The sequence below is a fragment of the Variovorax fucosicus genome (assembly GCF_030316825.1).
Taxonomy (GTDB): domain Bacteria; phylum Pseudomonadota; class Gammaproteobacteria; order Burkholderiales; family Burkholderiaceae_C; genus Variovorax; species Variovorax fucosicus.
Genome location: NZ_JASZYU010000005.1, coordinates 1 through 55,160, shown reverse-complemented (window position 1 = coordinate 55,160; position 55,160 = coordinate 1). Strand labels below are relative to the sequence as shown.

Sequence of the window (55,160 nt, the reverse complement as noted above, 5' to 3'; positions counted from 1 at the left end):
GATGTACAGGAACTGACGAGAGCCTTTTTCAAGCTGTCCAGAGCTTTGGCGGGCGCCGGGCGCAATTTTACGCCTGGCGGCGTGGCGCCGCAAACGCCTGCGCCAGCCCTGCCCATATTCGGTCGAATGGCCTTGTTTACTGCGCAGTGAAGTTGTGCGTCGGCTGGCCGATCCGTAAGTCGGCCACGGCGCCGCTCGGGTAGTGGGTCGCATCGCACACCGGCGCGCCCGGTGCGATAATGGTGCCAAGGCTTCGGGCAGGAGCCTGCCACCCGTCATAGCAAAGCTGTTGACAGCACTGCCGACACTCCCTCTCTTCCCGCATGTCATGTTCGGGTTCGAGAAGCGGCAGACGGGTGACGTTTCGTCATGAACTCAGGAGCATTGTCATGTCGAGTGAAGCTATTCGTCCGTCCACCCTGGACGGCATCAAACGCCTCGCCAAGTCCCTCAAGGTCGAACGCGGGGTGCGCCATCTGCAGGCGCTGGACGCCGCTGCTCAGGCCGCGGGCTACCAGAACATCCGCCACGCGAACAATGTGTTGTCCGGCCGGCCGGCCACGGAAGCTCGGCGTCCTCGCCACCGCGTCTACCTGACGGCGTACTGGAAGGACAAGGAGAGCGGCAGCAGTGGCCGCGAGACCCTGTCGCTGGAGTTGCCGTGTCCCTGGGACGAACTGATCACCCTGGCCCAGTTGGAGAACCATCGCGCCCTCGTGCACTTTCGCGCCGAAGGCCCTGACCACCTGGCGCGCGAACACCTGCAGCGCACGCAGTCCGAGGCGCGTCGCGCCGTCTGCACCGCAGCCCGCGCGTTGCAGTTCATGGGGGCCACGCGGCTGCGGCCCTCGAAGAGCCACAGCCGCGCCTTCCCGGGCGGTCGATCCAGCAACGCGATTCCGGGTCGCGACCACTACAGCGTCTGGTACGACCGCGACACCAAGCGCTACCTGTTCGTCGACGAACCCTACGAGGAAGCAGCAAAGGGGAAGTTGGCCGAACGCCAGGCCTGGGCGGACAAGCACGGATTCACGGTGATCAAGTCGACGTGGCCGGGCATGTACGCCCCCGACGGGGGCTCGCGCCTGTACCTGGTCGCTGATACCGCCAAGGGCGTCGCGCTGGAGCCCATCACCGCTGCGCTGGACCGGTTGCCGCCACCCATCGTCGAGGAGGCGTGGCGCGGCGAATCAGCCCCCATGCTGCCGTTCTTCGTGAGCCCTGGTGCCCTGGCCAAGCTGGCGGCCGCGAAGGACAAGCCGCCGGCCACGCGCAAGGCCGCAGTGCCCCGCAATTCGGTCGGCTACGTGCAGACCTTCGTTGGTCCGCAGCGCCGTCCGAAGGGGCGCATGCCGATCGAAGCGCATGCCGAGGTGGGACGCCTGCTGAAGTCGGTGCTGACAGCCACCTACCAGCGCAAGGGTGTGTACAACCGGGTCAACGCCGTTCGCAGCGAACTCGACGAGTGGACGCAGCGCGAATACAACCGTGCCGAGTTGGCCTCCGAGCAGTTCTTCGAGCTGTACTACCACGAGTCGGGCTCGACGTTCGAGCGCGCACTGCCGGTGGCCGAACGCGCGCGTCACGATGACAGTCTGGCCCAGGCGAAGCAAATGCTCAGCGCGCACTACCCGGATTGCCCCCCGTTGCGATCTCTGCTCAAGAAGATCGACGCTGCGCAGAAGTCGTTGCAGACCTGGACCTGAAGGAAACCATCGCAATGTCTCGCGCACAACAAGACCAACAAGCACAGCCGACCGCGTCGTCCTCCGTTCGTCCCGAGGCCGAGCTGGAGAGCCGGTTGGCAGCGGCGCTGTCCGCTGCCTTCCCAAACATCCCGCGCGAACAACTGACCGAGCAAAGGCGCTTCACGGTGCGCCTTGGGCATGAAACGCACGACTTCGACAGTGCGGCCCAATGGGAAAAGAGCGGGCGGGCGGACGTGATCATCTGGCACGGCGGACGCCCGCTCGCCGTGGTGGAACTCAAGCGGGAGGATCTTCCGCTTACGCTCGCGGACTACGAACAAGCGCAAAGCTACGCGAACCAGTTGACGCCGCGACCACCCCTTGTCGTGGTGACCAATGGTCGTGAGACACGCGTGTACGACGCCAACACGGGCCAGCTGTGGTCTGGCGCAGAAGACGCCGCAAAAGAGGTGCAGCGCCTGCTGGTCAACGCAGCCAAATTGGCTGCGGCCGACATGCGCTGGGCGACCGAGGCCTTGATGGGCAGGGAAACCGGCGTCTGGGTGCCCATCGTGCGCTCCGCCACCGCCACACTCCTGGCTGAAATGACCGACCCTCCCGGAGCGTCGGATCGGCCCTTCGCCCAGCTCCTGCTGTTTCCCCGCCTGAGCAGCTTCGCCGCAATCAAGTCGGCTCGCGCCGGCACCGGCTTCACGCTGATCGAGGGAGCGGCCCAAAGCGGCAAGAGCAGTTGCCTGCGTGAGGTCGCGCTGCGCACGCAAGAAAGCGACGACCTGGCTGTCCTGATGTTGCGGGGCTCAGGCCCTGGACTGTTCCAGTCGCTGGCCAATCTCTTCGCCGCGGAATTGGAGTGGAACCTGACTGCCAACGACGCTCGCCAGTGGCTGCGGCGCATGTCCAATGGGCTCGCCGGCCCGGCACTTGTACTTGCCGTCGATGATGTCCAGCCCGGCACGGCGATGGCCGCAGACCTGGAGGAATTGGCGAGCCTGCGCCCTGGCAAGAAGCTCAATGTCATCGTGACGACTGAAGCTGCCGATCGGCTGGCCAAAGGCCGTAACGGCCGCACGCCAACGGCGTTGGGAACCAACGCGGAGACGATCGAGATTGGCGCCCTGGGCTTGGAGGAGTTTCAAGCGGCTCAGCGCAACTTGGCCAATCACAAGATCATGTTCCAGCAAGGCGCCGAGTACGCGGAGGACTATCGCGCGCCCTGGGTGCTGCGCACGATCTACGACGCCGCCGCGCGCGATCCGCGGCACCAGGACCCGAACCGCAGCCTGCTTCTTCCACCGGCTCTGGGCATGGAACTCGTGGATGCGGCGCGTCGCAGCTTTGCCGGGCAAGAAGACCTCATGCGCGGCTACCGCGTGCTCGCACGCTGCGCCCTTGCGGACACAGGCGCCCGTTCCGCCGAACTTTCCCTGGCAGCCGCCAACGGCTTCGTCGTGCGGCAGGACGCACTGTCCTCCGAGGGTCGCGACGCGCTGCGCGAACTCAGTTCGATTGGAGCGGTACGTGTCTATCGGCACCCCGGGGGTGAGGACGTGGTTGTGCCGACCGTTCCCGCCGCCTTTCTGAAGGAGCTGGCGGATGCTGCGGGTGAAGAGCTTGAGCGGCGCGCGGAACTCGATCCCCGTGAGGCTGGAGTCTGGCTAGGCAATCGCCTGGGCGCGACATATCTCGGTGACCTGGTCGGCGCTCAAGCGATCCGCGCCATGGCGGACAGGACGGGCGGATTCAGCTCTGGAATCATCGAAGGCTTACTCTCCAGCGAGCCCACGGAGGAGCTCATGGAGAATGCATTGATCGCGATGGCCGCGCCTAACGGTCGACTGATTCACTTGAAGATCGAAGACGGCAAAGTGTGGCTGTCCAACCGCCATGGCGACATCAGCGGCGAGCCCGTGGACCTCGGGGCGGAGCGCTCGCGCACCTATGGGAATGCGACCGCGTGGATGATCCTGGGGCAATTTGCCAGACTTCCTACGGCGGTGGTCGGCGACGACAGCCAGCGGATGGACGCCTGGGTACTTCTGGAAATTGGCCAATGCAAGTTTCCCTTGCTCCGGGTGAATGAAGAAGGGCTGGGCCACCTCGAACACGATCTTGGCGACGGCGGCCGCGTCCTGTGCCAGGATCAAGGTCCGATCGAAGCAGCGACACAGGCCATGGCCGACCTGTTGTCCCGTCGTTGGGCGCATGCCGATGCCTGGGTCGATGCCGCACTCGAGACAGGCTCGCTGCCGCTGCTGCACCGATTGACGATCGCGCTGCGCACGGTACGGATGCGCAACATCCCCCGCCTGTCCGAATGGGCTGACGAGAAGCTCTCGCAGCATGTTCTTCCCGCCCTCAGTGCTCTTCTTCGAGCAACGCTCGCGGGACCAGCCGAGGAAGCTCCATAGTTGCGTATGACGTCCATATGCCGCATGGAGTTTGGCTATCACCCTGACTTGATCGCGTTGTCATCGGGACCGGTTTCGATTTCGGCGCTGCCCGGCATCGCCTCGGCGAAAGCGGACATCGAAAGCAGCGAGACCTTGGACCAGGACTGGATCTATGCGCCGCCGCAGCTCGTTAGCAATTTGGGCGGCGGCGTCCACCAACGCCCGTACTCGACTCGCGTCTTCGGACTCCCGAAAACGCACGTGATTGCGCACGCGCTGTGCGAGGGACACGACCACCTCACCTTCCACCTGTGGGCCTTGTCGTTCTTCACGGGAATGCGGCTGACCGCGACGGAAGCCGGTTTCGTCGACGCGACGCCCATCAAGCCGGGCAAGCTCGTCGACTTCGTGATGCTCGGTCGGGGACTCGCCGACGCGCTCGACCTGGCCGAGACCTACTGGACGCTCCATCGGTCGTCCCCGGACCGCGCCAGGTTGATCGCGGCCGCCGTCCACGCTCTGTTTCTGGGCCAGAACCCGCGGCATCTTGAATTCGGGCGGTTCATCCTGCTGTACACGGCGATCGATGTGTGTTTCGCACTCGCCAAGGCCGTCAAAAGACCTACCCGGCCCGTTCGTCATGCTGGCCGCGTGAAGTGGATGTGCGATGCGTTCGGCATGCCCACTCCGGCCTGGGCTGACCCCGCGTCCGGCGCTGAAGTCGCGTCGCTGCGCAACGAGACGGTGCATGAAGCCCTGTTCATGGGAGAGCCCCTGGGCTTCGCCGTCCATGGGGCGGGAGCCAATCAGAACCTCACGCTCGAAATGCGGGCACTGGTCTGCCGGTTTGTCGTGGCGCTGCTGGGAGCGGATGGTTGTGACTACGTTCGCTCGCCGGTCAACACGTGGCAGCGACATGGACTGAACTTGGCCGCGCCATGACCAGTGCGTGTGAGCCCCATGAACCAGGTTCGACGAGGCGTTCGCGCGACCAGTTGCGAATGCGAGACTTCGGCTAAAGCCGAATCCCGCCAGATTTCGGCGTCGCGAACTGCTCCGGCTCTTTGCCGAGCGGGAACGCGACAACGTAGAGCACGCTGACCGGCATGGGCTTGGCGTCCGAATCCGTCCCCCACTTCACTTGCATCTTGCGCTCGGCATAGCGCAGCGAGACGCCGAGCGTTTTCAGCGCGTCGATCCGCGCCTGCAGCTCGTCATACACCTCGAACTTCGTCGTCTCGGTGTACGCGTCTGCGCAGTCGCGGTAGTCGCGGAAGTAGTCCACCAGCTCGGCGAACGTCTCGTCGGCCTCGCGGCTGAGCTCGAAACCGGGCTCTGACAGATCCATCATGTGGAGTTCGACAAGCTTCGCCAACTGCTTGCCCGTCGTGAGGGGCAATGCGGTCAGTGTGACGTGCTCGCGGTCGAACTTCTCCTTCTGAGCCTTGAGTTCCGCTTCGGTCGGGATCGTGAAGGGCTTGTTCAGAACGTCCACGTCCTCGAAATCGAACGCGCGGGCCAGTGCTCGGCGCGTGTCCAGACTCGCCGCCTGGCTCTGCTCGACCCGTTGGATGGTGCGGACGTTCAGGCCGGAAATTTCCGCCAGTTGCTCCTGAGACCATTGGCGCACTTCCCGGAACAGCCGGACGCACAGGCCCAGTTCTGCAGGGGTCAGCAGGCGCGCCTGTGGCGCTTGTTCGGTGGCATTCATTTGCAGCTCCATTGTCGTTGGTCGGTGCAATGCAGTATGGGAATGGGTGACCATCGTCACCACGACAGCGGCCCGACAGCAACCCGTCCTGGCGTCTCGGCGGACCGCCGCCGCGTCATCGAGCAGCTTGAAAGGCAAGTCGAACCCTAGAAGTCGAACTCACGATTGACACCTTGCGCCACATCACCCCAGATCCTGTTCGGAAGTTCGTGGCGGCTGAAGAAAACCAGGTGGTAAAGGGGCCGATTTCCCTAGTCGCGGACAAGGGGCATACGTTGGCTGATGGAGAAGCCAAGGCCTCTTACCAAGCCGCACCAGTAGTCGAAGAATGCTTCGTCGGCGTCGCCGCGCACGAAGGCGGCGGGATCCACATGCTGTCGCCAGCCCGGTGCCGCAGCGTCGAAGCGCGCACGCTCCGGGTTGTATTCCATCAGCACATTGCGTCTCAGGTCCATAGTGCTGAAGTGCACGGCGAAGTCGATGTACGTCAGGCGCGCCAGCTTCTCGATGACGCTGAATGAAAGGTACTCAAGGTTGTACGGGTCCAGGTAGGCGAGACACAGCGCGTTGCTGGGAATGACCTTGAGCACTTGATCGACGGTCGCTTCCGCGGCGCCCGGAAATGCGCGCGCTGGTGCACCCATGGCGAGCAATCGCTCGGCGCATGCCGATGCTCGCGCGGCGTCTAGATCGCCGACAAGACACGCCGTGAAATCTGCGCCATCGCGACGAGAGTGTTGCCAAGCGATCTGAGCGCCACCAGGACGCGTCATCGTCTCTCCCTTGACCTGAATACGACCGGGACCGCTGAATAGATCCACGTACACACGTTGCTTGAATTTCTCTCTGGCCCGCCGAGTGCCCTCGACATACTTGGCCAGGAAGGTGTGTTTCATCTCCGGAACCCAACGGCCAACGCCTTCCCCAGCGCGTCCCAGTTCCACAGGTAACAATGGCAGCGGATCGGCGTCCTGCGCGAGCTGAAAACTCATGCCTGATCTCCCGACGGACGACTGAACAGCGCCGACTGACGGCTGCGTTCGATCCAGTCGGTATCGCTTATGTACCTAGCTCGCTTCCGCGCGGTTCCATCTTCTGACTTGATCACGATGTCCTGATCACCGACCAGCACTTCGAGGGCTTCCTTGTACATAGTCGAAGTGCCGGGTGAGGTATTGCAGGTAGAGGAAAACAGTTCTCCCATACGGACTGGCTGATCGCGCTTGAAGATATTTTGAGCGAGTTGTTGAACCAGTGCCTCGGCCGACTGCCGCTGCGCAACGTCATCGAAGCAGAAGCCACCATTGAACTCCTGTCTGAAACCCATGGTATGGGTCGCGAGCATGTCCAAGCCGGGGCCGCCGTAGTGGATAAAGTGGTTCTGGTGCTTCCAATGCACCTGCTTCATGACATCCTGCGCGCGCGGATGCCGCGAAAGATGAACCAACCAGTACTCGCCGTGACCGCTTCCTTCGCCGCGAATGAAGAACGGGGTGAAATACTCTGCGCCGCAATTGCGAACCAATGCCTGGTACAGCGCTGCCTGAATGAAGCGGCGCCAATCGGCATCATCCTCCTTGATCTGCTCGATCGACTTTCCGCCCAGCGCGGATCGGATATCTATGGCCAGTTTTCCGGAGACATGGTCCGTGAATTCGTCGTTGGTATATGTCGCGAACGAAGAGACGTGAAAGGTCAGTACCACCTCGCTACCAGGAAGCTCCGAGAAGATTCGCTGGATCAGCGGTGCAGGCACATCGCTGTAGCCGTACTGATCCAGAAAGAAGAGGGCCGTCGTCGCGCGCGGTGTATGGTCCTTGACGAGTTTCAGAACTGCGGGCGATGCCGCTGCAAACTCATCCCGCATGAGATGAATGGAGCGATTGATCTCAGCACCGTATCCTCGATCGTTGAGAACCTTGGTGAGGTGAGAAAGCGCGCGTGCATCCTTGTCGATGAACACGTACTGAACATCCAGTTCGATGGGTTTGGTCCGCCCCAGGTTGATCAGGACGCGAGCTTCCTCGACAGCTGCCAACATGCGAAGCGGGGAGCCAAGGACTTCCTGCTGCTTTCCCCGGATCGTGTAGAGACCACCACCGCAGAACCCGTCCACAAGCGTGATGCGCAGTCTTTCCCGGCCGCGCGCATTGAGCGTCCGCTGCTCGAAATAGCGAAGAAGATATCCGACCAGTACCTCATGCTTTGTCAGGCTGTGCGCGTCAAGCTCCGCAGGTCCGTCTGCCCAGTCATAGTGGTTCTGTGCCAAGAGCGAGCCTTTCTGCGGTATTGGGCGGTGGTTGCTAAACCGGCCTGCCTGGACTTGGAAATTGGTCCCAGTGGCGACCACCCAGCGAGCGTCCGGCTTTCCCTTTTCCGACTGCAGCCAGCTTGACCTCCGAGCCATCGCGCCGAACGATATGGATCGCGGTGCGCGCCGTCAAAGCATTTGCGGCTTGTTCAATGGGGGCCCAGTGGCCCCATTGTTTGAAGTGAAATGCTACGCCGGCTGAGTTGCATTGTTTGCGTAGGTCCTCAGGCCACTGGGGTTCCATAGGCCGTGAACCTGGACCGGACTCGCCGCCGGCGATGACCCAGTCCACTCGCGTTCCTGTGGCGCCGATTTGAAGCCACTCTCGCAGATCCAGGGGGCCGAGCAATGGTTCGCAAGAGAGGAAGCGAACCGATGGCGTCGTGAATTCCATAAGGTACTTCAAGCGCTTGCCGGCGGCAGCCTGGTTCTCTACGGTTGCGCCGAGCCAAACGTTTGACGGCAGTTGGTAGCCCTTCGGCAATTGCTTGCGAACCAGATGGATTCGCTTCGTGAGCAGCAACCAATCCAGATGCGGTGTTGCATCGATGAGTTCGAGGAGACGCAGCCGGTGCGGGATCAGATCTTTGCGGTTCTCGAAGACATCCGCCATGGACGCGCAGAACACGCGTCGCCGGACGTTTTGAGCCCTGGCTTCGCGATCCCATTTCAGTGGTTCTTTCCAATGGGCGTCGCCAAAGAACCGGCGCTCGGACTTCGCACCCCAGACATCCTCGCCCAAGCGTTTGGCCCAAGTCTCCGCGTAGCAATGGTCGCAAGCAGCGGACACGCGCACGCAACCCCACCAGGGGTTGAAGGTGTGGTGTGTCCACTCGATGCTTGTTTCTTTTCCCATTGGCAACTCGCTGTGATGTATTGTAACGGACTACTGTAGTTTTATCCAGCTTCGGCGTGGGCGGGAACTGGTTGCTCGGCGGCGCCATTTTGGCGTCACGGCACTGGATGCCGCCGGGCTCGCGGGCGTTGCCCCGCGCCTCGTGCCGAGTCGCGGCCATTCGGCTTTGATCCCTGACGCCTCCGGCCGTCTCTGCGTTCCCGCCTGCGCGCTCCGCTTGCCGATGGGTGAGGGGGTGGGCTGGCTTGCTGTTCCCTACACCGTAGCACGCCGTTCTCGTCGTCAAGGTCTGCGCGCACCTTGTGCGCTTGCGTCCTGGCGGCCGTCTTCGAACCCTGACCACTGCGCTGCGCCGTGCTGGTGCCGGTCTCGGGCAATCCCGCCCGATTCACGGAGCCGACGATGGCACACGATCTCTTTTCTTTTGATTCTTCCGTTCTTCTGGTCCGCGATGTCGCGGGCGACTACCGGCCGGCCGATACCGGCGAGGTGCTGCAGGCCGCGCAGCGGCTGCTGGGGCAGCAGTTGCAGGGGCGCGAGGTGCTGTCGTCGCCGCAGGTGGTGCGCGACTTCCTGTGCGTCAAGCTCGGAGCGCTGGAGCATGAGGTGTTCGCGGTGCTGCTGCTCGATGCGCAGAACCGGCTGATCGAATACGTCGAACTGTTCCGCGGCACGGTGAGCCAGGCGTCGGTCTATCCGCGGGAGGTGGTCAAGGAGTCGCTGGCGCGCAATGCGGCGGCGCTGGTCCTGGTGCACAACCATCCATCACGGGTCGCCGAGCCTTCGCGGGCCGATGAGCACCTGACGCAGACGCTGAAAGCGGCGCTGGCGCTGGTGGACGTGCGCGTGCTGGACCACCTGATCGTCGCGGGCCGCGACGTGCTGAGCTTTGCGGAGCGCGGGTTGCTGTGACACAAAGGGCCTGCGGGCCCTTTGATTCTTTCTTTGTCGTGCGCGCTGCGCGCGTGGTCGGGGGTCTCCAGGGGACTGGCTAAAGCCAATCCCCGCCGCGCAAGCTTGGCGCCCCTCGATGCCGCCGAACAGGCGGCGCCTGATCGGCCAGCGCACATTGCCGAAGCGCGCTCCGCGCTTGTTCACCTCCAGCTAGGCGTGCCCACGACACGCGGTGGCGCTCGCCGCGCGGCCGTGGGTCCGTCGCTTCCCTGGCCGTTGGCCGGGAATCCGTCTTTCCCTTCCCTCATCGCTGATCCCGCGACCGTAGCCACCGAGGCCTGGCCGTCAAGGCGCGCAGGGCCGTGTCCTCGCCTTCGGCTGCGGGCCGCCCCAACCCTGCGCTTGTTTCCTTGACGGCCAGTCCCCGCCGGCCCGGTTTTTCGCGGGCGATGAACTCAGGAAAGACGGCGGCAACGGCGACCAGCCCAGGTCACTGCGCCGAACCCACCGAAGCCAACACCGGGCTCCGAATCTTGGAATCCGGCTGGGGTGGGGAACCACAGGAGAGCCGCGCATGCAGACACCGACATCTTGAACCCCCTTCCGCTTTTTTTTTCTTCATTTTCAAGGTCCCGACACGGGACAGGAGTTTTCAAATATGAACACCGCTACCCTTCACGAAACCACTGCCGTCGCCGCTGCTGTCGCAGCCGTCACGGCTGCGCAGGAACTGCTGCTGATTCCGCTGTCCAAGCTGCGGCCTTCCAGCCGCAACGTGCGCAAGAGCGGCGGCACGTCGATTCCCGAACTGGCCGCGAGCATCGCCCGTGTGGGCTTGCTGCAAAACCTCAATGTGGTGCTGGCCGCTGATGGCGAGCACTACGAGGTTGTGGCCGGTCGCCGTCGCCTCGCCGCGCTCAAGCTGCTGGTCAAGCGGCGCAAGCTCGCCAAGGACTTCGAGGTGGCCTGCCTGCTGGGGTCTGATGCGGCGGCGCGCACGGTAAGCCTGACCGAGAACGTGCAGCGCGAGGCCATGCACCCGGCCGACCAGTTCGAGGCTTTCGCCGATCTGGTGGCCGAGGGACGGCCCATCGAGGACATTGCCGCCGACTTCGGCGTGACCCCGTTGGTTGTGCAGCGGCGGTTGAAGCTCGCCAACGTCTCGCCGCGCCTGCTGGCCGACTACCGGATTGATGCAGTGACGCTGGAGCAGCTGATGGCGCTTGCCATCACCGACGACCATGCGGCACAGGAAGCGGCGTTCTATGCGTCCCCGCAGTGGCAGCGCAGTCCGGAGGCGCTGCGCGATCACCTCACGCACGAGGAAATCGATGCGAACCGCGATGCGCTGGCGAAGTTCGTAGGGGTTCCGGTCTACGAGCAGGCTGGCGGCGCTGTGCGGCGTGACTTGTTCGCGGATGAACAGAACGGCATCTTTCTCACGGACGCGGCCCTGCTTGAGTCGTTGGCGAAAGACCGGCTCGCGCCGATGGCCGAGCAGGTACAGGCAGAGGGCTGGGGTTGGGTGGACGTGGCCCCGCGTGCCACCTACGCCGACCTGCACCAGTTCCAGCGCATGCGCAGCAAGCGGCGCGAGCCGAGCAAGGCCGAGACCAAGCGCATCGCCAAGCTCGAAGCGCTGCAACGTAAGCTGCAAGACCGCCTCGACGACGAGAACGAGGACATGACGGACGAGCAGGCGCAGGCTGCGCAGGACGAGATGGACGGTCTGGGCAACGAACTCGAAGCCATCGAACGCACGCTGGTGGTCTATCCGCCACGCACGATGGCGGCGGCGGGGGCTGTGGTGTCGCTCGACCACATGGGCGGTGTGATCGTGCATCGTGGGCTGCTGCGCGAAGAGCAGGCCAAGACGCTGCGGCAGCAGGAGCGTGATGGGCACAGTCCGGATGACGAAACCAAAGGGGGCGGCGAACAGCAGGAAGCCAAACTAACCATTTCTGAGAGGCTGGTCAAGCGTCTGAGTGCCCATCGAACCGCCGCCCTTCAGGCGGAAGTTGCTCGGCACCCGCAGGTGGCCTTGGTCGCCGTGGTGCATCGGCTTGCATTGCGCGTCATTCATGACGCGCACTACGGTTCGCCCATCAACATCACCGCCAATCCGCAAGACAGGCTGGAGCAGTACGCCCCAGACGTGGCCGAGGCACCGGCTGCTGTGGGGATGCGGCAGGTGCGAGAGGCTTGGGCTGAACGCCTGCCCCACGACCCGAATGCGCTGTTCGCTGAGTTGCTGGCAATGCCACAACAGGAACAGCTGTCGTTGCTGGCGGTGTGCGTGGGCTTTACGGTAACGGCCATCGCCTCGCGTGAGGACGAGGCCCCGGCTGCTGCGCTGGCGCAGGCCGTGGGGCTGGACATGCACGCGTGGTGGACACCGACCGCAGCGGGCTACTTCGATCACGTTTCCAAGGCCAAGGCACTGGAAGGGGTGCACACCTTCGCGTGCGGTGAGGTGAACCGGCTCGGCAAACTCAAGAAGGCGCAGATCGCCAGCGAGGCCGAGCGGCTGGCGGCGGGTACAGGCTGGCTGCCCGCGATGTTCCGCGCCCAGGAGGCAGTGGCAGTTGACGTTGCAGGCGCTGAACCGCTTGCTGAGGGGCAGGCTGATGCCGAAGCCCAAGAGGACGCGCACGCAACGGTGTGATCCTCATGAATCCCCGGCCGCGAGGCCGGGGATCGAGAAATCGGCGCGACGCGCGCGGCAGGTTTGCCGCGCGCGTTTTAACTTCCGGAACGCACAAGCCCAACGCTCCCTGCGTGCCACCCTACGCCAGCGCTCGCTGCGGTGGGTTGGGGATGCCTGCTGGTCACAGGAGCATCGAACAGCACCGATCGCCTGCAATCCAGCGCGCTGATCGAGCCTTCGACAACCCCACCCGGATACCCCATGAACCACCAAGGCGTCAGCGAGATATTCTTTGAAGAGTCATACACCGTGCCGGCCGACCAGACTGCGAAGTCGCTTTTCTCGCGGCTTCCGCACGGAAGCGGGTATGCAGAGCGACTGATCGAATGTCTTGCCACCGGGTACCTGGTTGCGGTGGTCGAATCCATTTGCATTCGTGAGATGCAGCAGCACGTCGATGTCGCAATTGAAGTGGTGGTCGGCCGTTCGATCCGTATCGAGCATCGAGGACCAATTCCGCCAGGGTCGCCGCTGCGACTGCGCGGATGGCTTGAACGGCTGGGGGACCGGAGCGCGACATTCCGCGTTCAGGCCCACGATGCGCACGAGGTCGTCTGCGAAGCCACTGTCACGCTGGTGGCTGTCCAGCGGGCACAGATGGAGTCGCGCATCGCGACAAAGGTTTTGGCACTCCAATGCCCTGGAACCTAGAAATGCGCGCCCCGCCAGTGGTGGAGCGCGGACACGACGCAACTTGCTGCGCTCGAATGTCGTGCGAGCCGTCCTGAAGGAAGCGGGCTAACAGTCCGCCAGACGACGGTGGCTCACAGAGAGCGTTCCGATGCGCAGCTCCTTCCGCGCCACAAATGCCGGATCTACTGGCAGCGCGGATGCGGTGGGATCGTTCCTCCTTTTCGTTGCGCGGCTGACATGGACTGGGATCGCTTCGGGGGTCGTGCCGGAAACACTGTTGCGGCGGAGACGGTGCTGGGGCCATGCGTCCTTTCGCGACAGGATCACACCCACAGCGGCCTTGTATTTGTCGTGAATCCTGGCGAGGGCACGGAGGCGCTGCACTTTGTTTCGCGCCGCCTCGGGCTTGTTCGCCGCAACCGTCCGGCCCGACAAATTTCCCCGACCTGCGGTCTTCCTCGCGAGGCAAATTTCTCGGGCCTCCCGATCCTTCACTGCGTTGCGGCCCCTCCGCTTCGCTATGGGATGCGGCGCGCCCGGACCCTCACCCATCGGATCACGCCAAGGCCGCGATGGGCGCGACCTGGTCAACTTCAAAAGGACTTCATCATGGCCAACATCGGCACCTTCACCGCACAGAACGACAGCTACACCGGCACGGTTCGCACCCTGACGCTCAACGTCAAGGTCAAGATCGTTCCCAACGACAAGGAGAGCGAGAACGCTCCTGACTACCGCATCGTCGCCGGCAACTTCGAGATCGGCGCGGCGTGGAAGAAGCTCAGCCGGGCCGAACGCCCCTACCTCTCGGTGACCCTCGATGATCCGTCGTTCCCGGCAACGATCTACGCCCGCCTGGTCGAAGGCGAGGACGGTGCGCACAACCTGATCTGGTCGCGCAGCAAGGGCGACTGAGCGTCGCCCTCGGCGCCCCGCTTTAGCGGGGCGCTGTTCCCTGCAAGGCCGCTACTTCAACAAGTCAGGCAGACAGTCGGCGAACGCGGGCTGGATCTTGCTCATCGGCTTGGCGACGGCTTCATCCCACGTCAGCACCGCCAGGGTCATGGCGGTCATCGTGAGCAGGCCATTGGAATTTCGCAGGATCTGCAGGGCCAAGTGTACCGGGAAGCCCTCGGACTGTCGGCGCAGCGGGTGGATGCCGCCATGCACGAAAGAGTTCATGGCGTGCCAGGACACGTCCTTGAAGTGCGCCAGCATCTGGTGCGCGGCCGCGGGCACGTTGGGTCCGACGCGCTTGCCGATCTGCTCGATCATCTCGCTGGCCGAGGGGAGATTCTTCGCGGCCTGCTCGCTCTGCAGGGTCAGCGGTGCGCTGAGCTTCTCGATGGCCAGATCGCTGGCTGCATATTGCAGCCACATGGCGCGGGTCAAGGCCTCGAACTGAAGCCGCATCAGGCCGACTGCCGACGTGGCCAATCCCATCGCCATCAAGGCGCGCAGGCTGAGCCCATGCTCGAGCGCCACGGAGCACATGCCGAAGGCAGCCTCGCCACGAGGAGAGGGATCGAAATCGGCGCCGTCGAGCAGGTGCAGCAGGGCTTCGTGCAGCTCGTCGGAACGACGGAGCATGATTTCCAGGGGATCGTCCGAGGTTCCTTGTTGAGCAGCTTCCATGCAGACATCGTATTCGCTCGGTGCTGCTGTTGAGCGACAGCAGATCTGCGCAGGCAGGCACCTGCCTAGCGGCTTTGCGGATGTTCCCAAATGAGTAAACCCGTATCTGCGTCTACTCGCCGATCCGCTTTCCTGGTTTTGCGGTTCCACGGGTCAACGGCGATTCGTGAAGGCGGCTTTGCGCTTCAGAGGGTTTGTTGAATGCCGGATCGCTGGCTCTACGACTCTCCACATATCCGTCATCCAGCCCAAGCGTTCTTGTGCGTCTCCGGCGATGCCGGCCGCGCTGTCGTGCTGCGCATCGAGCCGCCGGTGGCGTCTCGCCCCTTCGGGCTTTCATCGCTGACGCCTTCGCGCCTGTCGGCGCTGCGCACTGCGTTTGCAGGAGCAGGGGCGAGGGGAGGGCTGGCTTGCTGTTCCCTGCACCGTATCACGCCGTTCTCACCGTCAAGGTCTGCGCGTGCTGTGCACGCTGGCGGCCTTGCGGCCGTCTGTCGAACCCTGACGGCTGCGCTGCGCCGTGCTGCTTCCGGTCTCGGGCAATCCCGCCCTGAATCCTTCCAAGGAGAAGACCATGACTAAGCTCATTACCGATGAACAACGCGCGCTGCTGCTGGCCAACGGCCGGCAGTCCCTCGAACAGGAAAACTTCGATCCCGCCCCGGTGGTCAAGCTGTTTACCCCGGACGCCGGGGCGACCTGGCTGCTGACCGAGATCGACCCGGACGACCACGACCATGCGTTCGGGCTTTGCGACCTCGGACTGGGGTTTCCCGAACTGGGGTGGGTGAGTCTTGCAGAGGTCACCACCGTGCGCGGCCGGTTGGGCCTGCCCGTTGAACAGGACCTGCATTTCGAGGCACAGAAACGCTTGAGCGCGTATGCGCGAGAGGCGCGTGTCGCCGGGCGCATCGTGGTCTAGCCGCGGTTCATTGGCCGCCGGCGACGGTCGGCGGCCAATCTCGTCCTAACCCTCTTTCTTGGGCAGACGTGCTTCGGTCTCCAGCATCAATTCGCCAGCGCTGCGTTCGAGCGCTCGCGCGATCTTCAGGATCATCGCCAAGGTCGGCATGTGCTCGCCGCGCTCGATCTTGCCCATGTGCGAACGCTCGATGCCGGCCCGGTGCGCCAGGGTTTCCTGGGCAACGCCATCCTCGGTACGCATGGCGCGCACCGCATCACCAAAGGCCCGTGCCGGGCCTGCCTCGAATGTCGTCGCGCCGGTCGGCCGCCCGCGCTGTATTCCCTGCTTCTGCATACACAGAAGCGTTACGTTTTAAAGCAATTAAAACCACGTTATCTTTAACTCATAAAATAGCTTGCCAGCAGCGTTTTCGGTTTGGCGTGCTGAAAAAGACGAATTCCTACCGGCCGGTAGGAAGCGTCTGGGCGTCGCTTCTGGGACTTGCTTTATGCCACCTGCGAATTAGTATTTAACGGCCTCACGCGAGAACCATGACTTTCCTGACCGAAGAACAGCGAATCCGGCTGCTGGCCAATGGCGCAGCGCGGGCGCATGGCGAAACCGTCGACCCGCTGCCCGTGGTCAAGCTCTACACCCTGGACGCCGGTGCGGCGTGGCTGCTCACTGAGCTTGACGCCGAGGGGGACAAGGCGTTCGGCCTGTGCGACGCCGGCACGGGCAGCCCAGAGCTGGGGCAAGTCAGCCTCTCGGCCCTCGAAGGCGTCCGCGGCCCGCGCGGCATGCGCATCGTGGCCGATCCGCACTTCAAGCCGCGTCAGCCGCTCTCGGGCTACCTGGCAGACGCCCAGCGAGACGGATCAATCAACGACTGACGCGATCGCCGGCCGGGTCGCCGTTTGCGCGATCCAGCGTCGCCTCGAAAGCGACCTCGCGCCTCATTCCCTGTGGCAGCGTTCCTCTTCCAAAGGAGGACTCTGTGACCAACCCTAATCTCGAAGATCTGCCCGGCGCGCCATGGGGCATCTCTGCCGCCTACCTCTACGTGCTCGACCTCGACAACCCAGCCCTCGCCTGGGAATACTTGCGCCGCAATCCAGGCTACCGCACGGATTGGACATGCCGCGAGCGCGTAGTGTCTTTCGCACGCTGGGGGTTGCGACAGCGCCGAAGATCCGGACATGGATGGTCGCAACGCACAGCCACTCTGGCTGTCGTCCTCTGACGGCTTGCTGCATGTGCGTGCTGCGCACGCCAACAATGCAGTAGCTCGCCGATTCGACCTGTGGCGCATCCCCGGCCGCAAGCGCCTAGCGCTTGACGGCCCCGACTTGGCGCTGACTGCCGACCTCAACGCCCAGCGCATGCGCTTGTCGCTGTCAGGGGCCCTCGCAGACGGCGCGGTGTACACGGGTGCCGCGCCGCTGACGCCGCGCCTGCGCGGCCAGCTCGATGCCTTCCATGCGCAGGCACAGGCCCTGGAAGGTCATGCACCCCGGGTCGATCCTGCGCGGGCGGTCACCCGCGCCGCGCTGCTGCATCTGCGCGCTCTGCAGGCGCTCGATGCCGCGCAGGCGGGCGCATCGCACCGGGACATCGCCCAAGCCTTGTTCGGCCTCGAAGCCGTCGTCCTGCGCTGGCACGAGGATGGCGAACTGCGCGCGCAGGTGCGCCACCTGCTGCGGCGTGCGCAGGGATACGTGACCGGCGGCTATTTAGCTCTCGCCGGCGTGCCGCACACCACAGCAGACCACCCCGGAGACGAGCCGGTGCGCTGAATCTCTCCCTGCCTTGATCGGGCCTGATTCCCGAGACTGCCTCCATCGGGCCGCGAATGGTTTGCGGCCCATCGACAGCGATGGAGTCCGTCATGGCAGTTGGCAGTTCGTTTCCTCACCGCACGACCGCAGCGGCTGCGCCGCAGCCTGCTGCGGTTCCGGCTGCGCCGCCCAATCCCGAGTTCCTGACCACCGACGAAGCCGGCGCCTTCCTGCGGCTGTCGCCGCGGACGCTGGAGAAGCAGCGGGTGCTCGGCGGGGGTCCGCGCTTTCGCAAATTCGGGGCGCGCGTGGTCTACGCCGCCGCCGATCTGCGCGCTTGGGCTGACAGCCACACCTACGGCATGACCTCGGATCCGGGCTACGTGCAGCGCGACTCCGTCCGCTGACCTACCTTGGGCAACGCCGTATGTCCAAGCGCATGAGCGAACGCGAACAGCTCTCGCTGTTCCGCGCGCTGCCGCACGACGGCATGGCGCTGCGTGATGCGCAGGACCTGATGGCCTACCCCTTCTTCTCGCTGGCCAAGACGCCGCGCATCGTGCCGATCCGCTTCGAGGCCGGTGGCATCTCGCTCACCGTAGAGGGTGTGCCCGAGCACGGCATCGCCACCATCTGGGACGCCGACGTGCTGATCTGGGCTGCCAGCCAGATCATCCAGGCCAAGAAACAAGGCATCCCGCCTTCGCGGCTGATGGTGGCTACGCCCTACGAGATCCTGCGCTTTGCGCAGCGGGGCACCGGGCGCAGCGACTACCTCGCGCTGCGCGCCGCGCTGGACCGCCTGCAGTCCACCACCGTCGCGACCACGCTGCGTCAGCGCGAGCGCCCGAACGGTGGCAAGCGGGTGCACCGCTTCTCATGGATCAACGAGTGGAAGGAGTACATCCGCCCGGATGGGCGCTCGGAGGGCATCGAGCTGATCCTGGCCGACTGGTTCTTCACCGGCGTGATGGAAGAAGCGCTCGTGCTCACGCTTGATCCCACGTATTTCCGGCTCTCAGGCGGCATCGAACGCTGGCTGTACCGGCTCGTGCGGAAGCACGGCGGGCGGCAGCCGAATGGCTGGCGCTTCGAGATGCGGCATCTGTACTTGAAGTCCGGCGCGCTCCAGCGCTCGCGCGACTTCGCCGCGCACGTGCGCGGTCTCGCACTGCGCCAGGCGCTTCCGGGCTACCGCTTGTCCGTCGAACGTACCGGCGGAATCGAGTGGTTCGCCTTTCACCCTTGCATCGACAACTGCCCGAAGACCGACTTATCCACTGTTCGTGTCGACCGGGACTTATCCACAGCTTCTGTTGAAGAACCTGTGGATTTCATGGGGACGGGCTCGGTGGATCACCGGCGCGCGACTCGGGTGATCGCCGGCGCAAACATCGGTGGATCACCGGCGCAAAACCGCCCGCAACCCGCGCCCAGCAACGGTTTCGGGCCTCCCTAAACATCTAAAGGGATACATAAATGGAAGTCACGCGCGCGCGAACCGAAGCTGCCCAAAAAGCGGGCAGCGCCTCGTGGGAGGCAGTCCGAACATCCGAAGACCGCTTGCCAGGAAGACAAACCCGGCCCGGCAAGGTGATCGCATTGCTCAACCAGAAAGGCGGTGCGGGCAAGACGACGCTCGCCACGCACCTGGCCGGCGAACTGGCGATGTCAGGGAGCCGCGTGACGCTACTCGATGCCGATCCGCAGGGCTCGGCCCTTGACTGGGCGCAGCGGCGCCTTCAGAACGGCCAGGGAAGGCTCTACGGCGTGTTCGGGCTGGCGCGGGACTCCTTGCACCAGGAGGCGCCGCAGATCGCCCGAGAGGCGGATTACGTGGTGATCGATGGGCCGCCCCGCGTTGCGGCCCTTGCGCGCTCCGCGCTGCTGGCCGCCGACCTGGTGCTGATCCCGGTCCAGCCCAGCGCCTACGACGTGTGGGCCAGCCACGAGATGGTGACGCTCATCGCCGAAGCCCGGGTGTTCAGGCCGCAGCTTCGCGCGGCCTTCGTGATCAACCGGCGTGTGGTCGGCACGGTGATCGGCCGCGAAGCGCGCGCCGCCCTGGCCGACCAACCGTTTGCCGCGCTGCAGACCGAAGTCTCGCAGCGCATCGTGTTCGCCGATAGCGTGGCCGCCGGCCGGCTCGCATGCGAGGCCGCGCCGAAGTGCGCCGCCGCGCGCGAGATCGCGGCACTGGCGCAGGCAGTGCAGGAGATGCTGCGATGACGGGTCCATCGTCATCCTCAACGCCGAAGCGGGCATCCATCGGCCGCAAACCTGCCGCTGACCCGGCATCGACCTGGGTGCGCCAGGCCGATGCACCGGAGAACGTCGCGAAGGCGTCGATCTTCACCGCGCGCCTCACCATCGACGTGACGCCGGCGCTGCGGGGCCGCATCAAGGTGATCGCCTTCGAACGAGGCGTCACTGCGGCCGAGATGCTGCGCGCGCTGCTGGAGTGCGAATACGGTGGAGGCCAGTCATGACGCAGCCGTCGCCCATTGGCGCGCAGACCTGGCCTCACGCAGCGCTGCCGCCACAGCCTACCCCTATGCGCGTCTCGCTCGCCTTCGTCGAGCATCGCGTGAACGTCTGGCTGCGCTTCGGCCAGCCGGTGCGCGAGACGGTGCTCGACCGATGGCGGCGCGTGGCAATCTTCGAGCCCAATGCGGTGTGCTGTCGCGTCAAATGGATCGGCAACGACTACGGCACGGCGCTCTGGCAGCTCACGGTCCTGCAAGCACCGATGCCGTTCGATGGTGCACAGCGCATCGCCGGCGTGGTGCCGGGCGCGCGCATCCTGCTGCGCGCCGATGGCGAACAGCAGGTCAAGTCAGTGCTCGAAAGGATCGACGCCGTCGAAGCGCTGGGCATCGAACCGGCTATGGTTGCCTCCACATACTGGCAGACCGTCGGCAACCGGCTGGCTGCGCGCCAGTCGTTGCCGGAGTACACCAGCGAGCGCCATGCGGCGCATGTTGCGCGCGGGGCGCTGCGATGAGCCGGCGGGTACTTCTTGCCGGCATGGGCATCGGCCTGGCTGCGCTGTGCGCGCCGGCCTTCATGCCGATGTCGGTGCAGGAACGTGTATTCCTGGTCTACAACCCGACGGACAGTGTGCCGCGCGGCTGGTACCAGGTCGGCAGCATCGACAGCGCAGCTGCGCTGCACGTCGGCAGCATCGTGCTCGCCCGGCTTCCTATCGACGTGGCGGCCTTCGCAGCACAACGCCGCTACCTGCCGAGCGGTGTTCCGATCCTCAAGCGTATCGGCGCCATTTCACCGCAGTCGGTGTGCGTTCGAGAACAGGTCGTGCTGATTGATGGCGCAGTGGCGACGACCGCACTCACCCATGACGGCGCGCGCCGGCCACTGCACTCTTGGCAGCATTGCCGCCCCCTCGCCAGCGGCGAACTGTTCCTGCTCAGCGACACTAACCCGGCGTCGTTCGACAGCCGCTACTTTGGCCCCATCTCCGTCTTCGCCGTGCTCGGCATCGCGCGGCCGCTGTGGACCTGGAACGCGCCATGAAGTCTGCCTTATCGCATCACGCAACATGCCACTGGAATGCAGCCGAGCATGCGCCCGCGCTTCATTCCATCGTGCAGGGAGCCCGCCGCCAGCGTGCAGCTCGCGCTGCATCGCTGCTGCCCCTCGAGCAGCGCTGCGCACCCGGTGCGCGGCTGGCGGCAGGTCGGAGCCGGGAGCGGATGCGGAAGGCGGAGACGGAGGGCCAGATAAAAGGGGTGGCACGTCGCGCCCCTCCAGGCCAGTCTGCACGTGGGTTTGCGGCGGCACCGCAAGGGGTCTTGCGCGTGCCGCGCAGAGACTGGAATCCGCATGGCAGTGGCGTCTGCCGCGTGCCGTTTCCGATGCGCTGCGCCACTGTGCGCTGGAGTCTTCATGGCTGGCAATGACGAGGATCGCTTTCGGGTCAAGCCCGCGGCACCGAAGTCGCGGGGCGGGCCGCGCTCGCAGCGCTTCGTTTCACAGGTTCTCAAGCAGATGTCGAAGACCGGCGCAAAGCCCTCCGGCAAGGGCCTTGGCAGATCCGCCAACACGTTCGGCCGTGGCCGCGTCGCGGCCTCCCTGGCCGGCCAGCGTCTGGGGCCGAATGCGCGGCGTGTGGTCATTAAGTCCCGCTTCGTCGTGCTGCGGCGTGCCAGCCCGAACTCTGTGGCCGTACACCTGCGCTACATCGAGCGCGACGGCGTTACACGCAATGGACAGAAGGGCCAGGCCTACGGCGCCGACGCCGATGCGGCCGACCTCAAGGCCTTTCAGGAACGCGGGCAGAGCGACCGCCACCAGTTCCGCTTCATCGTCTCGGCCGAGGACGGCCTAGAGCTGGAAGACCTGAAGGGCTTCACTCGTCAGCTCATGCGCCGCATGGAGATCGACCTCGAGACCCGACTTGACTGGGTGGCCGTGGACCATTGGGACACAGACAACCCGCACACGCACATCGTGCTGAACGGCCACACGGGCGGGCCTGCCAGCGGCCGGGAAGATCTTGTGATCGCCCCTGACTACATGGCGCACGGCATGCGCTTGCGCGCCAGCGAGATCGCGACCGAACGGCTGGGGCCGCGCACCGAGGCGGAAATCCGTCAGAGCCTGCTGCGGGAGGTCAACCAGCAGCGACTCACCAGCTTGGATCGGGCGCTGATCCGGCAAGCTGGCGCCGATGGCATCGACCTGACGGCTACCCCGCAAGACCAGCAGCGCCAGAGCGTACTCCGGGCACGGCTGCAGCGTCTCGAAGGCATGGGCCTGGTCGAGAGGATTGACGCGAACCACTGGAAGCTCCAGCCCGAGATGGCGGCCACACTTAACGCCATGGGCCAGCGCGAGGATGCGCTGGAGACGGTACGCCGTGCGCTCAAGGGCCAGCGGCGGGAATGTGTGATCGATGATCGTCCAACCTCCTCTGTCATCGGTCGGATCGCGGGCAAGGGGCTGGCCGACGAACTGCACGACCGCAGCTACTTGGTGGTCGATGGCATTGACGGACGGGCGCACTACCTGAAGCTGCCACCCGGTGCCGACCTCGCAGAACTGCCTATGAATGGCATCGTGGAGGCTAGAGTCCCCGATCAGGAGAAGCCGGTGGACCGCCACATCGCAACCATCGCCAGAGACGGCCTCTACAAGGCAGCCGACCACGTGGTGAAACTGAAGCAAGCTCGCGATTCCGACCCGCAGGCCACTGTCGATGCACACGTGCGCCGGCTCGAAGCGCTGCGCCGCGCCGGCATTGTTGAGCGCATCGCTGATGGCGTCTGGAAAGTGCCGCCGGACCTTCTGGAGAAAGCTCGAACGCATGACATACAGAAAAATAATGGGCTGGTGATCGAGCTGCGGTCGCATCTCTCCATTGAACAGCAAGTGCGCACCATGGGCGCCACCTGGCTGGATAGGCAGTTGTTGGGCGGCGACTCGGCCGTGGGCGGACAAGGCTTTGGGGTTGAAGCACGCGATGCAATGCGCGACCGTGTCGATTTCCTTGCGGAACGGGGCTTGGCCGAACGGCATGACCAGCGAGTAGTTTTCGCGCGAAACCTGCTGGCCACCTTGAAACATCGTGAGCTGGCTGCAGTTGGCAAGGCGCTCCACCAGCAAACCGGACTAGCGTACCGGCCGCTACGTGATGGCCATTCTGTGAGCGGCGTTTACAGTCGTTCGATTCAGTTGGCTAGCGGCCGCTTTGCCATATTGAATGAGGGGCTGGGCTTTAGCTTGGTGCCGTGGCGGCCGGTGGTCGAACAGCGGCTAGGTCAGACCGCGTCCGCTGTGGTTCGAGGATCATCCGTCACCTGGCAGTTCAGTACACAGAGAGGCATCTCTATCTAATCCGCCGCCCGAACTTTCCAGCGCAACTTGCCTTTGACAGAAACTGGCAGTCTACCTACCGCATGAGCTGCCGAGCAAATTCGACAGATGCCATTTGGCACACATTCGTGGGAAGAAGCACATCATCGCCCGCCGTCAAAATCCAAGATTGACCACGGTGATTGCCGCCTGGCCACTGGGTCCTCGCAGGCAATGACGGCCACCTTCAAGCGTGCACAGACGTTGCTCGAGGGTATCTGTCGTGGGTGTACCGTAAAGGCCATAGCTGTAGCCGTCGCGGTGGCCAAATGCACGGAGACGCTGGCGGACGTCCGCTACGCTTGGGGATAGCACGGTCGACCCCTTGGAAACCCCCGGGGGAACGGCCTCGTATCCACTGGGGACCTGGTAATCTTGGTGAATTAATTTGGTGCTGATGTCTTTGGACATAGCGTCCCATGTTGGTCCGCCGGGTATGGCCGCTTTGATTTGGGCACTTCGACTTCTACCGTACGGAAGGTGTCCGCGAAAAGGGGGCAACTTCACGGATGAGCGCTAGGCGTTCGATGGAGTGAAGTCAGGCGGAGCCAGTACCTGCACGCTTCCGTGCGGAGATCACATTCAAAGCCGTTTCCCCAAGATCCCACCAGAGGCCCGCCATCAGCGCCAGCGATTCGCGGGCAACGGAGCCCAGGAAATGCTCATTGGGCGCGTGCTGCGAACACGCCGGGTAGGAATGTGGAACCCAAACCGTGGGAAGGCCGAGCGTGTTCGCGAAGATTTCGTTGGGCACGGTGCCGCCGAGGTTCGGCAGCAGTGCAGGCTTCTTGCCCGTGGTCTTACGAATCGAATCGAGCGTCCACTTGACCCAAGGGTCGTCAAGGTCCAGGCGGGTCGCCGTGACCGCAGGCTTGACAATGACATTCACATGCTTGATGCCGTTCCTGGCGAGGTGCTCATCGAGATAGTTCTGGGCGTTCTCCCAGTCGGTTCCCACCACAAAGCGCAACTGGCAATGCGCACGCGCTGTCGGAGGAATCGCGTTGACGGGCGCGTCAGGATTGCCCGATTTGAATGCCAGCACTTCCAGCGCGTTCCAGCCCAGCACTCTTTCAGCAGGTGTCAGGCCGGGCTCACCCCAGTCGATGTCCACTTCGGGAGCGCTACTGTCCCGGCCGAGTTCGATGTCCGACAACGCCTCACGGACAGCTGCAGAAATTGGAGGCGGCATGAGCCCCTTGACGAGGATGCGGCCGTTGACGTCCACCATGCTGGCAATCGCGTGCGATAGGACAACTGCGGGGTTGCGCAGCGCGCCGCCCCAGTTCCCGGAGTGGTGCCCACCACTTCGCAGATCAAGCTCCAGATCGAAATTCAGCTCGCCGCGCGACCCAAGAAAAACTGTGGGTCGCTCAGCCGACACTCGAGGTCCGTCCGAGGCCAGGAAGACGTCGCCACTTAGAAAGTCGCGTTCTGCTCCGCAGATTTGGTTTAGTCCGGGGGAGTCCACTTCTTCGCCGGTCTCCATGATGATCTTGAGGTTGAATCCGAGCTTGCCACCTCGCGCGTTCATAACAGCCTCGAGCGCGGCCAAATTCACGGAGTGCTGCCCCTTGTTGTCAGCAATGCCGCGGCCGTACCAGCGATCGCCATCGACCACGATCTTCCACGGCTCCAGGCCTTTGTGCCACTGGTCGTCGTAACCGCGGACCACGTCGCCGTGCCCGTAGGTGACGACCGTCGGGAGGTTTATGTCCTCAATGCGACTGGCAAGGAGAACCGGCGCGTCGATGTCGCTCGGGTTGGGCACAAGCTTCGTCTCGAATCCCAGCCGATGGAGCAGTGGCGAAATTTCCTTTTCGAGATAGGCGTGAAGGTGTTTCGCCTGGGACGGTTCCTGGCTCTCGGTCCGATAGGCGACACGGCGGTCAAGGTCCGTCAGGAATCGGCCTGAGTCGTAGGTTTCGACGGCGCTGGCGATTGCGGCTTCACGTGTGGCGGCGCTGGTGTTCATGTTTACTTTTATGTTGAAACCGGTTACGCGTAGTGGCTCGCTCTGCGATCGAGAAACTCTTTTTGCCGCGCCAGCACGCCCAAGCCGGATTCGCCCACCAGTTGCTCATAAACCGCCGGTGCAGTTGCACCTTCTGTGCTAATCAGCAGCACCGTGGACGAGTGGTCCAGTCCAGCTTGCCGTGCGAGCTTGGGATCGCGCATCAGCTGGATCAGGCCGGCCAGACCAGCGGCGCCAGATTCCCCGGAAACGATGGGGAGGTCACTTTCATTGCCCTTGGCCAGCACCTGCATGGCTTGAACCGCATCCTCATCCTTCACGGTCATGAAGTAGTCAACACTTGATACCAGGAAGCGCCAGGCCAGTGGCGAGGTTTCACCGCAAGCCAGGCCCGCCATCACGGAGTCCACGGAACCGGTGGCCTTTGCTGCAACACCGCTGAGGGCGCTCTGGAAAAGACAGTCCGCCTGCTCGGGCTCAACGATGATTGCCGTCGGACGGCGGGTGCCGTAGGTTTCCCAGAAATAGCTGACGATGCCGGCGGCGAGTCCGCCCACACCACCTTGCAGAAAGACATGGGTCACGGGCGATTTCGACCGCGCCGACCCTTCAACGATTTCGGCTGCGATGGTGCCGTATCCCTGCATCACATCACGCGGGATCTCTTCATAGCCGTCATATGACGTATCCGAGACGACATGCCAGGCATTCTCACGAGCCAGGCGCGCGGCCTCCTCCACCGACTCGTCGTAATTGCCCTGGATGCGAACGATATCTGCGCCATAGGCCGCGATAGCCGCTTCCCGCTCGGCGCTGACGTTGGCATGCAGCACGATCACGCAGCGGCAACCTGCACTCTGCGCTGCCGCAGCCAAGCCTTTGCCGTGATTCCCATCCGTCGCACTGATAACCGTGAAGTCGCTGAATTTTGTCTTGTAGGCGCCGGAAAGTAGCGCCTGCGGATCCAGGCCGTCGTTTGGCCACAGGCGGAGAATTAACCTAACCAATGCGATCGGCGCACCGAGTGCCTTGAAGCTGCCAAGTTCGGAACGAACCGATTCATCCTTCACGAGAATCTGTCCCACGCCCAGTGCAGTGGCAAGTCCGTCCAGCGCGTAGAGCGGTGTTGACCCTGGATAGATGCCACCCCATGTCGAGAGCCACTTCCTGCTTTGCTCAGCATTGTCGACAGACATGATTGAACGCAGATCATTGGGGTACGTTTCGCGCGTAGCACGCGTGTTGGTAATGAGCATTTGGTTGTTCCGTGTGTGATGCTGCAATCCTAAGATTTGAAGCTGTGTTGCTTGGCGCAATTTGAGGCTGGAAAACACAACATCTGTGCGATGTGCAGGACCACTGTGGCTGCACGTTGTGTTCGCACGATCGCAACGCTCAGGTCCCACGTGCAGCACGCTTTTTTCCTTGAGGTAGCTAGGCGCCGGGTCGATCGACCAGTGCAAGCCTGACCCCAAAGACGATGAACATCGAGCCAGCAAGCTTGTCGAGCCAGTGCATTCCGCGTTGAACGACAGGTCTTCTGGCCATCCACGCAGCCGCGATCGCCCAGCCCGCGTTGACCGGGATGCTGTTCACATTGAAAAGTACACCAAGAGCAAGGAACGCACTGGTCTTTCCTGTCGTTTCCGGGCTGATGAACTGGGGCAGGAAAGCCAGGAAGAACAGCACGACCTTCGGATTGAGGACGTTGGTCCAGAAGCCGCCGAGAAAAATCTCTTTTGAACTGGGAAGAGGCCGCGATAGAGCAACCGCTTGAAGGTCTGTTGTCGCCGGTGCTGCACGCGCAAGCAAGATCTTCCCGCCGATCCACAACAGGTACGCAGCGCCGATCCATTTCAAGACAGTGAAGGCAGTCTCAGAGGCCGCCAGAAGTGCGCCCATTCCCAACGCAGCAGCAAAGATGTGCACAAAGCAGCCAGCTGTGATGCCAAGACCAGCGACAACGCCAGACTTCCAGCCGCCTCGTAGCGAGTTCGTGACGATGTACAGGACGTCAGGCCCTGGGGTGACGTTCAGCAGCCAGCCGGCCAGCACGAATAGGAGGAGGTGATAAGCGTCTGGCATCGTAGCGTGATCGATTATTGATTGCGCAGGACTTGACCGAGGAAAGTCCGCAGGCGGTCCGACTTCGGGGTGCTGAACATTTCGTCAGGACTTCCGGACTCGACGATCTCGCCGCGGTCCATGAAGACTACGCGGTCTGCGACTTCGCGAGCGAAGCCCATTTCGTGCGTTACGCAGATCATCGTCATGCCGTCCTTCGCGAGGGAAACCATCGTGTCGAGTACTTCCTTAACCATCTCGGGATCGAGCGCGGAGGTCGGCTCGTCGAAAAGCATGATCTTCGGTTTCATGCACAAGGCTCGTGCGATCGCAACACGCTGCTGTTGGCCACCGGAGAGCTGCCCCGGATATTTGCTGGCCTGGTCTGGAATCCGCACGCGCTCCAGGTATGACCTTGCCAGCGATTCAGCTTCCCGGCGGGGCACATGCCGGACCAGCATGGGCGCCAAAGTACAGTTCTCCAGCACCGTCAAGTGCGGGAAGAGGTTGAAGCTCTGGAAGACCATCCCTACTTCGCAGCGAACGGCATCGAGGTTCTTTGCGTCGCTGTCGAGGCTGATGCCGTCCACGACGATCTGGCCTTCGTGATGCTCTTCAAGCTGGTTGATGCACCGGATAAGGGTCGATTTACCCGAACCGGACGGACCGCAAACCACGACGCGTTCGCCAGTCGCCACGTCAAGGTTGACGTCGCGCAGCACGTGCATCGCGCCGTACCATTTGTTGATCTTCTGCATCGAGACTGCGACGCCTTGCTGGCGAGCGGCCGGTGCTACTGTCGTTGCGATAGTCATAGGTTTAGCGCTTTCTATGCTGATTGAGGTGGACTTCAAGCTTCTGGCTGTACTTGGACATGGCAAAGCAGAACGCGAAGTAGATGAAGCCTACGAATATGTACGTTTCGACCGCAAAGCCCTGCCAAGCGGGCTCGCCGATCGCAGCGCGCGAGGCCGCGAGCAAGTCATAGAGACCGATGACGAGCACCAGCGACGTGTCCTTGAAGAAGCCAATGAAGTTGTTGACGAGCGGCGGAATGACGAGCTGCAACGCTTGTGGGAGGATGATCTTGCGGTTCGTCGACCAGTAGGAGAGACCCAACGCATGCGCCGCTTCGTACTGTCCCTTCGGCAGCGCCTGCAAGCCGCCGCGGATGACCTCGGCGAGATAGGCGCCAAAAAAGAGAATGATGGCAACCTGAGCGCGCAAGAGCTTGTCCAGGTTGACGCCTTCTGGCATCAGGAGCGGGAACATCACACTCGCCATGAACAGCAGCGTGATCAGTGGAACGCCGCGAATCATCTCGACATATGCGACGCAGATCCATCGGATAAACGGCAGCTTCGAACGGCGTCCCAGTGCCACCAGAATCGCCAGCGGGAAAGCCACTGCAACGCCAACCGTCGCCAGAATCAGAGTCAATGCCAAGCCGCCCCATTGCGTCTGCGGCACGAACTGCAGGCCGAAAACTCCGCCCCACATGAGTAAGCCAATGGCCATAAGCGCCAGTGTCCACACACCGGCCAAGGCGGGTCGCCAAAAGCGCTTCATTCCGGACATGACGTAGAGACCAATGAACAGCAAGACGACGATCAAGGCTCTCCACTGTTCCTCGAAGGGGTACATGCCGAAGAGCATGAAGCGATACTTGTCCGTGATGACGGCCCAGCATGCGCCGCTGCCTTGAACGGCCTTGCAGGCGTCGCTGTTAGGCCCCTGCGAACCTGTTGGGACACTCCAGATCGCGTTGACGACTCCCCACTGGAAAACGAATGCAGAGAACTTCGCCAGCACAACCAGAAGGACGATCGTCGTCAGCGTCGATATCCACGAATAGAAGAGGTTTTGGCGCAGCCACGCAATCGGGCCGCTGCGTTCCTGCACCGGGGGTGTACGCATGACGGTGGTGCTGGAATGGACAGAGTGTTTCACGGATAGGATGGTCACGTTAGCGCTCCACTAGTGCAATACGGGCGTTGTAGTGGTTCATCAGCGCGCTGATCGAGAGACTGATCGTGAGGTAGACGCCCATGATGATTGCCACAAGTTCCACCGCTTGACCGTTCTGGTTCATCGCCGTGGTGGCGATGGAGACGATGTCCTGGTAGCCAATGGCAACGGCCAGGGAGGATTGCTTGGCCAGGTTGAGGTATTGGCTCGTTAGCGGCGGAACGATCACTCGGAGTGCCTGCGGAAAAACGATCCATTTCAACGTGTTTGATGATTTCAAGCCAAGGGCGCGGGATGCTTCTATCTGTCCATGACTAACCGACTGGATGCCGGAACGAACAATTTCGGCAATGAATGCCGCGTTGTAGATCACCAGACCAAACAACAGCGCGAAGAATTCTGGCGAGACGGTGACGCCGCCACGGATGTTGAAACTCCGTGGGCTAGGCATGTCCAAGGCGAACGGAGCGCCCAGCGTAATCACGACCGTGGCGGGCATGACCGCCATGAGCAGGACCGCGGTCGGCCAAGTGGCGCGTTGGCGCCCATCGTCCAGTGACTTGCGAGTGGCTCGCTTTGCGGAGATCACAGTGGCAATCAAACCAAGGATGAAAGCGAGGAGCGTCCAGCTGTGGGCCGTTTGCCAGTCGAGAACCGGGAAGCTCAAGCCGCGGTTGGACAGGTAGACGCCCGCGATGGGGTGGATCGCTTGGCGAACCGGCGGCAGACCCTGAAGAAGGGCGTACCAGAGGAACAGTTGCAACAGCAGGGGCAGATCGCGGAAGAACTCGACGTAAGCCGACATCAGCTTTGCGAGCAGCCAGTTCTTCGATAGGCGGGCAACTCCGATTACGGTGCCCAGGATTGTGGCGAGCACGATGCCCCAAAACGCAACCCAGAGCGTGTTGAGCATGCCCACGACCAGCGCACGCAAATAGCTATCTGCCGGGGTGTAAGGGATCAGGTGCTCCGCAATGGGAAGCCCTGCTTCGCGTTGCAGAAAGCCGAATCCTGAGGCAACATTACGTGCGCCGAGATTCGCCTGTGCATTACCGATCAGCCAGCTGAAAACGCCGATCACGATCAGCGCAGCGAGCACTTGCCATACGACCCGACGCATGGGGACCTTGGAGCGGGACAATCTGTTTGAGGACATTGGAGTTTCGCCATCCCGACCAGATGGCGGGCTTAAACATTGACTAGGGGAAAGGGATTCGCCGGCTCGATTTGAGCCGGCGACATCAGCGCGACTAGCGCATCGGCGCGGCGTACTGGATGCCGCCGTCCTTCAGTAGACGATTCAGGCCGCGCGGCAGGCCCAGGGGCGCGATGCTGCGCTCGTAGATCTCAGCATAGTTGCCAACGCCCTTCACGACGTTCACTGCCCATTGCGCGTCGAGGCCGAGCGCGGCGCCGAGGTCGCCGGTCTCACCCATGAAGCGCTGGATAGCCGGATTCGAGTTGTTCCTGAACTTGTCAATGTTGGCGGCTGTCATGCCGAATTCTTCGGCGTTCAGCATGGCCGCGTGGGTCCAGCGAACGATGTCAAAGAAGCGCTGGTCACCCTTGCGGATGAAAGCTCCCAGCGGCTCCTTGGAGATGATTTCGGGCAGGACCTGGTAGTCGTTGCCAGCGCTACCGATGGATGCCTTGAAAGAAGCAAGTTGCGCGGTGTCGTTTGTATAGGCGTCGCAACGGCCGCTCACGATAGCGTCGCGCATTTGCTCCATCTTCTCGATGACGACCGGCTTCATCTCGAGCTTGTTTGCGCGGAAAAAGTCGGCGGCATTCACTTCGCCGGTGGAGCCGGGCTGGAAACACACTGAGGCGCCGCCGAGATCATGCGCGCTCTTGATGCCGTCCTTTTTCTTTACAAGAAAGCCCTGACCGTCATAGAAGTGGATTGCCGGCACTTCCAAGCCAAGCTGCGCTTCGCGGGTCAGCGTCCAGGTGGTGAAGCGAGCCACGATGTCGACTTCGCCGGACTGAAGCGACGGGAAGCGCGTCAGGCTGGTCAGAGAGACGAAGCGAACCTTGTCCGGATTGCCGAAGATCGCCGCCGCGATGGATCGACACACGTCTGCATCGAAGCCGCGCATCACGCCGCGTGCGTCGGGGAAGCCGAAGCCGGGGCGATCACCGCCGACGCCGCAAATGAGCTGGCCACGTGCCTTGATGGCGTTGAGCGTAGGCGAAGCCACCGATGGCGCCGCTGCGGCCACAGGCGCCGAGGCCGGCCGCGGTTGTGCGATGGCAACACTGGCCACAAGCGTTGCCGCGCAGGCAACTGCGTTGAAGATGTTGCGGGGGCGATGACCGTTCGTGGACATGGAGTTTGTTCCTTCAGGTAGGTGGAGTGGTATAGGAAATCGTAAAAGTGACCCCTCGCACGAATGGTTGAATCTGGATAGCGAAAGCGCGCCGTTATTGCGTTCGTGAAACATTCAGCCGAGGGTTTCCCCTAAGAGGGCGCGTGGCATGCACAAAATTGGGCGCTTTTCCTCGTTTTGAGCCCCTGGTGCAACAATGTTTCGGTTGCCAGCGCACATACGCGTCAAAAAACCGCTTCTTGCGGCCCAGAATTTAGCCAGCGCTGACGCATAACAACCATGCTTTTAGACAACTACGACATCAAGCTCCTCAGCCTCCTGCAGGCGGACAGCAAGACTTCCCAACGCCAGCTCTCGGAAGAGGTGAACCTGTCGCCGTCGGCGGTAAACCGGCGAATTGCTGCGCTTGAAGCGGCCGGCGTCATCATGACGACGGTAGCCGTCGTCGATCCAACGGCGGTGGGTCGCCCCATCACCATCCTGGTCGAGGTGAAGCTGGAGAGCGAGCGGCTGGATCTGCTCGATCAAGTCAAGAAGAGTTTCGCGAACTGTGTGCAGGTGCAGCAGGTCTACTACGTGACTGGTGATTTCGACTTCATGCTCGTGATCAACGTCAAGGACATGTCCGAATACGAAAAGCTCACGCGCGAGCTGTTTTTCTCGGCAGGAAACATCAAGACGTTCAAGACTTACGTTGCCATGCAGCGGATCAAGGTATCCCTCAACGTGCCGTTAACGATTTAGGAATTTCGATGCGAGATTTTGAAGCCCCAGGCCGGTCCGTCGCGGTCGGCAGCAGGGGAATGGTGGCGACCTCCAACCCGCAGGCAGCGTTGGCTGGACTGGACGTCCTGCGGTCCGGTGGGAATGCCATCGATGCAGCAGTCGCTGCTGCGGCAATGCTGGCAGTCGTCGAACCGACCCAGACTGGAATCGGCGGCGACTGCTTCGTCATGCTTAGAAAACGTGGCCAGGCGCCGGTCGCGCTCAACGGATCGGGTTGGGCTGCCAAGGCAGCGAGCGCGGAAGAATTGCGCGGGCGCGGAATGGCCTCCATCCCGGTCGATAGCGTCCATGCCCTGACCGTTCCAGGTGCGGTTCGCGCGTGGAATCGATTGGTCGAAGACTACGGGACGCGTTCGCTGCAAGAACTGCTCGAGCCCGCGATCGGTGCCGCCGAATTGGGTTATCTGGTCACGGAACGCCTTGCGCACGATTGGGCGCGACAGGCGGCAAAAATGATGGCGACGGCAGAAGCGAAAGCCCTGTTCTTTCCCGCAGGCAGAGCGCCTGCCTTAGGCGAACGCAGAAGCAATCCTCAGTTGGGCAAGACGCTGCGCGCCATCGCCAAGTCCGGCGCTGACTCGTTCTACGAAGGCTGGGTTGCCGAGAACATCGTGACCTCGTTGCGAAAGAAGGGAAGCCTGTTGAGCCTCGACGATTTCGCTGAATTCAAGCCGGAGTATGTGACGCCGATTTCGGCGAGCTACCGTGGCTATCGATTGTGGGAGTGCCCGCCCAACGGGCAAGGGGTCGTGGCGCTGCAGATTGCGGCGATGCTCGAGGCGTTTGATCTCAGTGCAATGGGGCCTCTCAGTGCAGAAAGGTTCCATCTTCAGGCAGAGCTATCGCGCATCGCCTATGCACAACGTAACGCTTTCCTATGCGACCCGCGGTTCAACGCAGTAGATGTGAATGAGCTGCTTTCCGACGACACGATTGAACGCTTGACCCGAGGGATCGATCTAGACACGAAGTCCGATGGATGGACGCCTGTTGCGTTGCCCGAACACAAGGACACCGTCTACGTGTCAGTCGCCGACTCGGACGGCACGCTCGTCTCATTCATCAATTCGATATACGACGATTTTGGCAGCGGGATCGTGGCACCTGGCACAGGAGTCCTGATGCACAACCGAGGATCAGGCTTCGTACTTGAGGAAGGTCATCCCAACGAGTTGCAGGGACGCAAGCGGCCCATGCACACCATCATTCCCGCGTTGGTCACCAAGGATGCAGACACCGTCATGAGCTTTGGAGTTACTGGTGGCCACTTCCAGCCGGCGGGCCAGCTCCAAGTACTCTCGAATATCGTCGACTACGGCATGTCTGTGCAGCAAGCTATCGATCATGCGCGGATGTTCGCCAGAGGCGATGTGTTGGAGCTCGAGCGGACGGTTCCTGACGCGGTGTGGTCGGGCCTTCGCAAGCGAGGCCACGAGCCGGTAGCAGCGCCGAGCCCGCTCGGTACCTGCCATGCAATCTGGGTCGATCAGGGATCGGGTGTCTATATGGGTGGCTCTGACGGTCGACGGGACGGTCTCGCGATCGGCTTCTGATGAAGCCGTTGCGGGCATGGCGGTCAGCGCTGAATTCCGCTGCGGTTGGAAGAGAAGTAGTCCATCGCTGCCTGCACGCTGTTGCCAGCGAGCTCGACGCCCGCAATGCGCAGACCCATCTCGGCACCGGCGGAAGGTAGCTGGGCCCTGCCGCCTTCATCCCGTGCTTGACCTGCTGGGTGAGTTCATCGGCCTGCACCTCATCGACGCCCGATTTGATTCGTCGAGCACGAGCCTGAAGATTTCCTCGGGACTGGACTTCGGGACATCGAACCCGCGCGTGAAGTCGGTGTCGACGTACGCCATGTGCAGCCCCAGCACTTGCGCCTTCTGAGCCGCCAGTTCATTGCGCAGGGCATTGGTGAGCGACCAGGCTGCGGACTTGCTTGCCGAATAGGCCGGCAGCTCGCCGTCGTTCACCCACGAGGCGACCGACAGGACGTTGAGCAACGCGCCGCCACCGTTGGTCTTGAGAATTGGCGCGAAGGCATTGCTCATGCGCACGGCGAAGTAATTGGTCTCGAAGATGCTCCGTGCGAAGTCTTCGCTATCGGCTGCGAGAAAGCTCCCCGGCTGCGCAATGCCGGCGTTGTTGATCACCAGCGTCACATCGGACGCACGCCAGCGCTGCGGCGGCCGCCACGTCTTCCGGCTTGTTGACGTCCAGGTGCAGGGCCTCCACACCGGATTGGGTGATGGTCGCAGGGTCGCGTGCGCCGGCGTAGACCTTGGGGGCACCGCGGGCGAGCAGCTCGCGCGCGAAGGCCAGGCCGACACCGCGGTTGACCCGTGACGAGGGCAATAGCGTTTGCAATCTTGATGGGAGTCCCCAAAAGCTGGGGTGGAGAACTAGGCTCACTTGATCTTGATAACGACCTTGCCCTTGGCGCGACCTGCTTCGACATAGGCCAGGGCCTCGTTGGTCGACTCGAACGGGAAGACCCGATCCATCACGGGGCGGATACCGCCAGCATCGAAGAGACGGGTGATCTCGCGCAGCTGGCTCCCGTTCGGCTTCATGAAGAGGAACGAGAAGCCAACGCCACGGCTCTTTGCCCTCCGCCTGATTCCCGAGCTCAGCAGCCGCATGACCAGCTTCACGAAGCCGGGTGCCCCGATGTCCTTGCCGAATTCGGGATCGGGCGGTCCGGAGATGGAGATGAGCTTTCCGCCGCGCTTGAGCACGCGAAGGGATTTTTCGAGCGTCTTGTTGTCCTGGCTGTTCAGGACCACGTCGTAGTCCCGCAAGACATCCTCGAAGTCCTGCGTCTTGTAGTCGATGACGACGTCTGCGCCCAGACTCTTCACGAGAGCGACATTGGTCGTGCTCGTCGTCGTGGCCACGGTGGCGCCCAGATGCTTGGCCAGCTGAATGGCAAAGGTGCCCACGCCGCCGGAGCCAGCCTGGATGAAGACCTTCTGCCCCTTCTTCAGGCGCGCCTTCTCGATCAGTGCCTGCCAAGCCGTCAAAGCCACCAAAGGAATGGAGGCGGCGGCTTCCATCGTGAGGCCCTTGGGCTTGAGCGCCAGCGAGGCTTCCTTGACGGGGACGAATTCGGCGAACGTACCGATGCGGAAGTCGTCCGCCCGCGCATAGACCTCATCACCCAGCTTAAACTGGCGCACGCGTGGGCCGACTTTGACCACCACCCCGGCCACATCGTGACCGAGGATCAGAGGCAGACGGTAGGGCAGTATGAGCTTGAACTCTCCGTCCCTGATCTTGGAGTCCAGCAGGTTTACGCCAGCGGCGTGGACCTGCACCAGGACTTCGTCGTCGCGCAGTTCCGGTGTCGGCACGTCTGCCAAGGGCCATGCGAGCTTTTTCCCATATCGACCGAGAACAAAAGCTTGCATGTCTTTCCTTGGTATTTTTGCGCCGAGGTTTGCGGAGGGTCCAAGACGGTCACGCGGATAGCCGCCTAAGCTTCGAGTCGAAGGTCTTTTCGAACCCCTGCATCTAACACCCTGGCGGGCGCAAATCTACGCAGCAGCCGCATGCGGCTAGCAAGGCCCGGGGTGTAGTGGATCTTTGGATGCGCCACCGTTGCCGCCTTCAACACGATTTCGGCGACCACATCGGGCCCGTCCGCGCCCACTAGCGCTTCCTTGACGCGTTTCGCCACTCCCTCGCGAATCTCTCGATACACGTCGAGGGGCGCATCGGGTTGCATTAGGTTCGCGTCGAAAGGCGTATTGATGTAGGCAGGCTCGACCACCGAGACGCGAATGCCCTGCTTGCGCAGTTCATGGTCGAGCGATTCCGAATAGCCCGCGACCGCATGCTTGGTGGCGGAGTACAGCGCCATATAGGGCAGGGGTAGGAAACCCAGCACGGAGCCGATATTGATGATGCGCCCACCCTTTTGGCTGCGCATATGCGGCACAACGGCCCGGGTCATCCGCACCAGCCCGAAAAAGTTGGTATCAAAAATCGACTGAGCCTGCTCGATCGAACTTTCTTCAGCGCCGGCTGCTGCAACCCCGAAGCCTGCGTTGTTGACGAGAAGGTCGATGCGGCCTTCCAACTGCATCACCTTCTGGACCGCAGCTTCGACCGACTCGTCCTTGGTCACATCAAGGGGCAGCATCTCGAACGATCGTCGACCCGCCTGATCTCCACGTCTGCTGGTGCCGTAAACCTTGTAGCCAGCCTTCGCAAGCCGCTGCGCAGTCGCTTCACCGATGCCTGAAGAGGCCCCTGTAATGAGCGCAACCTTGTTTGCCATGTTCATCATGTTTCTCCTTGAACTGCGTATTGTGCTATTGAAATGATGTTCATCATATGTTCTGGCGAGCAGCTAGGCTGCATGTTTCAGTTGGCTTAGGTGGGGGGTAGATGCTTCAATGCGGCCGCGCACAGACTGTCCGACAGTGCAGGCTCGTCGACCGCACGGGCCAGCAACAATGTGCCCACCATAGTGGCGACGGTCACGAGTGCCCGTTCGTGGGCACCGGGCTGCCCCCAGTCAGGCGACTGACGGGCGACAAGATCGATCATTTCCTTGACGTGCCGGGTGGTCACCCGGCGTACTTCGGGTGCCTGGCGAGGCGTCTCCGAGCCCAGTGCGGCCAGGGGACACCCCATTTCAACTTGTTCCAGGTGCTCGCGCGAGAGATAGACGCGAAGCATGGATGGCAAAGCCTGCTCGGAAGGCACGCTGGCGACAACCTCCGCCGCTACGGCAGCTGACTCAGCGCACGCCCGACTCGCTGCTTCGGTGAGCATGGCTTCGCGCGACGTGAAATGAGCATAGAAGGCGCCATGGGTCAGGCCGGCCTCCTTCATGATGTCGGCGACTCCGGTGCCGTCGTAGCCGCTACGACGGATCGCCCGCGCAGCTGCGGAAACGATGCGCTCGTGCGAGGCTTCCTTAGCCGCAGTTCTGACGTTGTGGTTCGTCTTTCGCATGACGATGATCATACATGATTCGCGAAACATGCGCTGTGACGTTCTTGGCGATGCCGTTAGGCGGCAACGCATCGCAATGAGACGAGCGAATACGGAAGCCGAATTAACGTCAGGACATGACCAAATACCAAAGGCTCACCCGAGAGTTGTGCTTCATTTCCGGAAACATCAATGCGGTGTCGACTGGCGATGTCGATCATGGTGGCGACGGGACGTGGCGCGACGCAGGGCGCGTCGTTCCGCGACGCCGCCGCCATCGACAACCTGCGCCGCGTCGACACGCTCATCGTGAGCAAGACGGGCACGCTGACGAGCGCCGGCTGGCTGTCTGATCCGGTCAAGTCCGGCACGCCCGAAGCGTTGGCTGTGCTGCATGCGGCGGGCCTGCGAATCGTGACGGCGACAGGCGACCACGCCCTGGACCGTCGCCGCGCGGCTGGGCATTCGGTGGAAGTCTCGTTGTGCGGGACACAGACAGCTTTGCTTTTCTGAACTCCATCGCTCCATCTGCCCGCAAGCGCTCTTCGAACATGCCCGCTTCCACGCACCGCTGCGAATCGGGGTGGCCAACGGAAACGCGCAACCCAAACTTTCGGGGTGCTTGGTACGCTATCTGAGAAAGTCTGTACCGAGCAGATAGTCTACTGTTCGATTGAGGTGAGTGCCTAGTAGCTCGCACGCGAGCTGCGGCCTCCGTTCAACAACCGCTTTCGCTAACTCTTCATGCTCACTGTTGAGATCACGCTCACGGTTCGCATGCAGCAACGATAGCCATCGATATCTCTCACTGTGTGTGAAAAGAAGGTCGCGGGCCCGAAGTAGCCAGTCGCTGCCGCAAGCATCGATAAGCGCGCGATGAAATTCAGAATGCGCGTCAGTGACCGCCAGTACATCTTCTGCCTCGGCTGGCCCGAGAATCGACAAACGCTTAAGGCGGTGAAGCGCAGACATGATTCTGCTCTCCCACTCTACATTGCCCAATTCGATCGCCTTTCGCAGACAAATCCCTTCCAGTTCGACTCGCGCACCTGCGAGATCAATGAACTCGCTAGCAGATACGGGCGCGACGCGGAAGCCCCGCTGCGGCTCCGCGACAACTAGCCCCTCCGCGGATAGCCGCGACAAGGCCTCTCGGATGACCCCAGAGCTCACGGAGAGCGCATCACCAAGATCGGCGATCTTCAACTTAACGTCGGGTGCGTACCGACCTTTAAGCAAATCGGCGCGCAAGACCTGATAAATCGAATGAGTGATGCTGCTGTTGCTTGGTGAGATACCCATATCTTTGTCTGCGCCGAATTAGAAATTGTGCTGCCGTGCCGATGCTGACCCACAGGAGAAAGCTGACGTTATTCTGGACGACTGGTCGTCTCGCGAGGCGCCCCTCGCGAGAGGGCCTCAGATGGTGCTCAGGAAGGGGCTGTGGCCGTCATCGACGTCGTTCCTTATGGCATCCGCACTCCAAGCCAGCTTCAGGATGATCATGTGCGGCCAGCCGACATAGGCGCCCGGCTGCCAAAGTCAGATCCCGGGAGCGGGTGAACGCACAAAAGGCTCACCACCAAGACCCTGCATCGCCTCACTCTTTTCAAGGAATATAGGATATTCTATAAGTTTGTCGACTTTATATCACAATGTCGTACAAATGGCGGTAAGGTGGAACTTTTCGGGCTTCAGAGTGGCGCGCAGTATGGACTGGGTGCCTCGATGGGAGCCGAAGATTCGCGTGTCCTACAGGAGGACAGTTCAGGATTTCCGAGCCGCCTCGGACCCAGTCGCCTCCACGGCTTGGGTAGCTCGGCACGCGAACTGTTTGCCTCGGGTCATGTGCGCCTCGAGTTCAAACGGCTGTCGCCGTCACCTTTCAGAAGGTGTGGCGGATTTGCATCGGGCTGAACTATCGTTTCTACCCGGGCGAGAGCGGGTTTAGGGTTTTCGAGTGCCCATCGGCTTACTCACGCCTTGGTTTCCAAAGCGCCGGAGACGGCGTGACCATCATTTGGTGCCGCTAATCCCGAGCAATTCGACGGAAAGGGCGACTTGGTTGCCATTTTGGGCGAAAGCCTGCGCCACTTCTCGGGTGACCCACCTTGCATTGGGCAATCAGCGTGAGCAGCTGCGGGTCGGCCGCGGTGGTTGCCGCCAGGCCCCGCGCAGTCCACTGCTCCCACAGTTGCCCCCTGTGCTTGAAGCTCAGGCTTCGCGGCTCCTGCCCGTGTCAAGATAGTTGTCGCCTGAGTCATGCAGCCAAGCGCTGTTTACGTAAGCGGTCCACGTCGGCCGCGACCACGCTCCGGATTCAGTGTCACCGCGCCCGCTGGCGTCCAGTTGCGCGTGCTGCGCGCCCAGTGCGCCGGATGGCGCTCGCGCGCCTGGGCGTCCTGGGTGTAGAACGCGTGCGATCACCGCATCAAGGCATGGCTGTGCAGGCATGACGTAACGAATGCCGCTATACCGCCCAGCGCCTTGGCCCCGTTCTCGATGAATGAATTGGCATTCGGAATGAATGCCGGGATGTGATTGCCCTCAGTGCTTAGCAGCTTGCCGAAAGGCCAGTACCAGCGGCGCTTGAGCCGCAGATTTACGTGCACATCTACGGTGGGCATCACCACGAAAAGCATCGTCTGACTGGCAAAGCCCGGCGGGAAATGTGCGCGCAGCGCCCGGACAGGATTGCTCAGTAACTTCCAGAGCCATGCGAGGATGCGGTCAGATGTGTATGAGACATCGGGTTGTCCTTGAATGGGAGGGTTGAGATGCAGGCCTCGCGTTAGCAGCTAGGTCACGCATCACTTGGCCAGGAAGGCCAGTGCCTTGGGCACGAAGTCCTCGTGGTACTGGAAGATGCCTCCGTGACCTGCATCGGGGTAGACGATCAGCTCGCTGTTGGGCAGGCGCTTGGCTAGGTCGTAGGTATTGCTGGTCGGCACCATCCGGTCGTCGTCGCCATTGGCCACAAGGGCCGGCTGCTTGATCACCGAAAGGTCAGCGGGCCGCTTCTGTCCCCATGCGCTGAGCGCCTGCAACTGCGCCAGATACGCCCCCGCGGCGATGTCCTTGTCGCGGTTCACGGTGCGCTCCTGCAGGCGCTTCAGAAAAGTCTTGCCGGCCTCGATCCCATCCGGCGTGCGGGTGAAGAAGAGGTACTGCTTCGGGTCTTGGCCGGTGAAGGTCGCGCGCAGCAGGTCGTAGTTCGCCACGCCTGCCACGGTGCTGATGCCTGGACCGCCCGCGGGGCCGGTGCCCGTCAGGATCAGCTTGCGCACGAGCTGCGGCTCTTTCAGCACGATCTCCTGGGCGATCATTCCGCCCATCGAGAAGCCGAAGAGGTCCACCTGCTTGAAGCCTTTGGCCTTGATGAAGGTGATGGCGTCGTCCGCCATTTGTTCGATGGTGTTAGCCGGCGAGCCGGTGGAGGCGCCGATGCCGCGGTTGTCGAACGCGACCACGTAGTGCTTCGCGGCGATGCCATCCACCACACGGGGGTCCCAGTTGTCCAGAACGGCGGCCAGATGGGTGAGCAAGATCACCGGCGTGCCGGCGTTCTTCTGGCCCAGCTCGCGGTACGCGAAGTCAACGCCGCCCGCAGAGAGGGCCTGCGTTGGCACGCTGTTCCATGTGAGGCCCTGCGTCGTGGCGACCTTGGCAGATGTGGCTGCGGCCACAGGCGGCTTGTCGGCCGTGGCGCAGGCCGACAGCAGCGTGGCAGAGAGAGCGAGCAGGCACAGGCCGACTCGGGACAGGTAAAGCATGGTGTCTCCGATGGAAAGAGTGATGGAGTGATGAAGAACTGAGGGGGCAATCAGGCTTGCTGTCGATAGCGGTCGGCAGCGTGCGCCTGCCGGATGTCCGCCAACAGTCCCTGACGCGCGCAGTCCAACGCAGTCCAGCGCTCGGCCACGTGCAGCGGCGGGATCGTGACCAGTTCGCGGCGGTCGAAACCGACCAGTGCCGCATCGACCAGTTCGCCGACGTCCATTACCTCGGTCAGCGTGTTGACGTCGATCCCGGCGCGCTCCCAGATTTCGGTGCGGGTGGCCGCTGGCAACACGGCTTGCACGTAGACCCCCTTGGGGGCCAGTTCCAAGCTCAGCCCCTGCGACAGGAACAGCACGAACGCCTTGGTGGCACCGTAGATCGACATGCCGAATTCGGGCGCGAAGCCGACCACGGAGCCGAGGTTGACGATCGAGCCAGCGCCTGCCTGCGCAAAGCGCGGCGCGGCTGCTGCCGCGAGCCGCGTGAGCGACGTGATGTTGAGCGCGATCAGACGGTCGATGCTCTCTGCCGTCTGCTGCTCGAAGCCGCCCGACTGGGCCATGCCGGCGTTGTTGATCAGGATGTCGATACGGGCGTCGTCACGCAGGCGGGCTTCGACGGTAGCCAGGTCGGCCTGATTCGTCAGGTCGGCCTGCAGCACGTCCACGGCAACCTGGTGTTCGTCGCGCAGGCGCTGCGCAAGCGCGTCCAGGCGTGCCTTGTCGCGCGCGACCAGCACGAGGTCGTGGCCTCGCTGCGCGAAGCGCTCGGCGTAGGTGGCGCCGATGCCGGTCGAAGCGCCGGTAATGAGGGCGGTGGATTGGGTGGTCATATGGACGTTCTCCGCAGATCAGAGGGCACCGGGCCGCAGCGTTGGGCCCGGCGCCTGTTTGCTTACCTGGCCTCGGCCAGCGTGGGGTAGTCGGTGTAGCCCGCGGCGCCTCCGCCGTAGAGCGTGGACGGGTTGAGCTGTGCCAGCGGCGCGCCGCTCTTCAATCGTTCGACAAGATCGGGGTTGCTGATGAACGGCCGACCGAAGGCAAACAGGTCCGCCTTGCCCGATTCGAGCTGGGCGGCAGCGAATTCCAGGTCGTAGCCGTTGTTGGCGAGGTAGGTCTGCTTGAAGCTGCTGCGCAGCGCGGCGAAGTTGAATGGCGCCACGTCGCGCGGGCCGCCCGTCGCACCTTCGACCACGTGCAGGTAGACGATGCCCAGCGTGCTGAGCTGTTCGACGATGTAGCCGTACTGCGGCTGCGGGTCGCTGCTGGAGATGCCGTTGGCCGGCGATACGGGGGAGATGCGCACGCCGGTGCGATCGGCACCGATCTCCTTCGCCACCGCGGCGACGACCTCCAGCAGCAGGCGGGCGCGGTTCTCGACCGAGCCGCCGTAGGCGTCGGTGCGATGGTTGGCCCCGTCCTTGATGAACTGCTCCAGCAGGTAGCCATTGGCGCCGTGGACCTCCACGCCGTCGAAGCCGGCGGCGATGGCGTTGGCAGCGGCCTGGCGGAAGTCGTTCACGATGCCAGGCAGCTCGTTCAATTCGAGGGCGCGGGGCTCGGACACGTCGGCAAAGCCGTTGTTGACGAAGGTCTTGGTCGCCGCGCGGATGGCCGAGGGCGCGACCGGCGCGGCACCGCCCGGCTGCACATCGACGTGCGACACGCGGCCCACGTGCCAGAGCTGCACGAAGATGCGCCCGCCCTGGGCGTGCACGGCGTCCGTGACCTGGCGCCAGCCGGCGATCTGCTCGGGCGTGTACAGGCCGGGGGTGTCCTGGTAGCCCTGGGCCTGGGCCGACACCTGGGTGGCCTCTGTGATGATCAGGCCGGCCGAAGCGCGCTGGGCGTAGTAGGTCGCGGCCAGTTCGCTGGGTACCAAGCCGGCGCCGGCGCGGTTGCGGGTCAGCGGCGCCATGACGATGCGATTGGCGAGGGTCAGAGGTCCCAGCTTGTATGGCTCGAAGAGCGCTTTCTTGCTCATGTCGGTATACGTTCTCTTGAATGGATGGACGTGCGGCCGATGCGATGCGGCCGCAGAGTGAAGTCAATGGCTGGTGGCGCACGTACTCGTGCGCACCGTCACTCCGCCAGGAACTGGATGGCGTGCTTGAGGAAGCGCTCGGGGTCCTGGAACTGCGCGCCGTGGCCGGCGTCCGGGTAGACCAGGAGCTGGGCGTTGGGGATGTTCTGCGCCAGGTGCCAGGAGTTGATCGTGGGGATCATCACGTCCTTGACCCCGTTGAGCACCAGCGTGGGCTGCTGGATGGCATTCAGGTAGGCGTAGGGGTTCTCGCCAGCCAGCGGCGGCAGGTAGGCGCCATGTGCTTCGGCCTGCGCCTGGGCCACCGCTGCGGAGCTGGGCGGGTCCTGGTCGACACGCTGGTGGCGGCGCTTCCAGAAGGCCTGCCCAGCCTGCTTGGCGGCTTCGGAGCGCCCGAAGAACAGGTAGAGGAAGTCCTCCACCGTGGGCACCGGTCGGGGCGCGACTTCGAGCACCTTGGGCTCCATGTTCGGATCGCCGCCGCGCAGCCCGGTGCCCAGCAGCAGCAACTTGCGCACGAGCTGCGGATGGCGCAGCGTCACCTCCTGCACCTGGAAGCCCCCGAGCGAGAAGCCCAGCAGGTCCACCTGCGACAGACCCAGCGCCTGGATTACCAGCGCAATGTCGTCGGCCATGTCCTCGATGCGGTTGCGCGGAGTGCCGCTCGACGAGGCAATGCCACGGCCGTTGAAGAGGATGACCTCGCGGCCAGTGGCGAGACCATCGGTCAGCAGCGGGTCCCAGTGATCCATGCCACCGCGGAAGTGCTGCACGAAGAACAGCGGCGGCTGCGAACTCGAGGCGTTGCCCCAGCGGCGGTAGGCGAACTTGTCGCCATCGACCTCGACGAACTGGGTGGGTGCGGTCAGGTGCGTGTTGCTCATGATCAGGGTCCTTTCAAGTGAGACCCATCAATGATGACGGTCATAATCTAACTTGTCAAGGGGTTTGATGATGAACGACATCAATGTATAGTGAGATCTCCTGGCACAGCGAAAAATCAACTCAACTCCGATATGAAGGTCACCAAGGCACAAGCGCAGGCGAACCGGGCGCACATCGTCGAAACAGCTTCGGCGCTCTTCCGCGAGCGTGGCTACGACGGCGTGGGCGTTGCCGACCTGATGGCCGCTGCGGGCTTCACCCACGGCGGCTTCTACAAGCACTTCGGCTCCAAGGCCGATCTGATGGCGGAATCCGCAGCGTGCGGCATCGCGCAGACAGCGGCGCTGACCGCGGGAGTAGACACCCCGGATTTCGTGCGCGCCTACGTCTCGCGCGAGCATCGCGACGCCCGCGCCAGCGGTTGCACGATGGCTGCGCTGGGCGGGGACGCCGCCCGTCAGCCCGAAGCGGTCCGGTCGACGTTCGTGGCTGGCATCGAGAGCCTGCTGGCTGAGCTGAGCCGCGCGGGCACTGCATTGGATGGTGCAGATCCGGAACAGGCGCGAGCCCGGTCGCTCGGCATCCTGACCCACGTGGTGGGCGCCATCGTCCTGTCGCGCGCCTGCCCGGACGATTCGCCGCTGGCCGACGAGATCCTGACGGTGTGCCGCGATGCGATCCTCGCGTCGGTCGACCTGCCTGGGAGCCCGTCTGCGAAAACGCGCTCATCAGCGCGAGAGCGCAGCGCGAGTTGATTTCCGGGCCTTGAGCGGATGGGCGGTCGCCGGCCTGCGAGCGCCCATCCGCAGTGTTCGGTGATTGTTTCTCGGGACGAATGCGCCTCGTGGACCAACGAGGAAGTCCAGGTCGCAGCCCTCATCTGCTTGCAAGACGTGGTCGACATGCAGGCGCCAGTAGCCGCTCTCCAGCGGCGCTGTGGGCGCCTTCCACTTGGTGAGACGTGCGACCAGCTCTTCGGCGCTGACATGCAGGCGCAGCAGGCGCTGCGGCACGCTCAGCTCGATGAGGTCCCCATCACGAACGGCCGCGAGAGGGCCGCCGGCAGCGGCCTCGGGGCCGAATGCAGTACCCACGGTGCCGTAGGCCGTTCGGCTCGCCGCCGCAGCCATGATGTCCAGATTGCCGGCGTACTTGGGCAGGTAGCTGATTTCGATGACGTGTTTCTCGCGCAGCTGCTGGAGAACCCGATTCACCGATTGTCGCGAAGCGCCAACCATCGCCGCCAGGTCTGACTGCGACATCTGTATCTGCGACTGATCCGGATCGTCTTGCTCTGCGGTGCGCAGTTGCATGGTTCCGGAAAGCAAGAGCTGCCTCGCCACACGTACCGGAAGGCTGTCCAAACTGGCGCATTCGTAGTTTTGCGCCATCGCCCGAAACTGTGCAGCCATCAGGCGCGAAATAGCCCGGTCGAATAGCTACCCAGCCTCCGAAGGACTCGCGGGGCCAGAACTCAGCTCGGCACCTCCGGGGCATCGGAGTAACTGAGAACGGTATGCATACTATCCACCATCGTGAATTTTCGCGGCGGCACGTTCGAATTGGTCGGCTAAATCGATCAGGCTCTCTGCCTGCCAATCCCATGCTTGCTGGGAAGACGCATCGGGAGCGGGCGCGCCGCCGTACTCCAGCGGACGATCCACATACGCCGTCTGCAAACCACAAGCCCTTGCCGCCGCCAGGTCGCTATGGTGGCAGGCCACCAGGCACAGCTCCTGGGGCGGGAGTCCGAGTGCACCGGCGGTGGCGAGGTATGCCGTCGGCTGGGGCTTATAAGCCTTGGCGAGTTCTGCGCCGAGGATGGCATCCCACTGCAACCCATTGAAGCGGTTCATCGCCACCATGAGTGACACATTGGCATTCGACAGTGTGACCACGGGAAGGTGAGTTCGCAGTCGGCTCAAGCCAAGTGGAACGTCGGGCCAGGGATCGAGCCGACGCCATGCGCTGGAAAGACCATGGAGCGTTGACGGCTCAAATCGGCTCGCGGGCAAGTTGTATTGCTCAAGCAGCTCCAGCAACATTTCATGGTGAAGCTCATCCAGTGGCACGAACGGCCTATCGCCACTGCGGCAGCGCTGCATCGCCGGTTGGTAGAGCATCCGCCACTCCAATGCAAACCGTTCAGCGCTGACGCCTGGTAAATGGTTCGCAACGAACGAGCGGGCTTCGCGAGCAATGCTCTGATGCCAATCGACCACTGTGCCGAAGACATCGAACGCCAACGCTTTTGGCAGCTTCATGTAGTTTCTCCTTGATCCGTGTTCTTGATAGGCCAGCGCCACACCATGCCGGAGATAGAAATGGGTTATCTCCGGGAGCGCCTGCTGCGATTACAGCTGTCAACTGATTCAGCGTTGTCTTCGGCGGAACTTTGGGGATCGTCATCGAGGCATTCGATGCAGGCGTCCAGCAGCTCGTGCAGCGCGGCGACGCGCGCGATTCCCAGACGCTCGTTGAGCGCCAGTTGCGCCGCCTTCCAGGCCCGTTGCCCCTCGGTCTGCTTGGCTCGACCCGCTTCTGTGGCCTCCACCAAGCGGCTGCGCGCATCGCTACCCGCACCGATCTGCAGCCACCCATGCGCCACCAGCGGCTGCATGTTGCGCGTCAACGTCGAAGCATCCATGTGCATGCGTTTGGCCAGTTCGCCCGGACGGATAGGCCCAAGCCTGACGACGTGTGACAGCAGCGCGTATTGCGTGTTCTTCAGTCCCGTCTCGCTGACGTGGTAGTCGTAGTGACGCGTCACCATGCGAGTGAGCTGGCGGAGCTTCAGGTTCGTACACCCTTGCGGCTTGGCGGCGTTCTTCATGTGCTACATTGTATATGCAACCTTTGTATGTGCAATCGTGTCGAGCGAAAGGAGTGCCGGATGGAAGTCGACGACGTAGTAGCCCGCTGGGAAGCGGACGAAGCGCGCGTGCGCGCGCGCCAAAGTGCTCCGGGCGCAGAGCCCAAGGGAAAGGTCTTTGGCCGCTCGGGCATGGAGATGTTCGAGGCAATCTTCTCGGGCGAGCTGCCCCCTCCGCCGATCAACGACACGGTCAACATCCTGGCGATCCACATCGAACCCGGAGTCGCCGTCTTCCAGGGGCGACCGCAAAGGAGCCTCTACAACCCGCTCGGCACCGTGCATGGCGGCTGGTTCGCCACGCTGCTGGACTCTGCCGTGGGGTGTGCCGTGCATTCGACGCTACCCGCCGGCAAAGGCTTCACCACCCTGGAACTCAAGGTGAACATGCTTCGCGCGCTCAACGATCAAGTGCCGCTGGTGCGTGCGGAAGGCAAGTTGATCCACGCCGGACGGCAAGTTGCCGTGGCCGAAGGTCGGATCGTCGGCCCCGACGGAAAGATCTATGCGCATGCAACCACGACCTGCCTCATCTTCGACCAACCCGCTCTCACGACAGGGAGTTCCGATGAGCAAGCCTGAAATCGTTCTTTGTGCGCCGTTGCGCACGCCGATCGGCACCTTTGGTGGTGCGTTGAAAGACACCCCTGCAACCACGCTGGGCGCGGCTGTAGTGCGCGAAACCCTCCGGCGCGCCGGCCTGCCTTCTGAGGCTGTCGATACCGTGGTGCTGGGTCAGGTGATCCAGGCCGGGGCCAAGATGAACCCTGCACGTCAAGCCGCCATTGGCGGCGGCCTCCCGTTGCAGGTGCCCGCAGTGACCGTCAACCGCGTTTGCGGTTCTGGTGCGCAGGCCATCGCCAGCGCTGCGCTGAAGGTGGCCGCCGGGTACGCCAAGGCGGCGATCGCTGGCGGCATGGAGAACATGGATCAAGCCCCGTATCTCTCGCTTGGTGCGCGCTGGGGCAGTCGCATGGGCGACGCCGCCATGCTCGCAGCCTGCTGCGAGACGGTCTCAACGATGCCTTCAGCGGACAGCATTCGGGCTGGCATACCGAAGACCTGGTCAGCCAGTACGGGATCACCCGCGAAGATCAGGACCGCTGGGCAGCGCGCTCGCAACAGCGTTTCAGCGCGGCACAGGGGGCAGGCAAGTTCGACGAGGAAATCGTTGCGATCGAACTGGCCGGCCGCAAGGGGCCGGTGCGCTTCGACCGCGACGAGGCCAACCGCCCCGACACGACCATCGAAACGCTGGCCAAGCTCAAGCCCGCTTTCCGCAAGGACGGCAGCATTACCGCCGGCAACGCGTCTGGACTCAATAGCGGCGCGGCTGCGGTGATCTTTGCGGAACGCGGCTTTGCCGAGAAGCAAGGCCTCCAGCCTTGGGCGCGACTCGTCGCGCAGGGCGTGGCCGGGGTCGAGCCCGGCAGGCGACTAGTTGCACGTGGAAAGCAAGGTGCTGGAAGTTCGCCAGTCCAAGTCCAGGCCCGAGCAAGGGCTGGTCAAGGTGCGGAGGAACAGCCTGAATCAGGACGGGGGCGTCGTGCAGATTTCCGTCGGCAATGTGGTGGTTCCGCGCCGGTCGGCATCGTCGGGTGAGCCGCAGCACGATATTTCTCAAAGGAGCGAAGCATGAAATACACCGTCTTTGGAAAAACCGGCCTGCGTGTGTCGCAAGTCGCATTGGGCACGGGCAACTTCGGCACGGGCTGGGGTTATGGTGCCGACCCCGATGCCGCAGAGGCCGTCTTCAACGCCTATGCCGAGGCCGGCGGCAACTTCATCGACACGGCAGACGTTTACCAGTTCGGCCAATCGGAAGAACTGCTCGGCACTCTGCTGCAGGGGCGGCGCGAGGACTTTGTGCTGGCCACCAAGTTCACCAACGGCGCCGTGCCGAACGCGAACCGGTTGGTCACCGGCAACAGCCGCAAAGCACTGGTGGCTTCCGTGGAGGCGAGCCTCAAGCGCCTCAAGACCGACAGGATCGACATCTACTGGGCGCACCATCCCGATGGCGTCACGCCCATCGAGGAGATCGTCCGCGGCTTCGAGGATCTGGCGCGTACGGGCAAGATCCTCTATGCAGGCTTGTCGAACTTCCCCGCCTGGCGCCTGGCCCGTGCGGTCACCCTGGCTGAACTGACCCACGCGGTACCCATTGCGGCGGCCCAGTTCGAGCACAGCCTGGTGCGCCGTGAGCCCGAGGCCGACCTGTTCCCGGCCGCGCGCGCCCTGGACCTGGGCGTGGTGACCTGGTCACCGTTGGGCGGGGGCATGTTGACCGGCAAGTACCGGCAAGGAGAAAAGGGCCGGGCTGAAGGCTTTGGCGGCCGGGTCTTCCAGCCGGAGAACTCGGCGCAGCGCACGCAGGTTCTGGACACCGTGCTGGCTGTAGCAAGCGAGTTGGGCGTCAGCGCAGGCCAAGTTGCTATTGCCTGGGCCGGCACGCATGGGGCCGTGCCGATCATCGGACCGCGCTCGGTTGCCCAACTGATCGACAACCTCGGTGCGCTGACGGTCGACCTCTCGGCCGAACAACTCCATCGCCTTGATACCGCAAGCAGCCTCGTGCCATCGGCGCCGTCACGGTCGCCGGTTCCCTGGGCCGGAGAACTCACCGAAGTCGTCGCCTGAGCTGAGCCTGCCGCTGCAGATAGCAGCAATAGTCGGCGATCCATCCTGGAGGTCGCTGCCAACGAACGGCCACGTGCAATCGCGTGGCCGTTCGCTTTTGCAGAACTTGGCGCTCGCCTGGTATCGCCCAACCATCCGTCCGTCGAGCCGCTAGAGCCTCCTCGTTCGTGGCTTTGCTGCTGGGCGTGCTCGACGCAGACCTCTTGCACCGCTCCGACCAGCGTCGTCCAGAGCCTCTTGGTCCGTTGGTCCGTCATGAGTCCGGACCCGCCCGATCGACCATGGCAGTTGCGGCAGATGCGTGTGCTCGATCCCGACCCCGATCGGCGCCTAGCCCAACAATCAGATTGATGCACATGGGCAACTGCGCAGGGCTTCAACGACGTGAAGCCGCTCTCTCGAAGCAGTTCACTGCGTCCCAGGAGGCGCACCGACCTTTGCTCGGGAAAACCCGCTCTTTGCGCGTCCAGTCAAGCACGACTTCCCTTTGAACGCAGTCCATCCCGGTTGCGCTGCGTATCGTTCTTCGGTTCATAAGTTCACGGCCCTGAGCCGAAAGGAGACAACGATGCCCCTACATATTCAATCATCACCGCGGCGCGCATTCCATCAAGGCGCGCTGGTGCTTGCCGCAGCCCCGCTGGCTATCCTTTCCGGCGAGGCTGCCGCAGCCTATGCCTCTACCGAAACTGTGCTGAAACATCACCTTGGTGCGTTTGCCAAAGGCTTGGACGAAATCATGCAAGACTATTCCGACTCTTCGATCCTCCTCACGCATGACAAAAAGTATCACGGCAAGGAGGAGATCAGAGGCTTCTTCGACGGTTTCCTGAAGTCGGTCAAGCCAGGCTTCTGGGAAGCCTTCAAGATCAATGCGCAGGCGATCGACGGCGACGTGGCCTATCTTGTTTGGGAGGCGAAGCCCTTCGTGAATATCGCGACTGACACCCTGGTGGTGCGCAAGGGCAAGATCGCGGCTCAGACGTTCACTGCCGGCTAGGTCTTGCTCGAACTTTTGAAGGACTGAATCGATAGCGGTCTTTCCAGTGAAACAGCGATGCATGCGCGTCGGGCGAGATTTCCATCTGCTGCTGCGGCGCCCACGCCGGACCTACTTGCGCCGGATGCGCGCACTCTGATGAGAGCGGGTTGTCGCTCAGCCTAGTTGAGCGAGGAGCTAGGTAGCCGTGAGTCGCGGTGGAACCGCGAGTTGCGTGCCAGCCGTGTCTTGAAAGGGGCCCGCACGAGCTATCGCGGAGCCGTCACGCGAAACTCCCGGGGCCCGACGCCATACTGCAGCTTGAAGATCCTCGTGAAATGCGAAGGGTCCGCGAATCCCCAGGTATAAGCAATCTCCGCGACGCTGCAGTCCCGATAGGTCCGGCTGCGAAGGTCGTCCCTGCATCGCTCTAGTCGTTGCGTTCTGATCCACACTGAAGCGCTCACGCCGATCTGAGCAAAGAGCATGTGTACGTACCGCGGCGACATGTTGTTGGCTGCCGCGATACTGGTCGGCGACAGGTGGTCGTCCTGCAGGTGGGCGAGAATGTAGTCCTGCAGTTGCTTCAGGTAGCGCGATGACAGTCCGCGCTGTGGCGCCTCGACGCGATGGCACATCGCCGCGGTCAGCAACTCCAGCGTGGCACGCCGTACGCCGGCATTGTCGCCTTCGGTGAAGAGTTCCAGTTGATGTGCGAGGCTGTCGATGTGCGAATAGAGAACCGCACCGATTCCGACGCGGCTGTCGATCACCGTACCGGTGAATCCCGTGCCACGGGGAAGTCGCTCCTTGACCTCCGCCCAAGGCAGTACTAGCGACACCTTGTGCAGACGTTCCATCACCGTGAATTCGGCTGGCTGCGCGCTCGTCCAGATCACCAGGTCTCCCGCACCCAGGCTGATGTCCTCTCCCGCGAAATGGAATCTCTCGCGCCCAGCCTTGGTAATCTGCACGCCGATGTAGGGGACGGGCTCACGGCCGACAAATTGCGGCAGCCGGCTTCCCGAGCAGGGGTCGCACACGCACTCGACCGCGCGCAGGCCGTTGATGTCGCGGCTCCGAATGCTCGCCGAGAAACCGTCGGCGACCGATTCTGTGACCTGCCAATGGCCGTAGTTCTGCGTGAGGGCGGCTTGCCACGCGTCAGTGGCCTCGGACCTGCGGATGCCGGCGGTCGACCAGTGCTGTACCGTCAAGGGGCTCTTCATGCTGGCGTTTGCTTGCATGTTGTCTCCGTTGTGCATGTGACCCCGATGGGTCGCGATGCAGAATATCCGGGAGCAGCGCGGGTGCCGAGGGGGTTTGCACTCAGTGGTAGTGACCGTGGCGCTCTAGCACTTCGATTTTGTACCCGTCCGGGTCCTGGATGAAGAAGAAGCGCGCGAGCAGTTCCTCCCCGCGCTTGAATTCCTTCACATCTCCGGGCTGATAACCCATGCCCAATAGGCGCGCCCTTTCGGCGTTCGCATCGTCGACCACGGCGGCGATGTGCCCGTAGCCGCTGCCGTGGGTGTAGGGCTCCTCCCTGCTCTTGTTCAGCGTCAACTCCAGTTCGAATTCGCACTCGCCGCTGCGCAGGTAAACCAGCGCGAAATCCGGAAAGTCCAGCCGATGGGACTCGGATAGATCCAACAGGTCGGCGTAGAAGCGCATTGAACGATCCAGGTCGGCTACCCGGATCATGGTGTGGATGATCTTGGACATGAGGGAAATTGGAGCCCGAATTCAAGGCACTCGATCGTCTACCTATGCGCGTCGACGTGCGCCTGCCAGGCGCCCTGCGCCTCTTCCCAGCCGATGTTGGCAATCACGCTTGCATCGGGGTTGATGAACGCGAGCGGCCCGGAAAACGTCATGTAGAACGCGCTCGGGACGGGGAAGTAGGTCTTGTCGTGGCGCGCGCCGGAAGACTCGAAGCCGTAGCCCGGCGCCAGCGCCGTATCGCCTCCTTCGGCCTTGCCCCCGCGCACGTCCATGCGGCCCTTGTAGAGGAAATATTCGCCCGGCCCGGTGTGGAAGTGCGCATTGAAGGACGAGCCCTCCGGACACTCGAACACGGCCGTCCAACTGCCAGCCTCCGGCGAGACGTAAAGCAACCTCCAGGTGATGCCCCCCTTTGAAAAGGCGTCAGGAAAAGGCGCCCACGGCATGTCGTCTATCTGGACGTACTCTTCCTTGGCTTTCATTTTGGCCATTTGTTCTGTCTCCTTGCTCGCAAGAGCTTCAAGTGATTACTCGGGCATCGGCCCCCCGCAACGACGAGCCGACGAAACGCGCGCCCTGGGACTGCGCGAAGGCATGTCTTGGAACACGCTCACACAAACGATAGGCGGCGCGGGCGCGAACGACTGGGGCTTGCAGGAAGTACTGCTTGACTGCGCGCGAACTCCACGGATTGAAGGTCTCCGGGTTAACGCGAATACCGGGGGGGGGTAAGCGGTCCACGTCGACCGCGACCACGTTGTCACGCTTCGGATTCAGTGTCACCGCGCCCGCTGGCGTCCAGTTGCGCGTGCTGCGCGCCGAGTGCGCCGGATGGCGCTCGCGCGCCTGGGTATAGAGCGCGTGCGATCACCGCATCAAGGCCAGCATGGCGCTGTGCAGGCGTGACGTAGCGAATGCCGCTATGGCGATGGCGATGTTCGACGCTGTACCAACGCACGAATGCCCTGGCCCAGGCGGCGAGCAGCGTGCAGGTCGCCAAAGCCCTTGGCAGGGAACTCAGGGCGGTACTTGGCGGTGCGAAACCGCGACTCGGCATAGGCGTTGTCATCGCTCACGCGCGGCCTGGAGTACGACGGCTTCACAACCAGCAGATCGGGCAGCGGGTGTTTGTCGTGCACGTTGGCTGCGCACACCCTCATGCGTTTGACATGGCGAGCCGGCGACCTCGCAAAACAGAAGTTCATGGCCGCACCCACAAGCCTGTTGAAAAAATAAATTTTTCTGTGTAATATCGACAAACGGCTGACGCAACCGAGCATTGTCCGACGCTGGATGAGTGGAAGGTGATCGTTAGTCGAGGTCCGGCGGCTTGACCCTTTGGGTCAAGCCTCGCAATCCAACACGCCCAGGAGACAAAAGTGTTAATCCATCATCCGCTCACTTCGGTCAAGAGAATTTCCGCATGTTGGAAGGCGGTCATATTCAGTCTGATCGCAATGGCTTTCTCTCTGCCGCAATACAGCGCTGGTAGCGAGCAATATCCGTCAAAGCCAATAGTAGTCAAGGTGGCGTTTCCGGCCGGAGGTGGAGTAGACGGGGTTGTCAGGCAAATTCTCGCAGCGCTTCAAAGTTCGCTTGGTCAGCCCGTCGTAGTTGAAAACCTTCCGGGCGTAGGTGGTGCTATTGGCGCCATGAACGTCGCGAGAGCGTCGTCGGACGGATACACGCTGCTTGCCCACGCGAACGATCTGATTCTCGCGCCACTTGTGTTGTCGTCCGCCCAATACAAGGCGAGCGACTTTAGGCTGATCACCCCATTATCTCGCAGCGACTTCATTCTTGTAGCTCGGCCAGGGCTTGCAGGAAAAAAGCTCAAAGATTTAGTTGAGATGAGTAAAACAGCGCAGGGGGGGCTATCCATCGCGCACCAGGGTCTTGGATCGCTATCGCATTTGGCCAGTGAAGATTTTGCCTCGTTCGCCGGAATGCAAATCACAGGAGTGCCCTATAAGGGAGGGGCGCCAATCATTCAGGATCTTCTCGGGAACCATGTCGACTTAGCCTTTTTGCCTATTGCAGCCAACAGCATTTCTATGATCAAAGAAGGCCGGATCATTCCAGTCGGCCTAGCTGCATCGCAGCGCAACGCAGAGATTCCCGATGTAGCAACTCTCGCGGAGGGGCGTGATCGCACGTTTGAATACGCCTCCTGGAGTGTGATTATGGTGAAGCGGGATGTGCCTGAGAGCGTTGCCGAAAGGCTAAACATCGCTATTCGCAAGGCGATTGAAACGCCTGAATTCCAAAGATTTGCCAAAGATAGTGCCGCCAAGCCATTCGGTATGTCGCTGAAGGACGCTGATGTCTTCTACGCATCAGCTATCAAGCAGTACGCAGATATGGCGGTCAAGTTCAAATTGCAGCCGCAGTGATCTCTAAAAGCTCGGTCTTTACCGAAAGCAATTTTTGTAACTCGGAGTGCACCACGGCTAGCTCCAAATGTTATGTGACCCAAAGTATCTAACGTATGACAGAAAGAGGCGGAATTATGAATGATTTGATTAAGCATAGTGTTGACGGCCCAGTTTCCATTTTGTCGATGGAAGCACGCCCGCACAATTTCATGAGCATTGCATTTTTGGACGCGGTACTGGATGGTCTGTCCGCAGCTGAGTCCGCAGGGTCACGAGCGGTAATTCTGCGCAGCGGTCTCAAGAATTTCTCTGCAGGCGCGGACGTCGACTATTTGAATGAAGTGCGAAGCGCCGCTATCGCGGGTCGCGCACATCCGTATGACCTTCCCGGC

At 62.6% G+C, this 55,160-nt stretch carries 54 protein-coding genes and 6 pseudogenes; 28 read left to right on the top strand and 32 right to left on the bottom strand.

Translation table 11 applies throughout. From position 1 onward, the window contains the following. The first annotated feature begins 389 nt into the window (after positions 1 to 389). From QTI05_RS25295 to QTI05_RS25285, 3 genes are read left to right on the top strand one after another with little or no spacing between them, the layout of a single operon-like run. On the top strand, positions 390 to 1,706 hold the full coding sequence (locus QTI05_RS25295) for a DUF5623 domain-containing protein (protein WP_286621182.1): 1,317 nt from the start codon (positions 390 to 392) through the stop codon (positions 1,704 to 1,706). A 14-nt stretch (positions 1,707 to 1,720) separates the two neighbouring features. Then, positions 1,721 to 4,117 (top strand): type I restriction enzyme HsdR N-terminal domain-containing protein, encoded by a 2,397-nt coding sequence (locus QTI05_RS25290; protein WP_286621181.1) that lies wholly within the window; start codon positions 1,721 to 1,723, stop codon positions 4,115 to 4,117. A 48-nt stretch (positions 4,118 to 4,165) separates the two neighbouring features. After that, complete coding sequence (locus QTI05_RS25285; RefSeq protein ID WP_286621180.1) at positions 4,166 to 5,041, top strand: hypothetical protein; 876 nt, start codon at positions 4,166 to 4,168, stop codon at positions 5,039 to 5,041. Between the two features lie 73 nt (positions 5,042 to 5,114). Here the strand turns inward: QTI05_RS25285 and QTI05_RS25280 are convergent, their stop codons facing one another. The 4 genes from QTI05_RS25280 to QTI05_RS25265 form a co-directional block, all read right to left on the bottom strand. Next, entirely contained in the window at positions 5,115 to 5,810 is a 696-nt protein-coding gene (locus QTI05_RS25280; protein WP_286621179.1) for a helix-turn-helix domain-containing protein, read from the bottom strand. 251 nt (positions 5,811 to 6,061) lie between these two features. Beyond that, positions 6,062 to 6,802, bottom strand: coding sequence for a three-Cys-motif partner protein TcmP (tcmP, locus tag QTI05_RS25275; protein ID WP_286621177.1), 741 nt, complete (start codon positions 6,800 to 6,802; stop codon positions 6,062 to 6,064). Then, positions 6,799 to 8,079 carry a three-Cys-motif partner protein TcmP gene (locus QTI05_RS25270; RefSeq protein WP_286621175.1) on the bottom strand — a complete coding sequence of 427 codons (1,281 nt, stop codon included), beginning with the start codon at positions 8,077 to 8,079 and terminating at the stop codon, positions 6,799 to 6,801. The genes tcmP and QTI05_RS25270 overlap by 4 nt, the downstream gene beginning before the upstream one ends. A 34-nt stretch (positions 8,080 to 8,113) precedes the next feature. After that, positions 8,114 to 8,977, bottom strand: coding sequence for a DUF5131 family protein (locus tag QTI05_RS25265; protein WP_286621173.1), 864 nt, complete (start codon positions 8,975 to 8,977; stop codon positions 8,114 to 8,116). Between the two features lie 402 nt (positions 8,978 to 9,379). Here QTI05_RS25265 and radC point away from each other — a divergent pair, with 402 nt between their 5' ends. The 4 genes from radC to QTI05_RS25245 all read left to right on the top strand — a co-directional run bounded on the left by radC (position 9,380) and on the right by QTI05_RS25245 (position 14,126). Further along, complete coding sequence (gene radC, locus QTI05_RS25260; RefSeq protein ID WP_286621172.1) at positions 9,380 to 9,889, top strand: RadC family protein; 510 nt, start codon at positions 9,380 to 9,382, stop codon at positions 9,887 to 9,889. 640 nt (positions 9,890 to 10,529) lie between these two features. After that, positions 10,530 to 12,536 (top strand): ParB/RepB/Spo0J family partition protein, encoded by a 2,007-nt coding sequence (locus QTI05_RS25255; protein WP_286621170.1) that lies wholly within the window; start codon positions 10,530 to 10,532, stop codon positions 12,534 to 12,536. A gap of 243 nt (positions 12,537 to 12,779) precedes the next feature. Continuing rightward, complete coding sequence (locus tag QTI05_RS25250) at positions 12,780 to 13,229, top strand: thioesterase family protein (RefSeq protein ID WP_286539787.1); 450 nt, start codon at positions 12,780 to 12,782, stop codon at positions 13,227 to 13,229. Between the two features lie 591 nt (positions 13,230 to 13,820). After that, positions 13,821 to 14,126 (top strand): DUF736 domain-containing protein, encoded by a 306-nt coding sequence (locus QTI05_RS25245; RefSeq protein WP_076196773.1) that lies wholly within the window; start codon positions 13,821 to 13,823, stop codon positions 14,124 to 14,126. Positions 14,127 to 14,177: 51 nt separating this feature from the next. Here the strand turns inward: QTI05_RS25245 and QTI05_RS25240 are convergent, their stop codons facing one another. Continuing rightward, a complete protein-coding gene (locus QTI05_RS25240) occupies positions 14,178 to 14,996 on the bottom strand; it encodes a DUF6988 family protein (RefSeq protein ID WP_286657981.1) in 819 nt (272 codons plus the stop codon). Positions 14,997 to 15,420: 424 nt separating this feature from the next. Here QTI05_RS25240 and QTI05_RS25235 point away from each other — a divergent pair, with 424 nt between their 5' ends. Further along, on the top strand, positions 15,421 to 15,768 hold the full coding sequence (locus QTI05_RS25235; protein WP_286621167.1) for a DUF2958 domain-containing protein: 348 nt from the start codon (positions 15,421 to 15,423) through the stop codon (positions 15,766 to 15,768). A 45-nt stretch (positions 15,769 to 15,813) separates the two neighbouring features. Here QTI05_RS25235 and QTI05_RS25230 read toward each other — a convergent pair whose 3' ends face one another. Next, positions 15,814 to 16,104, bottom strand: a complete 291-nt coding sequence (locus QTI05_RS25230) for a helix-turn-helix domain-containing protein (protein ID WP_076196767.1) — start codon at positions 16,102 to 16,104, stop codon at positions 15,814 to 15,816. Positions 16,105 to 16,301: 197 nt separating this feature from the next. Between QTI05_RS25230 and QTI05_RS25225 the strand changes: the two genes are divergently transcribed. From QTI05_RS25225 to QTI05_RS25185, 10 genes and pseudogenes are all read left to right on the top strand, one after another. After that, positions 16,302 to 16,643: a DUF2958 domain-containing protein gene (locus tag QTI05_RS25225; RefSeq protein ID WP_076196765.1), complete on the top strand. Its 342-nt coding sequence runs from the start codon at positions 16,302 to 16,304 to the stop codon at positions 16,641 to 16,643. A gap of 104 nt (positions 16,644 to 16,747) precedes the next feature. Further along, a complete protein-coding gene (locus QTI05_RS27895) occupies positions 16,748 to 16,993 on the top strand; it encodes a transcriptional regulator domain-containing protein (protein ID WP_338053085.1) in 246 nt (81 codons plus the stop codon). Beyond that, positions 16,950 to 17,546, top strand: a complete 597-nt coding sequence (locus QTI05_RS25220; RefSeq protein ID WP_286539782.1) for a DNA -binding domain-containing protein — start codon at positions 16,950 to 16,952, stop codon at positions 17,544 to 17,546. Before QTI05_RS27895 ends, QTI05_RS25220 begins: the two co-directional genes overlap by 44 nt. 92 nt (positions 17,547 to 17,638) lie before the next feature. After that, positions 17,639 to 17,935, top strand: a complete 297-nt coding sequence (locus QTI05_RS25215; protein ID WP_286539780.1) for a helix-turn-helix transcriptional regulator — start codon at positions 17,639 to 17,641, stop codon at positions 17,933 to 17,935. Between the two features lie 20 nt (positions 17,936 to 17,955). Beyond that, positions 17,956 to 18,774 (top strand): annotated as a pseudogene (locus tag QTI05_RS25210) (replication initiator protein A); the annotation flags it as partial. A gap of 233 nt (positions 18,775 to 19,007) precedes the next feature. Then, entirely contained in the window at positions 19,008 to 19,757 is a 750-nt protein-coding gene (parA, locus tag QTI05_RS25205) for a ParA family partition ATPase (RefSeq protein ID WP_286539778.1), read from the top strand. Beyond that, positions 19,754 to 20,017 (top strand): ribbon-helix-helix protein, encoded by a 264-nt coding sequence (locus QTI05_RS25200; RefSeq protein WP_286621165.1) that lies wholly within the window; start codon positions 19,754 to 19,756, stop codon positions 20,015 to 20,017. The genes parA and QTI05_RS25200 overlap by 4 nt, the downstream gene beginning before the upstream one ends. Beyond that, on the top strand, positions 20,014 to 20,532 hold the full coding sequence (locus QTI05_RS25195) for a DUF2840 domain-containing protein (protein ID WP_444812963.1): 519 nt from the start codon (positions 20,014 to 20,016) through the stop codon (positions 20,530 to 20,532). Before QTI05_RS25200 ends, QTI05_RS25195 begins: the two co-directional genes overlap by 4 nt. Before the next feature lie 23 nt (positions 20,533 to 20,555). Continuing rightward, the gene (locus QTI05_RS25190) at positions 20,556 to 21,062 is read left to right on the top strand and encodes a S26 family signal peptidase (protein WP_286539775.1); all 507 of its coding nucleotides are present in this window, start codon (positions 20,556 to 20,558) and stop codon (positions 21,060 to 21,062) included. A 372-nt stretch (positions 21,063 to 21,434) separates the two neighbouring features. After that, positions 21,435 to 23,384, top strand: a complete 1,950-nt coding sequence (locus QTI05_RS25185; protein WP_286621158.1) for a DUF3363 domain-containing protein — start codon at positions 21,435 to 21,437, stop codon at positions 23,382 to 23,384. A 135-nt stretch (positions 23,385 to 23,519) separates the two neighbouring features. Here QTI05_RS25185 and QTI05_RS27890 read toward each other — a convergent pair whose 3' ends face one another. From QTI05_RS27890 to QTI05_RS25150, 8 genes are all read right to left on the bottom strand, one after another. Beyond that, positions 23,520 to 23,813: a PLP-dependent transferase gene (locus tag QTI05_RS27890; protein ID WP_353505970.1), complete on the bottom strand. Its 294-nt coding sequence runs from the start codon at positions 23,811 to 23,813 to the stop codon at positions 23,520 to 23,522. Between the two features lie 127 nt (positions 23,814 to 23,940). Further along, on the bottom strand, positions 23,941 to 25,377 hold the full coding sequence (locus QTI05_RS25180) for a M20 family metallopeptidase (RefSeq protein ID WP_286539770.1): 1,437 nt from the start codon (positions 25,375 to 25,377) through the stop codon (positions 23,941 to 23,943). A 23-nt stretch (positions 25,378 to 25,400) separates the two neighbouring features. Next, positions 25,401 to 26,633, bottom strand: a complete 1,233-nt coding sequence (locus tag QTI05_RS25175; protein ID WP_286539769.1) for a diaminopropionate ammonia-lyase — start codon at positions 26,631 to 26,633, stop codon at positions 25,401 to 25,403. Between the two features lie 178 nt (positions 26,634 to 26,811). After that, positions 26,812 to 27,462: a LysE family translocator gene (locus tag QTI05_RS25170; protein WP_286539768.1), complete on the bottom strand. Its 651-nt coding sequence runs from the start codon at positions 27,460 to 27,462 to the stop codon at positions 26,812 to 26,814. A gap of 14 nt (positions 27,463 to 27,476) precedes the next feature. Then, positions 27,477 to 28,256: an amino acid ABC transporter ATP-binding protein gene (locus tag QTI05_RS25165; RefSeq protein ID WP_436411625.1), complete on the bottom strand. Its 780-nt coding sequence runs from the start codon at positions 28,254 to 28,256 to the stop codon at positions 27,477 to 27,479. A 4-nt stretch (positions 28,257 to 28,260) separates the two neighbouring features. Beyond that, positions 28,261 to 29,358 (bottom strand): amino acid ABC transporter permease, encoded by a 1,098-nt coding sequence (locus QTI05_RS25160; RefSeq protein WP_286541425.1) that lies wholly within the window; start codon positions 29,356 to 29,358, stop codon positions 28,261 to 28,263. Between the two features lie 49 nt (positions 29,359 to 29,407). Beyond that, entirely contained in the window at positions 29,408 to 30,565 is a 1,158-nt protein-coding gene (locus tag QTI05_RS25155; protein WP_444812962.1) for an amino acid ABC transporter permease, read from the bottom strand. Positions 30,566 to 30,659: 94 nt separating this feature from the next. Continuing rightward, positions 30,660 to 31,739 carry an amino acid ABC transporter substrate-binding protein gene (locus QTI05_RS25150; protein WP_286539764.1) on the bottom strand — a complete coding sequence of 360 codons (1,080 nt, stop codon included), beginning with the start codon at positions 31,737 to 31,739 and terminating at the stop codon, positions 30,660 to 30,662. 279 nt (positions 31,740 to 32,018) lie between these two features. On the opposite strand from QTI05_RS25150, the gene QTI05_RS25145 reads away from it, so the two are divergent. Both QTI05_RS25145 and ggt read left to right on the top strand, forming a co-directional pair. Then, entirely contained in the window at positions 32,019 to 32,483 is a 465-nt protein-coding gene (locus QTI05_RS25145) for an Lrp/AsnC family transcriptional regulator (RefSeq protein ID WP_286539762.1), read from the top strand. A gap of 8 nt (positions 32,484 to 32,491) precedes the next feature. Beyond that, a complete protein-coding gene (gene ggt / locus QTI05_RS25140; RefSeq protein ID WP_286621156.1) occupies positions 32,492 to 34,078 on the top strand; it encodes a gamma-glutamyltransferase in 1,587 nt (528 codons plus the stop codon). Between the two features lie 130 nt (positions 34,079 to 34,208). Here ggt and QTI05_RS25135 read toward each other — a convergent pair. The 4 genes and pseudogenes from QTI05_RS25135 to QTI05_RS25120 form a co-directional block, all read right to left on the bottom strand. Beyond that, positions 34,209 to 34,899: pseudogene (locus tag QTI05_RS25135) on the bottom strand (SDR family oxidoreductase); the annotation flags it as partial. A gap of 34 nt (positions 34,900 to 34,933) precedes the next feature. Further along, positions 34,934 to 35,935 (bottom strand): NADP-dependent oxidoreductase, encoded by a 1,002-nt coding sequence (locus QTI05_RS25130; RefSeq protein ID WP_286621154.1) that lies wholly within the window; start codon positions 35,933 to 35,935, stop codon positions 34,934 to 34,936. A 65-nt stretch (positions 35,936 to 36,000) separates the two neighbouring features. Continuing rightward, on the bottom strand, positions 36,001 to 36,813 hold the full coding sequence (locus tag QTI05_RS25125; RefSeq protein ID WP_286619662.1) for an oxidoreductase: 813 nt from the start codon (positions 36,811 to 36,813) through the stop codon (positions 36,001 to 36,003). A gap of 89 nt (positions 36,814 to 36,902) precedes the next feature. Beyond that, entirely contained in the window at positions 36,903 to 37,502 is a 600-nt protein-coding gene (locus tag QTI05_RS25120; RefSeq protein ID WP_076196730.1) for a TetR/AcrR family transcriptional regulator, read from the bottom strand. 177 nt (positions 37,503 to 37,679) lie between these two features. Between QTI05_RS25120 and QTI05_RS25115 the strand changes: the two genes are divergently transcribed. Further along, positions 37,680 to 37,982: a hypothetical protein gene (locus QTI05_RS25115; protein WP_286622419.1), complete on the top strand. Its 303-nt coding sequence runs from the start codon at positions 37,680 to 37,682 to the stop codon at positions 37,980 to 37,982. 117 nt (positions 37,983 to 38,099) lie between these two features. Here the strand turns inward: QTI05_RS25115 and QTI05_RS25110 are convergent, their stop codons facing one another. The 6 genes from QTI05_RS25110 to QTI05_RS25085 form a co-directional block, all read right to left on the bottom strand. Beyond that, positions 38,100 to 38,771, bottom strand: coding sequence for a GntR family transcriptional regulator (locus tag QTI05_RS25110; RefSeq protein ID WP_076196726.1), 672 nt, complete (start codon positions 38,769 to 38,771; stop codon positions 38,100 to 38,102). A gap of 1,121 nt (positions 38,772 to 39,892) precedes the next feature. Continuing rightward, positions 39,893 to 40,102: a hypothetical protein gene (locus QTI05_RS25105; RefSeq protein WP_286539755.1), complete on the bottom strand. Its 210-nt coding sequence runs from the start codon at positions 40,100 to 40,102 to the stop codon at positions 39,893 to 39,895. A 177-nt stretch (positions 40,103 to 40,279) separates the two neighbouring features. Beyond that, entirely contained in the window at positions 40,280 to 41,242 is a 963-nt protein-coding gene (locus QTI05_RS25100; protein ID WP_286539754.1) for an alpha/beta fold hydrolase, read from the bottom strand. Between the two features lie 50 nt (positions 41,243 to 41,292). After that, entirely contained in the window at positions 41,293 to 42,081 is a 789-nt protein-coding gene (locus QTI05_RS25095) for an SDR family NAD(P)-dependent oxidoreductase (RefSeq protein WP_286621151.1), read from the bottom strand. A gap of 62 nt (positions 42,082 to 42,143) precedes the next feature. Continuing rightward, on the bottom strand, positions 42,144 to 43,232 hold the full coding sequence (locus QTI05_RS25090; protein ID WP_286539750.1) for an alkene reductase: 1,089 nt from the start codon (positions 43,230 to 43,232) through the stop codon (positions 42,144 to 42,146). A 98-nt stretch (positions 43,233 to 43,330) separates the two neighbouring features. Further along, positions 43,331 to 44,176: an alpha/beta fold hydrolase gene (locus QTI05_RS25085; RefSeq protein WP_286539748.1), complete on the bottom strand. Its 846-nt coding sequence runs from the start codon at positions 44,174 to 44,176 to the stop codon at positions 43,331 to 43,333. A 132-nt stretch (positions 44,177 to 44,308) separates the two neighbouring features. Here QTI05_RS25085 and QTI05_RS25080 point away from each other — a divergent pair, with 132 nt between their 5' ends. Beyond that, positions 44,309 to 44,932 carry a TetR/AcrR family transcriptional regulator gene (locus tag QTI05_RS25080; protein WP_286539746.1) on the top strand — a complete coding sequence of 208 codons (624 nt, stop codon included), beginning with the start codon at positions 44,309 to 44,311 and terminating at the stop codon, positions 44,930 to 44,932. A gap of 60 nt (positions 44,933 to 44,992) precedes the next feature. On the opposite strand, the pseudogene QTI05_RS25075 reads toward QTI05_RS25080, so the two are convergent. The 4 genes and pseudogenes from QTI05_RS25075 to QTI05_RS25060 all read right to left on the bottom strand — a co-directional run. Beyond that, positions 44,993 to 45,295 (bottom strand): annotated as a pseudogene (locus QTI05_RS25075) (dihydroxy-acid dehydratase); the annotation flags it as partial. Positions 45,296 to 45,358: 63 nt separating this feature from the next. Further along, positions 45,359 to 45,568 (bottom strand): annotated as a pseudogene (locus QTI05_RS25070) (helix-turn-helix domain-containing protein); the annotation flags it as partial. A 132-nt stretch (positions 45,569 to 45,700) separates the two neighbouring features. After that, positions 45,701 to 46,441, bottom strand: a complete 741-nt coding sequence (locus QTI05_RS25065) for a haloacid dehalogenase type II (RefSeq protein WP_286539744.1) — start codon at positions 46,439 to 46,441, stop codon at positions 45,701 to 45,703. A gap of 65 nt (positions 46,442 to 46,506) precedes the next feature. Next, positions 46,507 to 47,010 carry a MarR family winged helix-turn-helix transcriptional regulator gene (locus QTI05_RS25060; protein ID WP_286539742.1) on the bottom strand — a complete coding sequence of 168 codons (504 nt, stop codon included), beginning with the start codon at positions 47,008 to 47,010 and terminating at the stop codon, positions 46,507 to 46,509. 60 nt (positions 47,011 to 47,070) lie between these two features. On the opposite strand from QTI05_RS25060, the gene QTI05_RS25055 reads away from it, so the two are divergent. From QTI05_RS25055 to QTI05_RS25040, 4 genes and pseudogenes are all read left to right on the top strand, one after another. Further along, positions 47,071 to 47,631 (top strand): PaaI family thioesterase, encoded by a 561-nt coding sequence (locus QTI05_RS25055; RefSeq protein WP_286539740.1) that lies wholly within the window; start codon positions 47,071 to 47,073, stop codon positions 47,629 to 47,631. Then, positions 47,618 to 48,555, top strand: a pseudogene (locus QTI05_RS25050) (acetyl-CoA C-acyltransferase); the annotation flags it as partial. The gene QTI05_RS25055 and the pseudogene QTI05_RS25050, both read left to right, overlap by 14 nt. A 129-nt stretch (positions 48,556 to 48,684) precedes the next feature. Continuing rightward, positions 48,685 to 49,689 carry an aldo/keto reductase gene (locus tag QTI05_RS25045; RefSeq protein ID WP_286621150.1) on the top strand — a complete coding sequence of 335 codons (1,005 nt, stop codon included), beginning with the start codon at positions 48,685 to 48,687 and terminating at the stop codon, positions 49,687 to 49,689. 568 nt (positions 49,690 to 50,257) lie between these two features. Beyond that, on the top strand, positions 50,258 to 50,689 hold the full coding sequence (locus tag QTI05_RS25040) for a nuclear transport factor 2-like protein (RefSeq protein ID WP_286621148.1): 432 nt from the start codon (positions 50,258 to 50,260) through the stop codon (positions 50,687 to 50,689). 248 nt (positions 50,690 to 50,937) lie between these two features. Here the strand turns inward: QTI05_RS25040 and QTI05_RS25035 are convergent, their stop codons facing one another. From QTI05_RS25035 to QTI05_RS25020, 4 genes and pseudogenes are all read right to left on the bottom strand, one after another. Continuing rightward, positions 50,938 to 51,915 (bottom strand): helix-turn-helix domain-containing protein, encoded by a 978-nt coding sequence (locus QTI05_RS25035; protein ID WP_286621146.1) that lies wholly within the window; start codon positions 51,913 to 51,915, stop codon positions 50,938 to 50,940. Positions 51,916 to 51,997: 82 nt separating this feature from the next. Continuing rightward, positions 51,998 to 52,393 (bottom strand): VOC family protein, encoded by a 396-nt coding sequence (locus QTI05_RS25030; RefSeq protein WP_286621144.1) that lies wholly within the window; start codon positions 52,391 to 52,393, stop codon positions 51,998 to 52,000. 38 nt (positions 52,394 to 52,431) lie between these two features. Beyond that, complete coding sequence (locus tag QTI05_RS25025; RefSeq protein WP_286539725.1) at positions 52,432 to 52,884, bottom strand: cupin domain-containing protein; 453 nt, start codon at positions 52,882 to 52,884, stop codon at positions 52,432 to 52,434. A gap of 268 nt (positions 52,885 to 53,152) precedes the next feature. Beyond that, positions 53,153 to 53,502, bottom strand: a pseudogene (locus QTI05_RS25020) (integrase core domain-containing protein); the annotation flags it as partial. A gap of 270 nt (positions 53,503 to 53,772) precedes the next feature. Between QTI05_RS25020 and QTI05_RS25015 the strand changes: the two are divergent. Together QTI05_RS25015 and QTI05_RS25010 are read left to right on the top strand one after the other, a co-directional pair. After that, positions 53,773 to 54,786, top strand: coding sequence for a tripartite tricarboxylate transporter substrate binding protein (locus tag QTI05_RS25015; RefSeq protein WP_286621142.1), 1,014 nt, complete (start codon positions 53,773 to 53,775; stop codon positions 54,784 to 54,786). Between the two features lie 116 nt (positions 54,787 to 54,902). After that, on the top strand, positions 54,903 to 55,160 hold a 258-nt coding region (locus QTI05_RS25010; protein WP_506555335.1), incomplete at its 3' end, for a Clp protease/crotonase-like domain-containing protein.

Excerpts from the sequence above, each read along its gene's own strand:
- QTI05_RS25295 (WP_286621182.1), top strand. The coding sequence starts at position 390 with ATGTCGAGTGAAGCTATTCGTCCGTCCACCCTGGACGGCATCAAACGC.
- QTI05_RS25290 (WP_286621181.1), top strand. The coding sequence starts at position 1,721 with ATGTCTCGCGCACAACAAGACCAACAAGCACAGCCGACCGCGTCGTCC.
- QTI05_RS25280 (WP_286621179.1), bottom strand. The coding sequence starts at position 5,810 with ATGAATGCCACCGAACAAGCGCCACAGGCGCGCCTGCTGACCCCTGCA.
- tcmP (WP_286621177.1), bottom strand. The coding sequence starts at position 6,802 with ATGAGTTTTCAGCTCGCGCAGGACGCCGATCCGCTGCCATTGTTACCT.
- QTI05_RS25265 (WP_286621173.1), bottom strand. The coding sequence starts at position 8,977 with ATGGGAAAAGAAACAAGCATCGAGTGGACACACCACACCTTCAACCCC.
- radC (WP_286621172.1), top strand. The coding sequence starts at position 9,380 with ATGGCACACGATCTCTTTTCTTTTGATTCTTCCGTTCTTCTGGTCCGC.
- QTI05_RS25255 (WP_286621170.1), top strand. The coding sequence starts at position 10,530 with ATGAACACCGCTACCCTTCACGAAACCACTGCCGTCGCCGCTGCTGTC.
- QTI05_RS25250 (WP_286539787.1), top strand. The coding sequence starts at position 12,780 with ATGAACCACCAAGGCGTCAGCGAGATATTCTTTGAAGAGTCATACACC.
- QTI05_RS25245 (WP_076196773.1), top strand. The coding sequence starts at position 13,821 with ATGGCCAACATCGGCACCTTCACCGCACAGAACGACAGCTACACCGGC.
- QTI05_RS25235 (WP_286621167.1), top strand. The coding sequence starts at position 15,421 with ATGACTAAGCTCATTACCGATGAACAACGCGCGCTGCTGCTGGCCAAC.
- QTI05_RS25230 (WP_076196767.1), bottom strand. The coding sequence starts at position 16,104 with ATGCAGAAGCAGGGAATACAGCGCGGGCGGCCGACCGGCGCGACGACA.
- QTI05_RS25225 (WP_076196765.1), top strand. The coding sequence starts at position 16,302 with ATGACTTTCCTGACCGAAGAACAGCGAATCCGGCTGCTGGCCAATGGC.
- QTI05_RS25220 (WP_286539782.1), top strand. The coding sequence starts at position 16,950 with ATGGATGGTCGCAACGCACAGCCACTCTGGCTGTCGTCCTCTGACGGC.
- QTI05_RS25215 (WP_286539780.1), top strand. The coding sequence starts at position 17,639 with ATGGCAGTTGGCAGTTCGTTTCCTCACCGCACGACCGCAGCGGCTGCG.
- parA (WP_286539778.1), top strand. The coding sequence starts at position 19,008 with ATGGAAGTCACGCGCGCGCGAACCGAAGCTGCCCAAAAAGCGGGCAGC.
- QTI05_RS25200 (WP_286621165.1), top strand. The coding sequence starts at position 19,754 with ATGACGGGTCCATCGTCATCCTCAACGCCGAAGCGGGCATCCATCGGC.
- QTI05_RS25195 (WP_444812963.1), top strand. The coding sequence starts at position 20,014 with ATGACGCAGCCGTCGCCCATTGGCGCGCAGACCTGGCCTCACGCAGCG.
- QTI05_RS25190 (WP_286539775.1), top strand. The coding sequence starts at position 20,556 with ATGGGCATCGGCCTGGCTGCGCTGTGCGCGCCGGCCTTCATGCCGATG.
- QTI05_RS25185 (WP_286621158.1), top strand. The coding sequence starts at position 21,435 with ATGGCTGGCAATGACGAGGATCGCTTTCGGGTCAAGCCCGCGGCACCG.
- QTI05_RS27890 (WP_353505970.1), bottom strand. The coding sequence starts at position 23,813 with ATGTCCAAAGACATCAGCACCAAATTAATTCACCAAGATTACCAGGTC.
- QTI05_RS25180 (WP_286539770.1), bottom strand. The coding sequence starts at position 25,377 with ATGAACACCAGCGCCGCCACACGTGAAGCCGCAATCGCCAGCGCCGTC.
- QTI05_RS25175 (WP_286539769.1), bottom strand. The coding sequence starts at position 26,633 with ATGCTCATTACCAACACGCGTGCTACGCGCGAAACGTACCCCAATGAT.
- QTI05_RS25170 (WP_286539768.1), bottom strand. The coding sequence starts at position 27,462 with ATGCCAGACGCTTATCACCTCCTCCTATTCGTGCTGGCCGGCTGGCTG.
- QTI05_RS25165 (WP_436411625.1), bottom strand. The coding sequence starts at position 28,256 with ATGACTATCGCAACGACAGTAGCACCGGCCGCTCGCCAGCAAGGCGTC.
- QTI05_RS25160 (WP_286541425.1), bottom strand. The coding sequence starts at position 29,358 with ATGCGTACACCCCCGGTGCAGGAACGCAGCGGCCCGATTGCGTGGCTG.
- QTI05_RS25155 (WP_444812962.1), bottom strand. The coding sequence starts at position 30,565 with ATGTCCTCAAACAGATTGTCCCGCTCCAAGGTCCCCATGCGTCGGGTC.
- QTI05_RS25150 (WP_286539764.1), bottom strand. The coding sequence starts at position 31,739 with ATGTCCACGAACGGTCATCGCCCCCGCAACATCTTCAACGCAGTTGCC.
- QTI05_RS25145 (WP_286539762.1), top strand. The coding sequence starts at position 32,019 with ATGCTTTTAGACAACTACGACATCAAGCTCCTCAGCCTCCTGCAGGCG.
- ggt (WP_286621156.1), top strand. The coding sequence starts at position 32,492 with ATGCGAGATTTTGAAGCCCCAGGCCGGTCCGTCGCGGTCGGCAGCAGG.
- QTI05_RS25130 (WP_286621154.1), bottom strand. The coding sequence starts at position 35,935 with ATGCAAGCTTTTGTTCTCGGTCGATATGGGAAAAAGCTCGCATGGCCC.
- QTI05_RS25125 (WP_286619662.1), bottom strand. The coding sequence starts at position 36,813 with ATGAACATGGCAAACAAGGTTGCGCTCATTACAGGGGCCTCTTCAGGC.
- QTI05_RS25120 (WP_076196730.1), bottom strand. The coding sequence starts at position 37,502 with ATGATCATCGTCATGCGAAAGACGAACCACAACGTCAGAACTGCGGCT.
- QTI05_RS25115 (WP_286622419.1), top strand. The coding sequence starts at position 37,680 with ATGTCGATCATGGTGGCGACGGGACGTGGCGCGACGCAGGGCGCGTCG.
- QTI05_RS25110 (WP_076196726.1), bottom strand. The coding sequence starts at position 38,771 with ATGGGTATCTCACCAAGCAACAGCAGCATCACTCATTCGATTTATCAG.
- QTI05_RS25100 (WP_286539754.1), bottom strand. The coding sequence starts at position 41,242 with ATGCTTTACCTGTCCCGAGTCGGCCTGTGCCTGCTCGCTCTCTCTGCC.
- QTI05_RS25095 (WP_286621151.1), bottom strand. The coding sequence starts at position 42,081 with ATGACCACCCAATCCACCGCCCTCATTACCGGCGCTTCGACCGGCATC.
- QTI05_RS25090 (WP_286539750.1), bottom strand. The coding sequence starts at position 43,232 with ATGAGCAAGAAAGCGCTCTTCGAGCCATACAAGCTGGGACCTCTGACC.
- QTI05_RS25085 (WP_286539748.1), bottom strand. The coding sequence starts at position 44,176 with ATGAGCAACACGCACCTGACCGCACCCACCCAGTTCGTCGAGGTCGAT.
- QTI05_RS25080 (WP_286539746.1), top strand. The coding sequence starts at position 44,309 with ATGAAGGTCACCAAGGCACAAGCGCAGGCGAACCGGGCGCACATCGTC.
- QTI05_RS25065 (WP_286539744.1), bottom strand. The coding sequence starts at position 46,441 with ATGAAGCTGCCAAAAGCGTTGGCGTTCGATGTCTTCGGCACAGTGGTC.
- QTI05_RS25060 (WP_286539742.1), bottom strand. The coding sequence starts at position 47,010 with ATGAAGAACGCCGCCAAGCCGCAAGGGTGTACGAACCTGAAGCTCCGC.
- QTI05_RS25055 (WP_286539740.1), top strand. The coding sequence starts at position 47,071 with ATGGAAGTCGACGACGTAGTAGCCCGCTGGGAAGCGGACGAAGCGCGC.
- QTI05_RS25045 (WP_286621150.1), top strand. The coding sequence starts at position 48,685 with ATGAAATACACCGTCTTTGGAAAAACCGGCCTGCGTGTGTCGCAAGTC.
- QTI05_RS25040 (WP_286621148.1), top strand. The coding sequence starts at position 50,258 with ATGCCCCTACATATTCAATCATCACCGCGGCGCGCATTCCATCAAGGC.
- QTI05_RS25035 (WP_286621146.1), bottom strand. The coding sequence starts at position 51,915 with ATGCAAGCAAACGCCAGCATGAAGAGCCCCTTGACGGTACAGCACTGG.
- QTI05_RS25030 (WP_286621144.1), bottom strand. The coding sequence starts at position 52,393 with ATGTCCAAGATCATCCACACCATGATCCGGGTAGCCGACCTGGATCGT.
- QTI05_RS25025 (WP_286539725.1), bottom strand. The coding sequence starts at position 52,884 with ATGGCCAAAATGAAAGCCAAGGAAGAGTACGTCCAGATAGACGACATG.